Source organism: Lelliottia sp. SL45 (assembly GCF_026672535.1).
GTDB lineage: Bacteria > Pseudomonadota > Gammaproteobacteria > Enterobacterales > Enterobacteriaceae > Enterobacter > Enterobacter nimipressuralis.
In genome coordinates, this window is sequence record NZ_JAPPRH010000003.1 from 1,261,844 (window position 1) to 1,318,172 (window position 56,329).

Genomic DNA, 56,329 nt, shown 5'->3' on the forward strand with positions numbered 1-56,329 from the left:
GACTTATATGAAAAACGAAGGGCCTGATAACGACAAGGTTATCAACATGCCGCCAGGTCAACTACCTTCAGACTTCTTTGATGGCAAATAAACCGAGTTGTTATGAATAAAAAAGGCTGCATGACACCCTTTTTTATTCAGGATTATTTTTTGATAAAGAGGGGATAATCCTGGGCGGCTTGAAGATACTTAACACAGACATATCAATAATCTTATGTTCAGATGCACTTTTATAACGGAGATCATTACCAGTCTTGAAATAGCATCGTCCGCGCCTGACACCTATCACTCCTTACCGATTTTGAAGCGCTAAGCGTCTTAATCCGCAACGGTTATCAGGCCGGCGGTGAGACGAAACGTTTTACTTTTCCGGATGAGGAAATAAAACGGTAACGGATGATCTCAACGGGCTATTAGCGCAACGATCGCGGCAAGCGCTGGAAGCGCCTGCACATAAAGTATCTTCCGACTGGCGGTTACCGCACCGAAAATGCCTGCAACCAGCACGCAGATCAGAAAGAAGAATATCACCGAAACACCGCGTTCGCCGAGCCATAGCCCCCAAAGCAATCCCGCCGCCAGGAAGCCGTTGTACAGCCCCTGATTCGCGGCGAGAACGCGGGTTTCGCGCGCAAAGTCGGCGCTCAAATTAAAAGCCTTCTGGCCGGTTTTGGTGTTCCACAAAAACATTTCGAGCACCAGAATATAGAGATGGATGACGGCAACGACAGCGACAAGAAGAGTAGCAAACACGGGCGGCCTTACAGGGTGAGGGCAGATGAAAGGGAGTATAGATAATTCCAGCGGGGGCGGCAGGCTGATTCGCCACCAGGATGAAAATTCGTTATCATCCGCTCCCACTCTTTATCCGTGCAGCCTGATGTCTACGATTATCGATACCTTTATTGCCCCACCTTGCCTCGACGAGATCGAAATTCTCTATCAGGACGCGCATCTGGTGCTGATCAACAAACCGGCGGGGCTGCTGAGTCTTTCGGGGAAAAATCCGCAGAATCTCGATTCGGTGCATTATCGGCTGGTGAAAATTTTCCCTGGCTGCACCCTCGTGCACCGCCTGGATTTCGGCACGTCCGGGCTGATGGTGGTGGCCCGCAATAAGGCTATCAATGCGGCGCTGTGCCAGCAGTTTAGCGAGCGTCGCGTGTCCAAGATTTACACTGCGCTGCTGTGTGGGCATCTGGACGATAACGAGGGGGTGATAGATGCAGCGATTGCCAAAGATCCGGCGCTGTTCCCGCTGATGTCGATTTGCGCTATCACGGGCAAACCCGCGCGCTCTCGCTATCGGGTGGTTGAACGTATTTATCAGGAAAGGGAAGGGGTGTTACTGCCGTTGACGCGGGTCGAGCTGACTCCGGAAACCGGGCGCACCCATCAGCTGCGTATTCACTGCCAGCAGCTGGGGCACCCAATTTTAGGCTGCGATCTGTATGGCGGCCTCACGCTGCCAGGTACTGAGCGCACGCCGCGTCTGATGCTGCACGCCAGCGAGCTGCACTTTGTGCATCCCGTGAGCGAAGAGCGCATCACGGCGCGTAATGCCAGCACGTTCTGACCGCAAACGTCATTACCACATCAAATCATCAGGCACTTTGAAATCGGCGTATGGATCGTCCTCGTCCTGCTCTTCCTGACTCAGGGCACTGTTCAGGACGATACTGTCTGCATCACGCTGGGCGATTTTATCCGCGACGCTTGCCGGAATAATCGCGTACTGACTTTCACTTGCCCCATCCACCACCAGGCGGGCGATGGCGAGACGGCCACTAATCAGCTGCGTCTGCGTCGTTTTATCGACAACGATCTTTTTGATGAGGTTGTTATCGGTGAAGTTGAAATCGATGTTCCCGCGTGACACCACGATGCGGTTCATCTCAATCAGCTGTTTCACCTGCGCTTTAAACTCTTTCGCCAGCGTCGCCTGTTTTTGCTGTTCGCTTAGCTGCTTATCACGTTCGAGCTGGGCTTTTTTGTTCTCTTCCACCGCTTCACGCGCCTCGCGAGCCTGCACGCGGGATTTCTTCGCCGTTCTCTGCACTTTGGCCATTTTTTTGCTGGTGACCAGGCCTGCTTTGAGCATCTGCTCTTGTAAGGTAAGTTTTGTCATCTTCGTATCTGAACCTGTTGGAAATTTGCCGGGATTATACCTGTAATTTTATACAAATAAAAAATCCACGCCGGAGCGTGGATTTGATAAGGGTTGTTGTTGCTGACATCTCGCCAGACAACAAAACTTATTAGACGTTAAACAAGAAGTTCATCACATCGCCATCTTTGACGATGTAATCCTTTCCTTCTGCACGCATCTTGCCGGCTTCTTTCGCGCCTTGTTCACCTTTGTAGGTGATGAAGTCTTCAAACGCGATGGTCTGTGCGCGGATAAAGCCTTTTTCGAAGTCGGTGTGGATTTTACCGGCCGCCTGCGGAGCGGTGGCACCGACAGGGATGGTCCAGGCGCGTACTTCTTTCACGCCAGCGGTGAAGTAGGTTTGCAGGTTCAGCAGCTCGTAGCCCGCGCGGATAACGCGGTTCAGGCCTGGCTCTTCCAGACCCAGCTCAGCCATGAACTCTTCGCGGTCGGCATCGTCCAGCTCAGCGATGTCAGACTCAACGGCAGCACATACAGCAACGACGACAGAGCCTTCGCCAGCGGCAATTTCACGCACTTTGTCGAGGTACGGGTTGTTTTCAAAACCATCTTCGTTGACGTTCGCGATGTACATGGTTGGCTTCAGGGTCAGGAAGCTCAGGTATTTGATTGCCGCTTTATCTTCTTCAGTCAGATCCAGCGCGCGCAGCATTCCCGCATTTTCCAGCTGTGGCAGACATTTTTCCAGGGCTGCCAGTTCGGCTTTCGCGTCTTTATCGCCGCCTTTGGCTCGCTTCTGCACGCGGTGGATTGCGCGTTCGCAGGTGTCCAGATCGGACAGGGCAAGCTCAGTGTTGATAACGTCAATATCGTCAGCCGGATCGACTTTGTTATTCACGTGGATGATGTTGTCGTTTTCAAAACAACGCACTACGTGGCCGATGGCTTCGGTTTCACGGATGTTAGTCAGGAACTGGTTACCCAGGCCTTCGCCCTTGGAGGCGCCTTTTACCAGGCCCGCGATGTCGACGAATTCCATGGTGGTTGGCAGAATACGCTGGGGTTTAACGATTTCAGCGAGCTGATCCAGACGTGGGTCAGGCATCGGCACGACGCCGGTGTTCGGCTCAATCGTACAGAACGGGAAGTTTGCTGCTTCGATACCCGCTTTGGTGAGCGCGTTAAAAAGGGTGGATTTGCCCACGTTTGGCAGACCAACGATACCGCATTTAAATCCCATCTTTAAATCACCTTAATGTCTTGATATTCAACCCGTTAGCATTAACCGATTGAAGAAAAGTAAATAACTTTGCCTATTATACACGTAACCGCCGTCACGCGCGGTAAAAATGGCGTCTCGCGCGGACTACTGCGCTTTAAAGGCGTGTAAACGATTTGTCGCTTTGGTCAAACCTTCTTTGAGCCACACCTCGGTACAGCGCGCCGCTTCGTCTACGGCATCGTCAATGAGCTTCTGCTCGGAAGCGGGTGGTTTACCCAGCACAAAACCGACAACTTTGTTTTTATCGCCCGGATGGCCGATTCCCACGCGTAAACGATGAAAGTTCGGGTTATTGCCGAGTTTGCTGATGATGTCTTTCAGGCCATTATGACCACCGTGACCGCCGCCGAGTTTGAATTTAGCGACACCGGGCGGTAAATCCAGCTCATCGTGGGCGACCAGAATCTCATCCGGATTGATGCGATAAAACGTCGCCATCGCCGCCACGGCTTTACCGCTCAGGTTCATGAATGTGGTCGGAACAAGCAGACGCACATCGGCACCCGCGAGGTTGATACGCGAGGTATAGCCATAAAATTTCGGCTCTTCACGCAGGGGGGCACGTAACCGTTCGGCCAGCAGATCGACATACCAGGCTCCGGCGTTATGGCGGGTGGCCGCATACTCTGCGCCTGGGTTGGCAAGGCCGACAATCAGTTTAATCGTCACGTTTCAATTCCTAAAGGTTCCAGATTTGCCGCGTAGTTTACTGTCTGGCGCGCCGCTTGACAAAATTCTGCGGCAGGAAGAGGGGAAATTTGAATAATGACGGGTTTGAATCATTAGAATTTCAAGCTGTTCAGGCGCTTATTTGTAAACTTTTGTCTCGGGCGTGCTCATTATTGTGATCATTCACGCAACTCATAAAAGACCCGTTGTCTATACTTTACACACAAGGATTAGGGACATTTCCCTGCAACCCAAAGTTCCGGAGGTGACATATGAAACGCAGAAACGCTTCACGACTCGGTAACGTGCTAATGGGGTTGGGCCTGTTCGTGATGGTAGCAGGTGTGGGTTATTCTATTTTAAACCAGTTGCCGCAACTTGACCTCCCACAATACTTCGCGCACGGCGCGGTGCTGAGCATCTTTTTAGGTGCGGTTTTGTGGCTGGCAGGGGCCCGCGTGAGTGGCCATGAGCAGGTCAGCGACCGATACTGGTGGGTACGCCATTACGACAAACGCTGCCGCCGGGACCAGCATAAACCTAGCTAGTACACCTGCCGGGTAACCGCAGCGCTAACCAGCCTGCAGAAGATGAATACAAAAACGGCTCCTGATGGAGCCGTTTTTATGTTTAGAGGTCCGCTAATGCCGCTTCGCGATTCGGGTAGAACGCCAGTCGCCCCGGAATCGGCTGCACGCCCGCGCGCGCCATGGTGCGCAGGGGCTGGAACTCAAGATTACTCACCCGCAGCTCGCAGCCTTCCGGCAGACGCTTCACAAAGCGCTGGAAAGCATCCAGACCGCCTGCATCGAGCACCGGAACTGCATCCCATTTCAGCACCACAATCCGCTTACCGGAAATACGCGATTCCAGATCGCTGAACAAACCTTCCGCCGCCGCAAAGAATAGTGGGCCGATAACGCGCAGAACCAGCACATCCTCCGGCACCTCGACATTCACCGGTGACAGGCGCGTCATCTGCGCAATGCGGCGCATAAACAGCAGCGAGGCCAGCACAATCCCGACGCTGATGGCGATCACCATGTCAAACAGCACCGTCAGGGACATACAGATCAGCATTACGATGATGTCGTCTTTCGGCGCGCGGCGCAGGAGATGCACCACTTTGTGCGCCTCAGACATGTTCCACGCTACCATCAGCAGCAGGGCGGCCATCGCGGAGAGCGGGAGCCACGACAGCAGCGGAGCGAGCGCCAGCAAGGCGAGGATCACCAGCAGAGAGTGGATAACGGCAGACACTGGCGAGGTGGCCCCGGCGCGCACGTTGGCCGCAGAACGGGCAATCGCTGCCGTGGCGGTAATACCGCCAAAGAACGGCGCGATAAGGTTACCCAATCCCTGGCCGACCAGCTCACTGTTGGCTTTGTGCTTGGTGCCGGTCATACCGTCGAGCACCACCGCGCAGAGCAGCGATTCAATTGCGCCTAGCATCGCCATGGAGAACGCCGCCGGGAGCAGGGCGCGCAGGGAATCCCAGCTGAGGGTGAAGTCCGAGCCAGGTAAATTCCATGGCAGCACCAGCTGAGGCAGTAGCTGAGGAATGCCGTTGCCCTGGGAGCCATCCGCCAGAATGTAGTGGAACTGCGAGCCGATAGTGGCGACGTGTCCGCCGAGGAGGTTCACCACGCCCATCACTGCGCAGCCCAGCAGCAGCGCGGGAAGATGCCCCGGCAGGCGAATGCCCAGCCGTGGCCAGAGAATTAACGTGCCGAGCGTAACGATACCGATAGCCGCATCGCCCAGATTCGCTGTCGGCAGGGCCATAAACAGGGCACCGACCTTTTGCAGATAGTGTTCAGGCACCTGTGCGAGCTGCAAACCGAGAAAATCTTTGATTTGCATGGTCCCGATGGTGATGCCGATCCCGGAGGTAAAACCGAGCGTCACGGAGAGCGGGATGTACTCGATCAACCGGCCAAAACGGGCCAGACCGAACAGAATCAAAAATACGCCCGACATCAGCGTGGCGACCAGCAAACCGGCCAGACCAAACTGCTGAGAGACCGGGTAGAGGATCACTACAAAGGCCGCTGTCGGACCGGAGACGCTAAAGCGCGACCCGCCCGTCAGGGCGATGACAATCCCGGCAACTGCCGAGGTGTACAGCCCGTACTGCGGGGCAACGCCGCTGCCAATCGCCAGTGCCATCGCCAGTGGAATGGCAATAATCCCGACGGTGATCCCGGCGATAACATCACGCAGAAAACGTGATGAGGTGTATTTTTCTTTCCAGCAGGCGTCGATGAGGGCGCGAAAGGGCAGAACATGTGAGGACGCTACGTTTTTCACAATTCTCTTTTTCCGTGAGCACATCATCTGTCATGTGAATGGCAGGTGAAGGAGGTATTAATCATACAAATAGGTAATGAAGACAAAAAAACCCGCCGCAGCGGGTTTTTGGGCCGTGTTCGATTAGTGTTCGAACATCGCAGAGATGGATTCTTCGTTGCTGATACGACGAATCGCTTCGGCCAGCATGCCTGACAGGGTCAGGGTACGTACGTTTGGCAGCGCCTTGATCTCATCACTTAATGGAATGGTGTCGCACACCACCACTTCGTCGATGACGGAGTTGCGGAGATTGTTGACAGCATTGCCGGAGAAGATCGGGTGAGTTGCGTATGCAAACACACGCTTAGCACCACGTTCTTTCAGCGCTTCAGCGGCTTTGCACAGCGTGCCGCCGGTGTCGATCATGTCATCAACCAGTACACAGTCACGGCCAGCGACGTCACCGATGATGTGCATCACCTGAGAGACGTTAGCGCGCGGACGGCGTTTATCGATGATCGCCATGTCGGTATCGTTCAGCAGTTTGGCAATCGCACGAGCACGAACCACGCCGCCGATGTCCGGAGAAACCACAATTGGGTTATCCAGGTTCAGCTGCAGCATGTCTTCGAGCAGGATTGGGCTGCCGAATACGTTATCAACTGGAACGTCGAAGAAGCCCTGGATCTGCTCTGCGTGCAGGTCAACGGTCAGAACGCGGTCAACACCGACGCTCGACAGGAAGTCAGCAACCACTTTAGCGGTAATCGGTACACGCGCGGAACGGACACGACGGTCCTGGCGGGCATAGCCGAAGTAAGGAATAACAGCCGTGATACGGCCTGCGGAAGCACGGCGCAGGGCATCGACCATAACAACCAATTCCATCAGGTTGTCGTTAGTTGGAGCACAGGTGGACTGGATGATGAAAATATCACCACCGCGTACATTTTCGTTAATTTGTACGCTGACTTCGCCGTCGCTAAAGCGACCTACAGCGGCGTCGCCGAGGGAAGTGTACAGGCGGTTGGCAATACGTTGTGCTAGTTCCGGGGTGGCGTTACCAGCAAAAAGCTTCATATCAGGCACGAGAAGAACCTCAGGCATGCGTCCAATGGTGGATAACATTCGCCACTAACTGTGCGGGCCAGGCGAACGCTATCCAGGCGGTGTATTAAAGAGCGCGATGCAACGTCTGGAACAGGGTGACGTTGTCACCGAAACTCAGTCTGCGCCAGAATGGCCTGCTGTAGCGGGGAAGTGTTCATCCCACGCGCCACAAAACCATGCAGCCATTCCGGGGCTTGCTCTAGCACCTGACGAGCGGCGAATTCGGTGTCAAATTCAGCAAAAACACAGGATCCTGTGCCAGTCAGGCGCGACGGGGCGTATTCTAACAGCCAGGAAAGCACCGCATCAACCTCGCGAAAACGTTTTCTTGCGATAACCTCGCAATCGTTGCTGAATTCACATTTTAGTAACGTTTCTATTGACCGGACAGGAGTGTCCCGTGGCAACGCCGGATCCTTAAAAATAACCGGGGTCGGAATACTCACACCAGGATGGGCGATCAGATACCATTTCTCCGGTGGATCGACCGGCGTGAGGATCTCGCCAACCCCTTCGGCAAACGCGGCGTGACCGCGAACGAACACCGGCACATCGGCGCCGAGCGAAAGCCCCAGCGCGGCCAGTTCATCAGGCGTTAATCCGCAGCCCCAGAGATGGTTCAATGCAACCAGTATCGTCGCGGCATTGGAAGAGCCGCCTCCCAGACCGCCGCCCATCGGCAGGTGTTTCTCAATATGGATATCGGCACCGCTCCCCGCCGGAAGCCTTCCCGAGCCGGCCGCCGCGTTCATCAGCAGCCGCGCGGCACGCACGATCAGATTATCTTCATGAGCGACGCCGTCAACGGGCGTCAGCAGGTGAATCTGGCCGTCGTCGCGCAGTTCGATGGAGATCGTGTCGCCATAATCGACAAACTGAAACAGCGTCTGCAGCATGTGGTAGCCGTCAGCGCGTTGCCCGGTGATGTACAAAAACAGGTTCAGCTTCGCCGGAGAGGGCCATTGGCTCATCATTTAACGATCCAGTTATCCATTTTGAGCTTGATACGCTGGCTGCCTTCCGTCAGTTCCATATTGGATGGCAATGCCGGTTGACTCGCGCTGTCATAGCCGCCATACACCACTTTCCAGGTTTTCCCGTTCTGGGTGTAGTTGAGTTCGCTCAGGCGATACTGATCGTCGAGTTTATAATCGGTGGCTTCGCCCGGCAGACCGAGGATCCACTGGCGCAGGCTATTGAGCGGAATAGGCATGCCGGTCAGCTTGCCAATCATCTCTTCGGCATCTGTCGCGGTGTAGTGCTGGCCTTTATTATCGGTGATCTGCGCGGTGCCTGGCTGGGCATTCAGCTCCAGTTCAGTGCTGCCGAGCGGGTTCAGCAGCAGCAGGCGATAGCGATCCTGCCCGGTTTGTTGCCAGAAGAAGCGGGCATACACTTTTTGCTGATCTGACAGATAAGCGAACGCGCCGCGCGTCTGATACTGGCGTAAATTGCGCACCTCTTGCTGGTGCTGACGCCACTGCGGTGAGTCAGGACTTTTGCCGGGGCCCTTGGGCGGAGTAATCGAGCAGGCGGTAAGAACCAGCGCCGCCAGCGGTAACAAGCGAATGAATCGGGCCATAGTCGTGACAAATCCTTGAGATGCGTTGCAGTTATAACCCTTAATGCTAGCGCCGGGCGGTGGCAGCGTCTACGTTCATATTGTCTTAAATCATGAAATTAGCCGGAAACGGCTATTACTCGGAAAGGGGGCACTCTCTTTTATTGATCTCGCGCATCCTGTATGATGCGACCTGCTAACCTTATTAACGCTGGTACTACTCCCGCTCACATGACCCTTTTAGCACTCGGTATCAACCACAAAACAGCCCCGGTTTCGCTGCGAGAACGCGTTACGTTTTCGCCGGATACGCTCGACCAGGCGCTGGATAGCCTGCTTGCCCAGCCGATGGTGCAGGGTGGCGTGGTGCTCTCTACGTGCAACCGTACTGAGCTATATCTGAGCGTGGAAGAACAAGACAACCTCCACGAAGCGCTTATCCGCTGGTTATGCGACTACCACAATCTGAACGAAGAAGAGCTGCGCAACAGTCTGTACTGGCATCATGATAATGATGCGGTCAGCCATCTGATGCGCGTCGCCAGCGGCCTCGATTCGCTGGTACTCGGCGAGCCGCAAATACTCGGGCAGGTCAAAAAAGCCTTTGCCGATTCCCAGAAAGGCCATCTCAAAGCCAGCGAGCTGGAACGCATGTTCCAGAAATCATTCTCCGTGGCGAAGCGTGTGCGAACCGAAACCGACATTGGTGCCAGTGCGGTTTCTGTTGCCTTCGCAGCCTGTACGCTGGCGCGTCAAATCTTTGAATCGCTCTCAACGGTCACCGTGCTGCTTGTCGGCGCCGGGGAGACCATTGAGCTGGTGGCGCGTCATCTGCGCGAACATAAGGTCAAGCAGATGATCATCGCCAACCGGACCCGCGAACGCGCGCAGGTACTGGCAGATGAAGTGGGCGCAGAGGTGATTGCCCTCAGCGACATCGATGAACGCCTGAAAGACGCGGACATCATTATCAGTTCAACCGCCAGCCCGCTGCCTATTATCGGTAAAGGGATGGTGGAGCGTGCGCTGAAATCGCGCCGCAATCAGCCAATGCTGCTGGTGGATATCGCCGTCCCGCGTGACGTCGAGCCGGAAGTCGGCAAGCTGGCAAACGCCTATCTCTACAGCGTTGACGATCTGCAAAGTATCATTTCCCACAACCTCGCCCAGCGTAAAGCGGCGGCGGTGCAGGCAGAGACGATTGTCGAGCAGGAATCGAGCGAATTTATGGCCTGGCTGCGCGCGCAAAGCGCCAGCGAGACGATTCGCGAATACCGTGGTCAGGCGGAACAGGTACGTGACGATCTGACGGCCAAAGCGATGGCGGCCCTGGAGCAGGGCGGCGATCCGCAGGTCATTATGCAGGACCTGGCGTGGAAGCTAACCAACCGGTTGATCCATGCTCCAACCAAATCACTTCAACAGGCAGCCCGTGACGGGGATGATGAACGCCTGACTATTCTGCGCAACAGCCTCGGGCTGGAATAGCGCCACACACCCATTTTCTATTACAAGGTGCATTTTACGCCTATGAAGCCCTCTATCGTCGCCAAACTGGAAGCTTTGCACGAGCGCCATGAAGAAGTTCAGGCCCTGCTCGGTGATGCCGCGACTATTGCTGACCAGGATCGTTTTCGCGCCCTGTCGCGCGAATATGCGCAGCTCAGTGATGTTGCGCGCTGCTTTACTGAATGGCAGCAGGTTCAGGAAGATATTGAAACCGCGCAGATGATGCTCGACGACCCTGAAATGCGCGAAATGGCGCAGGAAGAGTTGCAGGACGCCAAAGTGCGCGCCGAAGAGATGGAGCAGCAGCTCCAGGTTCTTCTGCTGCCAAAAGATCCGGACGATGAGCGCAACGCGTTTGTCGAAGTTCGCGCCGGAACGGGTGGCGACGAAGCCGCGCTGTTTGCCGGCGATCTGTTCCGCATGTACAGCCGCTACGCGGAATCCCGCCGCTGGCGCGTAGAAATCATGAGCGCCAACGAAGGCGAGCATGGTGGCTATAAAGAAGTGATCGCCAAGATCAGCGGCGACGGCGTGTATGGCCGTCTGAAGTTTGAGTCCGGCGGGCACCGCGTGCAGCGCGTCCCGGCGACGGAATCCCAGGGTCGAATTCACACCTCTGCCTGTACCGTTGCGGTGATGCCGGAGCTGCCAGAAGCTGAACTGCCGGATATCAATCCAGCCGATTTACGTATTGATACCTTCCGCTCGTCAGGCGCGGGCGGTCAGCACGTCAACACCACCGATTCCGCGATCCGTATTACCCACTTGCCGACCGGCATCGTGGTGGAGTGTCAGGACGAACGTTCCCAGCACAAAAACAAAGCTAAAGCCCTGGCGGTGCTCGGCTCACGTATTCGCGCCGCCGAAATGGCGAAACGCCAGCAGGCCGAAGCGTCTACGCGTCGTAACCTGTTGGGCAGCGGCGATCGCAGCGATCGTAACCGCACCTATAACTTCCCGCAGGGCCGTGTGACCGACCACCGCATCAACCTGACGATTTACCGTCTGGATGAGACGATGGAAGGCAAACTCGACTCCCTGATCGAGCCGATCGTGCAGGAATACCAGGCCGATCAGCTGGCCGCGCTGGCCGAGCAGGACTAATGGATTTTCAGGCCTGGTTACGTGCCGCCGTGGGCGAGCTTTCCAGCAGTGAAAGCCCGCGTCGCGACGCCGAAATCTTGCTGGAACATGTCACCGGAAAAGCGCGTACTTATCTCCTGGCATTCGGTGAGACGCTGCTGACGCCTGAACAGGAAGCGCAGCTCGCGGCGCTGCTCGCCCGGCGTAAAACCGGTGAGCCGGTGGCGCACCTGACCGGTGAACGGGAGTTCTGGTCGCTGCCGCTGTATGTTTCAGCCGCCACGCTGATCCCGCGCCCGGACACCGAGTGTTTGGTCGAGCAGGCGCTGGCGCGTCTGCCTGACGGCCCGTGTCGCATACTGGATTTAGGCACGGGCACCGGCGCGATTGCGCTGGCGCTGGCGAGCGAGCGCCCCGATTGTCAGGTTACCGCGGTCGACGTAATGCCTGACGCGGTAGCCCTGGCGCAGCGCAATCTTGCGCGTCTGGGTTTCAGTAACGTTCAGATCAATCAAAGCAGCTGGTTTTCCGCCCTGGCGCAGCACACCTTTGAGATGATCGTCAGCAATCCGCCTTACATCGATGAGCACGACCCGCATTTGTCGCAGGGGGATGTGCGCTTTGAGCCGCTCACGGCGCTGGTTGCAGCGAACGACGGGCTGGCCGATATCGAACATATCATCACGACCGCCCGCGAGCACCTCGTGCCCGGCGGCTGGCTGCTGCTTGAACACGGCTGGACGCAGGGGGCAGCGGTCCGTGCGCTGTTTAGTGCGGCGGGATACGCGAGCGTCGAAACCTGTCGTGACTACGGCGGCAATGAACGCCTGACGCTGGGGAAAAAGCCATGAGCGCCTTCAGCGTGTTGATCGCTGTGCATATTGCCGCCGTGGTGCTGACCATCAGCTTTTTCGTGGTGCGCTACTGGTGGCGTTACAGCAACCATCCGCTCATCGACGCCCGCTGGGTGCGCGTTGCGCCGCACTGCATCGACACGGTTTTGCTGCTTTCCGGCGCCGGTCTGATGTGGCTAACGGGCTATCTGCCATTTACTGATAAAGGCGCATGGCTGACTGAAAAGCTGTTTGGCGTTATCATCTACATCGTTTTGGGTTTTATCGCGCTTGGACGTCGTCGTCCGCGCAGCCAGCAGGCCGGTTTTATCGCCTTCCTGCTGGGGCTGGTGGTGCTGTACATCATCATTAAACTCGCCACCACAAGAATACCGTTACTGGGGTAAGTATGAGGTCCTTAGCCGATTTCGAATTTAATAAAGTACCGCTTTGCGATGGAATGGTCCTGATCTCTGAGATGATCCGTGACGATTTCACCTCGCAGTGGGTCTACGATGAGCTGGAAAATCTGGCAAGCCTGGCGCGTGAAGAGATCAGCGAAGCGCGTCCTCAGGACTGGCAGCTGGAAAAACTGATCGAGCTGTTTTACGGCGAATGGGGCTTTTGCGACACGCGCGGCGTGTATCGCCTCTCCGACGCGCTGTGGCTGGATCAGGTATTGAAGAACCGTCAGGGCAGCGCCGTTGCTCTGGGGGCTGTTTTGCTGTGGGTCGCTAACCGGCTGGATATTCCGCTGGTGCCGGTCATTTTCCCGACGCAGATGATTTTGCGCGCGGAGTGGCTGGATGGCGAAATGTGGCTGATCAATCCGTTCAATGGCGACACGCTGGACGAGCACACGCTGGATGTCTGGCTGAAGGGCAATATTAGCCCGGTGGCAGAGCTGTTTAACGAAGATCTCGATGAGGCGGATAACGCCGAAGTGGTACGTAAACTGCTGGATACGCTGAAAGCCGCGCTGATGGAAGAGCGGCAGATGGAGCTGGCCCTGCGCGCGAGCGAAGTGCTGCTGCAGTTCAATCCGGAAGACCCGTACGAGATCCGCGACCGTGGCCTTATCTACGCGCAGCTGGAATGTGAGCACGTTGCCCTCAACGATTTGAATTACTTCGTTGAGCAGTGCCCGGAAGATCCGATAAGCGAAATGATTCGCGCGCAGATCAACTCGATCGCGCATAAACAAATTACACTGCATTAATCTTAATTCCGATTCACACCTGAATAAGGCGATCCTATGAAACAAAAAGTGGTTAGCATTGGTGATATCAACGTGGCAAACGACCTGCCGTTCGTGCTGTTTGGTGGCATGAACGTTCTGGAATCCCGCGATCTTGCCATGCGTATCTGCGAGCACTACGTGACTGTGACCCAGAAACTGGGCATTCCGTATGTGTTTAAGGCCTCTTTTGACAAAGCCAACCGCTCCTCTATCAACTCTTACCGTGGCCCGGGCCTGGAAGAGGGGATGAAGATTTTCCAGGAGCTGAAACAGACGTTTGGCGTGAAAGTGATCACCGACGTGCACGAAGCGTCTCAGGCGCAGCCTGTTGCTGACGTGGTGGATGTGATTCAGCTTCCGGCGTTCCTCGCGCGTCAGACCGATCTGGTTGAAGCGATGGCGAAAACCGGCGCAGTCATCAACGTGAAAAAACCCCAGTTCGTCAGCCCTGGCCAGATGGGTAACATCGTCGATAAATTCATCGAAGGCGGCAACGATCAGGTCATCCTGTGTGACCGTGGCGCAAACTTCGGTTACGACAACCTGGTGGTCGACATGCTGGGCTTCAGCGTGATGAAGAAAGTCTCTAACAACTCCCCGGTGATTTTCGACGTGACTCACGCGCTGCAGTGCCGCGACCCGTTTGGTGCAGCCTCCAGCGGCCGTCGTGGTCAGGTCACCGAGCTGGCGCGTGCCGGTATGGCGACCGGTCTGGCCGGTCTGTTTATCGAAGCGCACCCGGATCCAGCCAACGCGAAATGCGACGGCCCATCCGCGCTGCCGCTGGATAAACTGGAGCCGTTCCTGAAACAGATCAAAGCGATTGACGATCTGGTGAAGAGCTTCGATGAGCTGGATACCAGCAACTAATCTCTGAGCAAATAAAAAACCCGCCGCGGCGGGTTTTTTTGTGTCTGGCGGCGCGGCAATGGCGCAGAACGTCAGGCAAATATCGTCATCAGATAGGCGATAAACAGCGCCAGATGCGCAGCGCCATTCAGTACGTTAGTGCGTCCGGTTGAGAACGAGATCTGGCACAGCAGCAGCGACGCTACCATGACAATCATCTCTGGCGCCCCCAGCGCAAAATGCAGGTCATTGCCGGTCATAAAGGCAATCAACGTCACCACCGGTACGGTAAGTGAAATCGTCGCCAGCACCGAGCCGAAGAACAGATTCATGGCGCGCTGGACCTGGTTATTCAGCACCGCTTTCAGGGCACCTAAACCTTCCGGCGAGAGAATCAGCAGCGCTACCAGGAAGCCGGTAAAGGCCACAGGCGCGTTCAGCTCTGTCAGCAGGGTTTCCAGCGGGTTCGCGTTCATCTTGGTGACGGCGATAACCGCAATCAGATGTACGATCAGCCAAACCGTGTGCCACAGGCTGCTGTGCGCTGACGGCTTACCGTGATGCGGGTCATCGTCGTCGCCGTCGTCTTCGTGCTCATACACGAACAGGCTCTGGTGCGTTTTGGTCTGAATCAGCAGGAACACGCCGTACATCGCGGCGGAAATCAGGGCAACCAGCAGCGCCTGACCGGTGGTGAAATTCGCACCCGGCAGCGCCATCGGGAAGACAAGCACAATAACCGCCAGCGGGAAGAGGGCGATCAAATACTGTTTAATGCCAAACAGATTCATATATTGGGTGGCAAATTTCCCCCCGCCCAATAACAGCGAGAAGCCCACCAGGCCGCCGGTAACAATCATAATGATCGAATAGAGCGTATCGCGCATCAGCGTCGGTGCGGCGTCGCCCGTCGCCATCAGTGCGGAAATCAGGCTGACTTCGAGAATAACGACGGAAAGACTTAAAATCAGAGAGCCATAGGGTTCACCCAGGCGGTGAGCCAGAACATCGGCGTGCCGTACGACGCTAAATGCGCTGGATAAAATACCAATAAGAGCAAGAATGTTAATTCCAACGACCACTGGCAGTGACTGACTACTTCCCCAGAAGAGCAGCACAGCCAGTGCCACAAGCGGGAAAATAAGCGACGTCTCCTTGTGGCGGGTCTTAACCGCCTCATGCGTTGTTGTCATGTGATACTCCGTCAATGCAGGTGTTTGTAATTATAGAATGAAATTGCAGGCCATTAAACTAACAGAAAACCGTTAATTACCAGTGATGTTTTACTTAATTTTACGTCACGGTAGCGATTTTTCTCAAACTGCCCGTAAAAACGTTTTTAATCTAAATACAGTCTAAATAACAGTGTTTTAAGTTAATTAATTTCACACAATTGTCATTTTGACTGGCAGTGAAAACAGCCATCGACCACACTTATCTTTTTGACCAAAAAGAGGTGAATCATGCCCTACAAATCGAAAAGCGACCTGCCCGACAGCGTTCAGCATGTGCTGCCTGCCCACGCACAGGATATTTATAAAGAGGCGTTTAACAGCGCCTGGGATCAATATAAGGATAAAGAGGACCGTCGCGACGATGCGAGCCGCGAAGAGACTGCCCATCGTGTCGCGTGGGCGGCGGTAAAACATGATTATGAAAAAGGTGAAGATGATAAATGGCATAAAAAGAAATAGTCGCCTTATGATTAGCCGCCTCTGTTTTGACTTTTCCGGCTGTTGAACTTTCGTTGTATTGCAACTGGCCTGTGAATTGCTTATCGTTTATTGACTGCTGTCAAAATGAGCAGAAAACGAAATGCCGGGAAGGCGCAACAAGATGTCGCAAGGAAGCATGCAGTGGCGGAGGTGGAAAGTGTTAACGCGTGATTTCTTAATGAAGGCAGATTGTAAGACGGCATTTGGTGCTATTGAGGAATCGCTTCTCTGGTCGGCTGAACAACGTGCAGCGTCGCTCGCGGCGACGATTGCCTGTCGTCCGGATGAAGGCCCGGTATGGATATTTGGTTATGGTTCGCTGATGTGGAATCCTGCGCTGGAGTATGTGGAATCCGCAACGGGCACGCTCCCAGGATGGCATCGCGCATTTTGTCTGCGCCTGACTGCCGGACGTGGCAGCGCCTGTCAGCCTGGCCGAATGCTTGCACTAAAAGAGGGCGGGCGCACCACCGGTGTGGCCTATCGTCTGCCGGACGACACCCTCGAAGAGGAGCTGGCGCTGCTGTGGAAGCGCGAAATGATCACCGGCTGCTACATGCCGAGCTGGTGCAAGCTTGAACTCGACGACGGTCGCACCGTCAACGCGCTGGTGTTTATCATGGACCCGCGTCATCCTTTGTACGAATCCGACACCCGAACGCAGGTGATCGCGCCACTTATCGCCGCTGCCAGTGGTCCGCTGGGTACCAACGCCCAGTACCTGTTCTCCCTCGATCAGGAATTGACGCGTTTAGGGATGCAGGATGACTGCCTGAATGAGCTGGTCGCTAAAGTGAAAGCATTAATTGAGGGGGATCCCCGCGAAGCGTCATTGTGTCCGGGTTTTGCCTGAAAAGAGACGCCCGGCTCGCCGGGCGTAAATGTTATGCAGCGACGTAGCTGACGGAGTGCTCCAGCGACTGACTGTGGCTGTCGATCAGTACATCCCAGGTGCCGGTATAGGGCACCGTTAACCACGCATTGTCTTTATTCTGCACGCTTAAAATATCCGCCTGCGACGACTTCTGCGCTTTAGCGCTCATCAAATGAATATGACAGCGCTCTGAGCAGCGCACCACCACCGTATCCCCGCCAAACAGCTTCAAACTTGTTTTTACCAGTGCCATCTCTTTACCCCATAGTCCGGAAACAACGCTCTCCCTGCGGTTAATCCTGAGCGTGATGTTGTTCACAATTCACTCATTGCATAACACCAAAGGGGAAGGCAGGGGATGCTGATTTTGATCAAAAAATGGCATAACGTTTAAACAAAAATGACAAAATGCCTGAAAGGGTTCAGCTGGCGCGTATTTGAACAGGCCAATACGCGCCGGAAGAAAATTATATGCGGAAATGTCCTGCCGTTTCAGCAAGGTCGCCCGCCTGGCTTTGCAGGGCGCTCGCCGCGGCGGCGGATTCCACCACCAGTTCCGCGTTCTGCTGCACCATTCTGTCGAGATGGGTCACGGCGTGGTTGATCTCATGAATGCCTTTCATCTGCTCGCTGGTGGCGATGGTGATTTCACGCATAATCCCCGATACGCTGCCGATGGTGGAGCGGATCTCGTCCATGCTCTCCCCGGCCAGATGCACGTAGCGGGAGCCGGTCGCTACGCTGTGGGCGGTTGAGTCGATCAGCGTTTTGATCTCTTTGGCCGCCTGCGCGCTGCGGCTTGCCAGGCTGCGAACTTCCCCGGCCACCACCGCAAATCCGCGCCCCTGTTCGCCCGCACGGGCTGCTTCTACGGCGGCGTTCAGCGCCAGGATGTTGGTCTGGAAGGCGATCCCGTCAATGACGCTGGTGATATCACCGATTTTGGCCGACGCCACTTCGATAGACTGCATGGTCGTGATGGCCTGAGACACCACTTCGCCGCCGCGCGAAGCCGCAGCCGAGGCTTTGCTCGCCTGATCGTTGGCTTCTGCCGCGGATTCGGTGGACTGAGTGACGGAGGCGGTAATCTGCTCCACAGCGCTGGCGGTTTCACGCAGGCTGGAGGCCGCCTGCTCGGTACGTCCCGAGAGATCCTGGTTGCCCGCCGCGATTTCGCGCGCAGCGTTTTTGACCGAGGAGCTGGCGTCGCGCAGCTGCACCATTACTGTCGACAGCTTATCGCTGAAGGCGTTAAAGGCCTGGGCGATTTCCGCCACTTCGTCCTGGCCGTTATCCGGCAGACGCTGAGAAAGATCGTTTGTTCCGTTGGCGATGGCGTGCATCGCATCGCGGATATTCGACAGGCGCTTGAGCAGGCGGGCAATAATAAAATGAACAATCGCACCGCTCAGCAGCACCAGAATCACCAGTGACAGCCCCGAGGCTTTCAGCAGAGAGCGCATCCCGGAGGTGGCATCGTTACTGTCGAGGGCGACGACTAACAGCCAGTGAGTCCCCGCCACCGGCGTGGCGATGAAGGTTTTCTCCGCGCCGCCCAGGGTGCCGTCGAGTTCCGTGCCTTTTTTCAGCGCGTTGATATCGACGCCGTTGATGGCTTCATTGAAGGGTTTGAGTGTCAGAGCCGGATCGCTGGCGGCAATCACTGTACCGTCGCTGTCAATTAGCAGGCCGCTGCTGGCAGGCGTCGGGTGAATACCGCGCACGTTAGCCACCACGCTGTCCATCGCCACATCCCCGGCGACTACCGCTTTCAGCTCACCGTTTTCTTTCACCGGCACGGCAAAGGTCACCACCAGTTTACCGGTTCCTGCATCCACGTAGGGCGCGGTAACGACAGGCGCATCGGCGCTGACGACCTGCTGATACCACGGGCGCACGGTGGGATCGTAATCCGCCGGGACGCCTGCGGGGTCAGAGAATTTTGCCGTTTTGCTGGCATAGCCGACGTAGACGTTGGTGAAGCCACCGGCCTGTGCCAGTTGCTTAAACACCGGAACCGGATCGTCGCTCAGCGCTACGGATTGCGCGGAGGCGATCACCGTCAGCTTGCTGTTAACCCAGTCGGCAATGGCGAGATTATGGCTGGCACTGGTGCTGGCCAGAATATCGCGCTGCGACTGCTGGTTATCCTGCCGCGTGACCTCGAAGTTAATAATGGTATTCAGAAGAAGGGCGACAACCAGACAACCTGTTGTCGCGGCGATGATACGGGCACGGATTGATCTTAACATTCACTGTGTACCTGCTGAGTTGACTTAAGTAGCCTATCGGCAACCCAGCCGGTAACTTGATGGTGCAACCGCGCCCATAAGTAAAAAATATGTTTACGGGTTTATTATTAAAAAGTTAATACTTTATCGGCGGACAGGGTCCACTGCGCCAGTTCCACCAGGGTGCCAATCTCAACGCCGTCAATCAGCGGCAGGGCGGTGATCCCACGCCCGTCGGTGCAGGTCTTACACAGTTTCACGGGCACATTCTGGGCGGTGAGGATCTCAAGCATCTGCTGAATGTTATAGCCCTCTGCCGGTTTTTGCCCTTTCAGCCCGGCGGTGACGGCATCGGACATCAGAAACAGACGCAGCTCCAGTTCGCTCTCCTGATCGCGCAGGGCGATGGCGAGACGCAGGCTGTTGAACAGGGATTCACTGCCGTAGGCCGCGCCGTTGGCGACGATCACAATTTTCTGCATGGTAACTCCTCAGTGTAATAAGGCACGGATAGGGCTTAGTCCACGGGATAACATTGACCCCGCAGAGTAAGCATGACGAATTTCAATGGCGGGCCACCCGGTGCCATCGAAGGGGGAACAGCACAGCGGTCATGCGCATATGCTACCGCGCGAGCACGGTGGGTTAAACATCTGGCTGTGCGCGCCGGGAAAACGGTACACGGTGGAGTGTAAAGCCAGCCTCTCGGGATATTCCTGAAATTGCCCTTAAGGCTGCAAAAATGTCCGGAACGCGTTAAGGTTAGCACTGTATGAACTTGCGATCTGGATCACAGTTACGACATTCATGATGGCTTCACCACACATTCGCGCGCTGCTGTTACTCCTCCTTATTCCGGCCGGAGCCGTTTCGGCTGCCTCCCGTTCATTTGAAGATCAGGCGAAAAACCCCTTTGATAACAACGGTGATGGCCTGCCGGATCTCGGATTGGCTCAACCCTCCGGTGAGAGTGAAAAACATCTGGCGGAGATGGCGAAAGCCTTCGGTGAAGCAAGCATGACCGACAACGGTTTGACCACCGGCGAGCAGGCGCGCCAGTTTGCATTTGGTCAGGTGCGCGACGTGGTCAGCGGGGAAGTGAATCAGCAGATCGAGTCCTGGCTGTCGCCCTGGGGTAATGCCAGCGTCGATTTGCTGGTGGATGACGACGGCAAATTTACCGGCAGCAGCGGCAGGTGGTTTATTCCCTGGCAGGACAACAACCGCTATCTGAGCTGGAGCCAGCTCGGGCTGACGCAGCAAACCGACGGGCTGGTAAGTAACGCGGGCATCGGCCAGCGCTGGGTCGCGGGGAAATGGCTGCTGGGCTACAACACCTTTTACGATAACTTGCTGGATGAGAATTTACAGCGCGCCGGGCTGGGTGCCGAAGCCTGGGGCGAAAACCTGCGCTTATCGGCAAACTACTACCAGCCGTTCGCCAGCTGGCGCGACAGCTCCGACGTACAAGAGCAGCGGATGGCGCGGGGCTATGACGTGACGGCCAAAGCCTGGCTGCCATACTTTCATCATTTCAATACCAGCGTCAGTTTCGAGCAATATTTCGGTGATAACGTCGATCTGTTTCGCAGCGGCACCGGGTATCACAACCCAATGGCGGTAAACCTCGGGCTGGATTACACACCTGTGCCACTTCTGACGTTTTCGGCGGCCCACAAGCAGGGCGAGAGCGGCGTCAGCCAGAATAATCTTGGCATGAAACTCAACTATCGTTTTGGCGTCCCGCTGAAAAAACAGCTCTCGTCGGATGAAGTGGCGGCTGCGCGCTCGCTGCGCGGAAGTCGCTACGATTCGCCGGATCGGTCCAGCCTGCCGGTGATGGAGTTCCGCCAGCGCAAGACGCTGTCGGTCTATCTGGCGACGCCGCCGTGGGATTTGCATCCGGGGGAAACCGTGAATCTGAAACTGCAGATCCGCAGTACCCATGGGGTGCGTCGTCTTCACTGGCAGGGCGATACGCAGGCGTTAAGTCTGACTTCGCCACCGAATGCGAGCAGCAGTGATGGCTGGAGTGTGATACTTCCGGCCTGGGATGACCGCGAAGGCGCGACGAACCGCTGGCGGCTGTCGGTGGTGGTCGAGGATGAAGACGGGCAGCGTGTCTCTTCCAATGAGATCACGCTCTCTCTGTCGCCACCGCTGCTGGCAGTGCCGGATGACGATCCGAGATGGAAACTGCTGCCGGACGAATAAAACTAGAAAATACGCTCCTGATGAACCCAGACGGCCGCTTCGACGCGCGATTTGAGCTTCATTTTCTTGAGCATATGCTTGACGTGCACTTTGACCGTACTTTCCGTGATATCCAGACGACGGGCGATCATTTTGTTCGGCAGGCCCTGAGCAATCAGCTTCAGAATGTCGCGCTCGCGCGGAGTCAGCTGGCTCACATCGCGGTCGGACGTCGCGCGGTTGGCGCGCAGGCTGGCGGCGAGCACCGGCGTTAAGGCTTCACTCAGTACCATTTCACCTGCGGCGGCCTGTTGCAGGGCTTTCAGCAGATCTTCCGGCTCCATATCTTTGAGCAGATAGCCATCTGCGCCGCGTTTTAGCGCGGTGACGACATCTTCTTCATGGTTGGACACGCTAAACACCACGATGCGCCCGGAGAGGGACTTTTCGCGCAGTTTATCCAGGGTTTCCAGGCCGTTCATGCCCGGCATATTGAGATCGAGCAGGATCAAATCAGGATCGAGTGACTCGGCAAGTTCAATACCCTGTTCGCCGTTGCTGGCTTCGCCCACGACGGTGATATCTGCCGCCATGCTGACAAGTTGTTTTACGCCGGTGCGCAGCATCGGATGATCGTCGATCAACAGGATGGTTGCCGGTTCCTGATTAGTCATGGTTTTCTCCTTCGGAAGTGATTAGAGGCTTTTCGGGAATAAAGGTCACTACGACTTCAGTGCCGCCAGACTCTCCCCGGCGAACCTGGCAATCCCCGCGCAGGCTTTGCGCGCGGTCTCGCATAATAATTAACCCATAGTGGTTGGTGCGTTCAGCGTTTTCCGGCACGCCGCGGCCGTTATCCAGAACCGTCAGTTTCACCTGATTATCATGGTGCGCAACGGTCACCGTCACTGCCGTCGCATCGGCGTGCTTGAGCGCATTGCTCAGGGCTTCGCGGGCGATTTGCAGCAGATGAATGGCCTGATGGGAAGGGACAAAACGCGGCGGCAGCTGGTAGTCCAGCTTCACCGGGAAGCCCAGCCGGGCGCTAAATTCCTGACAGCTCGACTCTAACGCCGGGCGTAAACCTGGCTCGTTGAGCTGTAAACGGAAGGTGGTCAGCAGTTCGCGCAGCTGCACCCAGGAGGTGTTCAGCTCGTTGCGAATCTGACTCAATAATTCTTTGCTGGTGGGTGGCAGGGCGTCGTCCTGCATTTGCAGGCAGCTGACCTGCATTTTGATACAGGAGAGCGACTGGGCTATCGAGTCATGCAGCTCGCGGGCAATGGTCGCGCGCTCCTCCATGACGATCAGCTGCTGCTGCTTTTCCTGATGGCGATCCAGCGCCAGCGTCGCCGTGAGCTGCTCGACCAGCGTATCGACCAGCTGCTGCTGATCGTGGCTCAAATGGCGGCCGGTCGGCAGCGTGGCCAGCAAAATGCCGTACTGAGTGTGGTTGTCCGCGAGACGCCATTTCAGGGTTGTGCCACTGCTGGCGGGCGTTGGTAACCCGCGCGGGCACAGGTGGCACCCTTTGTCATCGCAGGTCATATCCGACTGACAGGTGAATTCCTGATGGTTCTCTTCGTCTTCAACGTCATAGACCCGAAGTTCAATGTCATGCAGCAGGGTCAGATTTTGCAGGCCGTTAAGCACCGGGGAGAGGCGCTCGCAGAGTGGAACCTGAGAGTGCAGACGGCGATTCGCCTGCCACAGGAACGAGAGGATTTCGTTTTTTTGCTCCAGCCCGGCGGTTTTTTCCTGTACGCGTTTTTCCAGCACCGCGTAGCTTTCGGCCAGCTCGCCGGACATATCATTCAGCGCCTGACCGAGCATCGCCATTTCGTTGCGTCCGCTGATGTGCGCGCGCTGGGTGAAATCACGCTGAGTGACGGCGCGGGCCACGGCCAGCAGTTGCTTCCAGGGATAGAGCAGGCGAGCGCGCAGCCAGACGATGGTAAACACCAGCAGCAGCGCCATAAAAACAGCCATTACGCCGTGGACTGTGACCACGCGCTCAATGCGCATTTCGGTGGAGGAGTCGAAAGAGGAGACCAGCGTGTCGATGCGCGCCACAAAACTCGCCACATCACCGGCCACCGTATCAGGGCTGTGCGCTTGCTGCAGTCCAGGTTTGAGCTGACTGTGCCAGTAGCCCTGCAGCGCGTTAAGCTGTTTTGTCTGACCATCGCGACGGGCGGCGATTTCCAGTTCCGGGCTAAATGCGGTACGCTCCATCTCATCCAGCAGGGGCTTGTCTTCCGCCGTCAGCGGCACTGCCGCCAGCAGGCGATAACTCTGCATACGCAGGGAGCCTGCCTTGTTAATGGCATGCGCGCTACCCTGAACGCCCTGTACCAGCCAGCCAGAGATCGCCATGCCGGTCACACCAATAGCGGTGGACAGCAACACGATAAGGGCCAGCTGATTAACCAGCGTCAGCGGAGAGAAGAGTCGTTTTAACATGGGCTTGCCGGGCTCCTGATTTTGCCTGCCTCCAGGAATGGCGCTATTTTCATGCATACCCTGGAGTATACCCATACCAACAAAGGATTACTCCTAAATTGCCGCAGGGGTAATGGCCAGGGGGAGGAGGGACCGGCAAACCGTCAGCGCCGTTAAAAAACCACACCTTTTTTGCCGAAATCATCTACTCACTAAGAGTCATGGCGTTTTTTTGAGCGTCTGACAGTCAACTTTTCCTTTGATTTATATCAACTTACCGCCTGCTTAAAACCCTAATGTTTGCAGCATCATTCGATAATCAGAGGTGTCTATGAGTCACTCATCCGCCCCGGAAAGGGCATCCGGAGCTGTTATAACAGAATGGCATCCGGAAGATCCGGCGTTCTGGCAACAGCGTGGTCAACGTGTAGCAAGTCGTAATCTGTGGATTTCTGTTCCGTGTTTGTTGTTGGCATTCTGTGTCTGGATGCTGTTCAGTGCTGTGGCGGTGAACCTGCCGAAAGTAGGCTTTAACTTCACGACCGATCAGCTGTTTATGCTGACCGCGTTACCTGCGCTCTCCGGCGCGCTGCTGCGTGTTCCTTACGCGTTCATGGTTCCGCTGTTTGGTGGTCGTCGCTGGACGGCGTTCAGCACCGGTATCATGATCATCCCTTGCGTATGGCTGGGTTTTGCGGTGCAGGATACGTCTACTCCGTTCAGCGTGTTTGTCATCATCGCGTTGCTGTGCGGTTTTGCCGGGGCTAACTTTGCCTCCAGCATGGCAAACATCAGCTTCTTCTTCCCGAAACAAAAGCAGGGCGGCGCGCTGGGTATTAACGGCGGCCTCGGGAATATGGGCGTGAGCGTGATGCAGTTGATCGCGCCGCTGGCGATCTCTATGTCTATCTTTGCTGTCTTCGGCGGCACCGGCGTGGAACAGGCAGACGGTTCTAAACTGTTCCTGGAAAACGCGGCCTGGATTTGGGTGCCTTTCCTGGTGGTCTTCACGCTGGCGGCCTGGTTCTTTATGAACGATTTGTCCGCATCTAAAGCGTCGCTGAGTGAGCAGCTGCCGGTTCTGAAACGCGCCCACCTGTGGATCATGGCGCTGCTGTATCTGGCGACCTTTGGCTCCTTTATCGGCTTCTCCGCAGGTTTTGCGATGCTGTCGAAAACCCAGTTCCCGGACGTGCAGATCCTGCATTTTGCCTTCTTCGGTCCGTTTATCGGCGCTCTGGCACGCTCTACCGGCGGGATGATTTCCGACCGTCTGGGCGGGACTCGCGTCACGCTGGTGAACTTTATCCTGATGGCGGTTTTCTGTGCGCTGCTGTTCCTGACGCTGCCAACCAACGGCCAGGGCGGTAACTTTATCGCGTTCTTCGCGGTGTTCATGGGGCTGTTCCTGACGGCTGGTCTCGGGAGTGCTTCGACCTTCCAGATGATCTCCGTGATCTTCCGTAAGCTGACCATGGATCGTGTGAAAGCGCAGGGCGGTACTGAAGAGCGCGCGATGCGTGAAGCCGCAACCGACACCGCAGCGGCACTGGGCTTTATCTCAGCGATTGGCGCGATCGGTGGCTTCTTTATCCCGAAATCATTCGGCATCTCTCTGGAGCTGACCGGCTCCCCGGCGGGTGCGATGAAAGTCTTCCTTATTTTCTATGTCGCCTGCGTGGTGATCACGTGGCTGGTATACGGTCGGAATACTAAGAATAATAAGTAAGTTTGATTATCCGTTTACGCGGCCTCAGTGCCGCGTTTTTTTTATCCTGTATTTAGTTACAACATACTTGTTGGGTGTAGTAACGGGAGCCGGGGTAACACTGTGATCGCCATCGCCTTGCAGCGGTATCTACCCCTTAATACCTAAGATGTTAAAAAAAGCGGGGCCATAAGAAGGATAAATATAAAATATCTATAAATAACAGATAGTTAAAAAATTAATTTTTCTACCGCTTTGGTGGTATTCGCCCTAATACCCTGCGTTATAGAGCCCGCTCGCCTTGATCGTTATCAATTCCCGCCATCTTTCATAGCGTTACCTTCGCTGCAAATCAGCAATGTCGATTTAGAGAGCCACAGGCTCCACACAGGAGATACCCGATGAGCAAATTTTTGGACCGGTTTCGCTACTTCAAGCAGAAGGGCGAGACCTTTGCCGATGGGCACGGTCAGGTTCTGGAAACCAACCGGGACTGGGAAGATGGATACCGTCAACGTTGGCAGCACGATAAAGTCGTTCGTTCTACACACGGTGTAAACTGCACCGGTTCCTGCAGCTGGAAGATCTTCGTTAAGAACGGTCTGGTTACCTGGGAAATGCAGCAGACCGACTATCCGCGTACCCGCCCGGATATGCCAAACCATGAACCGCGCGGCTGCCCGCGTGGTGCGAGCTACTCCTGGTATCTGTACAGCGCTAACCGCCTGAAATACCCGCTGATGCGTAAACGCCTGATGAAGATGTGGCGTGAAGCGAAAGTGCAGCACAGCGATCCGGTTGATGCCTGGGCCTCCATTATTGAAGACGCTGATAAAGCGAAAAGCTTTAAACAGGCGCGTGGACGCGGCGGTTTTGTTCGTTCCTCCTGGCAGGAAGTGAACGAGCTGATTGCGGCCTCCAACGTCTACACCGTTAAAACCTACGGCCCGGACCGCGTGGCAGGCTTCTCGCCAATTCCGGCGATGTCGATGGTCTCTTACGCCTCGGGCGCGCGCTACCTGTCTCTCATCGGCGGGACCTGCCTGAGTTTCTACGACTGGTACTGTGACTTACCGCCAGCCTCTCCGCAGACCTGGGGCGAACAGACTGACGTTCCTGAATCCGCGGACTGGTACAACTCCAGCTATATCATCGCCTGGGGCTCTAACGTGCCGCAGACCCGTACTCCGGACGCCCACTTCTTTACTGAAGTACGTTACAAAGGCACCAAAACCGTTGCCGTAACGCCGGACTACGCCGAAATCGCGAAACTGTGCGATCTGTGGCTGGCACCGAAGCAGGGTACCGATGCCGCGATGGCGCTGGCGATGGGTCACGTCATGCTGCGTGAATTCCACCTCGACAAACCAAGCCAGTATTTCACCGACTACGTGCGTCGCTACACTGACATGCCAATGCTGGTGATGCTCGAAGAGCGAGACGGCTACTACGCAGCGGGTCGTATGCTGCGTGCGGCGGATCTGGTGGATGCGCTGGGCCAGGAAAATAACCCGGAATGGAAAACCGTCGCCTTCAACAATGAAGGGGATATGGTCGCGCCGAACGGCTCCATCGGTTTCCGTTGGGGTGAAAAAGGCAAATGGAACCTCGAGCAACGTAACGCGACCACCGGTGATGAGACCGAACTGCGCCTCAGTATGCTGGGCAGCCAGGACGATATCGCGGAAGTCGGATTCCCGTACTTCGGCGGCGAAGGTTCTGAACACTTCAAGAAAGTGGAGCTGGAAAACATCCTGCTGCACAAACTGCCGGTGAAACGTCTGCAACTGGCTGACGGATCGACCGCACTGGTGACCACCGTTTACGATCTGACGATGGCCAACTACGGTCTGGAACGCGGTCTGAACGACGAAAACTGTGCAACCAGCTACGACGACATCAAAGCGTATACCCCGGCGTGGGCAGAGCAGGTGACGGGCGTGCCACGCGCACAAATCACCCGTATCGCGCGTGAATTCGCCGACAACGCTGACAAAACTCACGGTCGTTCGATGATTATCGTCGGCGCGGGCCTGAACCACTGGTATCACCTCGATATGAACTATCGTGGCCTGATCAATATGCTGGTGTTCTGCGGCTGTATCGGTCAGAGCGGCGGCGGTTGGGCACACTACGTGGGCCAGGAAAAACTGCGTCCGCAGACCGGCTGGCAGCCGCTGGCGTTTGGCCTCGACTGGCAGCGTCCGGCGCGTCACATGAACAGCACCTCCTATTTCTACAACCACTCCAGCCAGTGGCGTTACGAAACCGTGACCGCGCAGGAGTTGCTGTCGCCAATGGCGGATAAATCCCGCTATACCGGACATCTCATCGACTTCAACGTGCGTGCAGAACGCATGGGCTGGCTGCCCTCTGCGCCACAGCTGGGCACTAACCCGCTGCGCATCGCAGAAGAAGCGAAAAAAGCCGGTATGTCACCGGTCGATTACACCGTGAAATCCCTGAAAGACGGCTCGCTTCGCTTTGCGGCGGAACAGCCTGAAAACGGCAAAAACCACCCGCGTAACCTGTTTATCTGGCGTTCGAACCTGCTCGGTTCGTCCGGTAAAGGTCACGAATACATGCTGAAGTACCTGCTGGGCACTGACCACGGTATTCAGGGTAAAGATCTGGGCAAACAGGGCGGCGTGAAACCTGAAGAAGTCGAGTGGAAAGACAACGGTCTCGACGGCAAGCTGGATCTGGTGGTGACGCTGGACTTCCGTCTCTCCAGTACCTGTCTCTACTCCGATATCGTGCTGCCGACGGCGACCTGGTACGAAAAAGACGACATGAATACGTCGGATATGCATCCGTTTATTCACCCGCTGTCTGCGGCCGTTGACCCGGCGTGGGATTCCAAAAGCGACTGGGAAATCTACAAAGGCATCGCCAAAAAGTTCTCAGAAGTGTGCGTAGGCCACCTGGGTGTGGAAACCGACGTAGTGACGCTGCCCATCCAGCACGACTCCGCCGCCGAACTGGCGCAGCCGCTGGATGTGAAGGACTGGAAAAAAGGCGAATGCGATCTGATCCCAGGTAAAACCGCGCCGCACATCATTCCGGTGGAGCGTGATTATCCTGCCACCTACGAGCGCTTTACCTCTATCGGCCCGCTGATGGAGAAAATCGGTAACGGCGGGAAAGGCATCGCCTGGAACACCCAGAGCGAAATGGATCTGCTGCGTAAGCTCAATTACACCAAAGCGGACGGCCCGGCGAAAGGCCAGCCAATGCTGAACACGGCGATTGATGCGGCAGAGATGATCCTGACCCTCGCACCGGAAACCAACGGTCAGGTGGCGGTAAAAGCCTGGGCTGCACTCAGCGAGTTTACCGGTCGTGACCACACGCATCTGGCGCTGAATAAAGAAGACGAGAAAATCCGCTTCCGTGATATTCAGGCCCAGCCGCGCAAAATTATCTCCAGCCCGACCTGGTCTGGTCTGGAAGATGAGCATGTGTCCTATAACGCCGGGTATACCAACGTGCACGAGCTGATCCCGTGGCGTACCCTTACCGGCCGTCAGTCCCTGTATCAGGACCACCAGTGGATGCGTGATTTCGGTGAAAGCCTGCTGGTTTACCGTCCGCCAATCGACACCCGTTCGGTGAAAGAGGTGATGGGCGAGAAATCCAACGGTAACCCGGAAAAAGCGCTGAACTTCCTGACGCCGCACCAGAAGTGGGGTATCCACTCTACCTACAGCGACAACCTGCTGATGCTGACTTTAGGTCGCGGTGGGCCAATTGTCTGGATGAGCGAAGTGGATGCCAAAGATCTGGGCATCGTGGATAACGACTGGATTGAAGTGTTCAACAGCAACGGTGCGCTGACGGCACGTGCGGTGGTAAGCCAGCGTGTGCCAGCCGGGATGACCATGATGTACCACGCGCAGGAACGTATCGTGAACCTGCCGGGTTCTGAAATCACCCAGCAGCGCGGCGGTATCCATAACTCGGTGACGCGTATCACGCCAAAACCGACTCACATGATCGGCGGCTATGCGCAACTGGCGTACAGCTTTAACTACTACGGTACGGTCGGCTCCAACCGCGATGAGTTCGTGGTGGTGCGTAAGATGAAGAATATTGACTGGTTAGATGGCGAAGGTAATGACCAGGTACAGGAGAGCGTAAAATGAAAATTCGTTCACAAGTCGGCATGGTGCTGAATCTGGATAAATGCATCGGCTGTCATACCTGCTCAGTCACCTGTAAAAACGTCTGGACCAGCCGCGAAGGCGCGGAATACGCGTGGTTTAACAACGTAGAAACCAAGCCGGGCACCGGTTTCCCGACCGACTGGGAAAACCAGGAAAAATGGAAGGGCGGCTGGATCCGCAAGATCAACGGCAAACTGGTGCCGCGCATGGGTAACAAAGCGCTGCTGCTGGGTAAAATCTTCGCTAACCCGCACCTGCCGGGCATCGACGATTACTACGAGCCGTTTGATTTTGACTACCAGAATCTGCACAACGCGCCAGAAGGGAAACATCAGCCGATTGCCCGTCCGCGTTCACTGATCACCGGCCAGCGTATGGACAAAATCAGTAAAGGTCCGAACTGGGAAGACGATCTGGGCGGCGAATTCGAGAAACTGTCGAAAGATCAGAACTTCGAAAACATGCAGAAGGCGATGTACGGTCAGTTCGAAAATACCTTCATGATGTATCTGCCGCGTCTGTGCGAACACTGCCTCAACCCGGCGTGTGTGGCGACCTGTCCGAGCGGTGCGATCTACAAACGTGAAGAGGACGGCATCGTCCTGATCGACCAGGACAAGTGCCGCGGCTGGCGGATGTGCATTACCGGTTGCCCGTACAAAAAGATCTACTTCAACTGGAAGAGCGGGAAGTCCGAGAAGTGCATCTTCTGTTATCCGCGTATCGAAGCGGGTATGCCGACCGTCTGTTCTGAAAGCTGCGTAGGCCGTATTCGTTATCTGGGCGTGCTGCTGTATGACGCGGATGCGATTGAGACCGCCGCAAGCACCGAGAACGAGAAAGATCTCTATCAGCGTCAGCTGGACGTGTTCCTCGATCCTAACGATCCAAAAGTGATCGAGCAGGCGCTGAAAGACGGTATCCCGCAGAGCGTGATTGACGCCGCACAGCAGTCGCCGGTGTACAAAATGGCGATGGACTGGAAGCTGGCCCTGCCGCTGCACCCAGAATATCGCACGCTGCCGATGGTCTGGTACGTGCCGCCACTGTCACCGATTCAGTCCGCTGCCGATGCGGGTGAGCTGGGCAGCAACGGTATTTTACCGGACGTGGAAAGCCTGCGTATCCCGGTTCAGTACCTGGCGAACCTGCTCACCGCAGGCGATACCCAGCCGGTGCTGCTGGCCCTGAAACGTATGCTGGCGATGCGTCATTTCAAACGCGCGGAAACGGTCGAGGGTGTGATCGATACCCGCGCGCTGGAAGAGGTGGGTTTAAGCGAAGCCCAGGCGCAGGAGATGTACCGCTATCTGGCGATTGCGAATTACGAAGATCGTTTCGTGGTGCCGAGCAGCCACCGTGAGCTGGCGCGTGAAGCCTTCCCGGAGAAGAGCGGTTGTGGCTTTACCTTTGGCGACGGTTGCCACGGTTCAGACAGCAAATTCAACCTGTTTAACAGCCGTCGCATTGATGCGATGGATGTGACCAGCAAAACGGAGCCGCACCAATGATTGAACTCGTCATTGTTTCGCGTCTGCTCGAGTACCCTGATGCTGCCCTGTGGCAGCATCAGCAGGAACTCTTTGATGCACTCGCGTCATCAGAAAATCTGGATAAAGAAGATGCACAGGCGCTGGGTATTTTCCTGCGTGATTTACTCACTCAGGATCAGCTGGACGCGCAGTCTGACTACAGCCAGCTGTTCGACCGTGGCCGTGCGACTTCGCTGCTGCTGTTCGAACACGTTCACGGTGAATCCCGCGATCGTGGCCAGGCGATGGTTGACCTGATGGCACAGTACGAAGCTCAGGGCTTGCAGTTAGACAGCCGCGAACTGCCGGATCATCTCCCGCTTTACCTGGAATATCTGGCTCAGCTGCCGCGTGAAGAGGCGCTGGGCGGTTTGCAGGACATCGCGCCGATTCTGGCGTTGTTAAGTGCGCGCCTGAAGCAGCGTGAAAGCCGCTATGCGGTGCTGTTCGATCTGCTGGTGAAACTGGCGAATACCGCCATCGACAGCGATAAAGTGGCGGAGAAAATCGCCGATGAAGCGCGCGATGATACCCCACAGGCGCTGGATGCGGTGTGGGAAGAAGAGCAGGTGAAATTCCTTGCTGACCAGAACTGTGGCGAGTCAGAAATCTCGGCTCACCAGCGTCGTTTTGCCGGAGCTGTCGCCCCGCAATATTTGAATATCTCTAACGGAGGACAGCACTAATGCACTTCCTGAATATGTTCTTCTTCGATATCTATCCTTACATTGCGGGTACCGTGTTCCTGGTGGGCAGCTGGCTGCGCTACGACTACGGCCAGTACACCTGGCGTGCAGGCTCCAGCCAGATGCTGGATCGCAAAGGGATGAACCTGGCGTCTAACCTGTTCCACATCGGGATTCTGGGTGTGATTGCAGGCCATGCCTTCGGGATGCTGACACCGCACTGGATGTATGAAGCCTGGCTGCCGCTGGACGTGAAACAGAAAATGGCGATGTTTGGTGGTGGTGCTGCGGGCCTGATGTGTCTGGTGGGCGGTTTGCTGCTCCTCAAACGCCGTCTGTTCAGCCCTCGCATCCGTGCGACCACGACAGTTGCTGATATTCTGGTGATGGCGGTGCTGGTGATTCAGTGCGCCCTGGGTCTGGCGACGATTCCGTTCTCTGCCCAACATATGGACGGCAGCGAAATGATGAAACTGGTTGGTTGGGCGCAGTCTGTGGTGACCTTCCACGGCGGGGCGTCCGCGCATCTCGACGGGGTGGCGTTTATCTTCCGCATGCATCTGGTGCTGGGTATGACGCTGTTCGTGCTGTTCCCGTTCTCGCGCCTGGTGCATATCTGGAGCGTGCCGGTCGAGTATCTGACGCGTAGATATCAGATCGTTCGCGCACGTCGCTAAGCGGCGCATGCTGAATGAACAAAACCCTGCTTCGGCGGGGTTTTTTTCGCCTCTGGAAACGGATTACGACGAGAGAAAAGCAGGTGTGTGAAAGTCGGTTAAATATTTAATGGGGAAGAAAAGGTGGACGGAAATAGGAAATATTGCGCGAACAGAAAAGTTGGGATTTGGTCTGAGAAATGGTGGCGGGGGAAGGATGACTCAGCGCGTTGCGCTTCGCCCTTCGGGTCGTTGCCTGCGGCAACGCTTTCTCGCTACGCTCGAATCGAACCTTAGTCGAAGCTTCTCATCCTTCCCCAATGGGAATATGAAATATTCTGCGGATAAAAAGTTTGGATTTAATCTTCGAGATGGTGGCGGGGGAAGGATTCGAACCTTCGAAGTCGATGACGGCAGATTTACAGTCTGCTCCCTTTGGCCGCTCGGGAACCCCGCCAGGGGTATGATGCTTGAGCGTTGAGATGGTGGTGGGGGAAGGATTCGAACCTTCGAAGTCGATGACGGCAGATTTACAGTCTGCTCCCTTTGGCCGCTCGGGAACCCCACCACGGGGTAATGCTTTTACTGGCCTGCTTCTTGCTGGAAGCGGGGCGCATCATATCAAATGACGCGCCCCTGTAAAGCATTCCTTTGATGAAAACGATTCGTTTGTCTGCTTTTTACCCGTAAAGGCGCAAAGCTAATCAATTCATTTCACAAAGGATTAAAGAATAATCGTTCTGTTGCCGTAAACGAAGACGCGTTGGGCGAGCACCTGATACAGCGCGCGGCTTAACACGTTCTTCTCGACGTCGCGTCCGGCACGCATCATGTCTTCCGCCGTGTAGGTGTGATCGACGTGAATCACGTCCTGCATGATGATCGGGCCTTCATCCAGGTTGTCGTTTACATAGTGGGCGGTTGCACCGATGATCTTCACACCACGCTCGTAGGCCTGGTGATAAGGACGCGCACCAATAAACGCCGGCAGGAACGAGTGGTGAATGTTGATGATCTTATTCGGGAAGCGGGAAACGAATGATGGCGTCAACACGCGCATGTACTTCGCCAGCACCACGTAGTCCGGGTTGTGCGCTTCGATGGCCTGAGCCATCAGATCGTCGTGCTCTTCGCGGGTGTGGCCTTCATGGCTCACCAGCTCGAACGGAATATCAAAACGTTCAACCAGGGTACGCAGGGTATCGTGGTTGCCAATTACCGCGGCAATTTCGACGTCCAGACCACCGTAATTGGCTTTCATGAGCAGATCGCCCAGGCAGTGGGCCTCTTTGGTGACCAGAATCACCACGCGGCGACGCCCGGCTGGGGTCAGTTCACGGATGGAGTTTTCCGGTAACGCGCCATCGAGATCGGCGAGCAGGGTGGTGTCGTTGAAGATCCCTTCCAGTTCGGTGCGCATAAAGAAGCGGCCGGTGCGGTGATCCACAAATTCGTTGTTCTGCACGATATTCAGTTCATGCTTGTAACAAATGTTGGTAATACGGGCGATCAAACCCTTCTGGTCCGGGCAAATGGTACGCAGTATTTTGCGTTGTAATGATTGCATCGCGAGGAAATCCTGTTGAGTGTTTGCTTGTTATTTGTGGTCAGGCGTTATTGCCCGCAACACTTTTTAAATTTTTTACCTGAACCGCAGGGGCAGGGGTCGTTACGACCAAACTGCGGACGAGTACCATCAATATAGTACCACTGTCCGCCCTCCAGTATGAACCGGGAGCGTTCGATGATGGCGCCGGGCTTATTGTGCTCGATAAATCGGGCAACAAAGCTGACAAAACCTTCGTTGGGCGTGCTGCCGGGGGCGGTTTCATACTGCGTCAGGCCGAGCCATTGCGTATTGGCGAATCCGGCTTCAATTTCCTGGCGGAAGTCAGCGGCGTGGCACGAGGGGTGCCAGGTTTTAATCAGGTAGTCTGCGTCTTTGATCACAAAAGCAGCATACCGGGAGCGCATTAGGTGTGATGGATCGGGTGCAACCTGGTTGCCAGAAAGATATCGCTGGCAACATAGGCTATACTCGAGGGCGCTACCACAGGGGCAGAGTTGAGACACAATTCTCTTCCTGGAATAAAAAAGTCACGGCGTTTAAACGCCCAGGTGGCACTATGTTAACTGAGCAGTAGCGATGACGCTACGTTAGGAATCCAGGGGAAGTCAAACAGGGCTAATGAGAAAGGTAAAAATTGGTCTGGCGCTGGGATCAGGTGCAGCCCGGGGCTGGTCGCACATTGGCGTGATTAACGCGCTAAAAAGACTGGGTGTCGATGTTGATCTTGTAGCAGGGTGTTCAATTGGTTCGCTGGTGGGTGCCGCCTACGCGTGCGGTAAAATGCCGGAACTCGAAACGTGGGTGCGTTCCTTTAGCTACTGGGACGTACTGCGCCTGATGGATCTTTCATGGCAACGCGGCGGCCTGCTGCGCGGGGAGCGCGTGTTTAACCAGTTCCGCCAAATCATGCCGTTGGATGACTTCAACCATTGCCAGATGCCCTTTGGCGCTGTGGCAACCAATCTCAGCACGGGCAGGGAAATCTGGTTCACCGAGGGTGATATCCACCTTGCCGTCCGTGCGTCCTGCAGTATTCCTGGCCTGATGGCACCGGTTCCTCATAATGGCTACTGGCTGGTGGATGGCGGCGTGGTAAATCCCATACCGATCTCGCTGACCCGCGCGATGGGCGCTGATATTGTTATCGCCGTCGATTTGCAGCATGACGCCCACCTGATGCAACAAGATTTAATGCCGGTGAATCTCCAGAACGACGAAACGGAAAACGAAAAGCTTGCCTGGCATAAGCGCCTGCGTGAGCGTTTAGGGCGTGCAACGACGCGCCGGATGGTCTCCGCGCCGACGGCAATGGAGATCATGACCACTTCTATTCAGGTACTGGAGAATCGCCTGAAGCGAAATCGAATGGCGGGTGATCCTCCGGATATTCTGATTCAGCCATTCTGTCCGCAAATATCAACACTCGACTTCCATCGCGCAGATGCGGCGATCGCCGCCGGAGCACTGGCTGTTGAGAAAAAAATGGACGAACTGTTACCTTTGGTGCGAGCGACAGCTTAGCCCTTTTTTGAAGACTTCAGCAAAATCTGACAGGCGGTAGTACCAATAGCATGCCACTATTGATTTATCGTCTGCCAGAGGAGAGACCATGACACAGCCATTGGCAGGAAAACAGATTCTGATAGTCGAAGACGAGCCCGTTTTCCGTTCGCTGATGGATTCGTGGTTAAGTTCGCTGGGCGCAACGACCATACTGGCCGTTGATGGGGTGGATGCACTGGAAAAAATGGCGTCAGCCAAGCCCGATCTGATGATTTGTGATATCGCGATGCCGCGCATGAACGGGCTTAAACTGGTGGAGCATCTGCGCAATGAAGGTGATCAGACGCCAATCCTTGTGATCTCCGCGACCGAGAATATGGCCGACATCGCCAAAGCGCTGCGTCTCGGCGTGCAGGATGTCCTCCTGAAGCCGGTAAAAGATTTGAACCGTCTGCGGGAAACGGTTTTTGCCTGCCTCTATCCGAATATGTTTAATTCCCGCGTTGAGGAAGAAGAACGCCTTTTCCAGGACTGGGATGCGCTGGTCAGTAATCCCCATGCTGCTGCTAAGCTTTTACAAGAACTTCAGCCACCGGTTCAGCAGAATATATCGCATTGCAGAATTAACTATCGACAACTTGTTGCCGCAGATCAGCACGGCCTGGTGCTTGATATTGCACCGTTATCGGATGTTGACCTGGCATTTTATTGCCTCGATGTGACGAGAGCGGGTGATAATGGGGTATTAGCGGCATTATTATTGCGGGCATTATTTAACGGTTTGTTACAAGAACAGCTCTCCCATCAGGGGCAGCGACTTCCTGAATTAGGGGCATTGCTGAAACAGGTGAACCATCTTTTCCGTCAGGCCAATTTGCCGGGACAGTTTCCGCTGTTAGTCGGTTATTACCATAGCGAATTAAAAAATCTCATTCTGGTCTCTGCGGGTCTAAACGCCACGCTGAATACCGGTGAGCATCATATTCAGGTCAGCAATGGTGTTCCTTTAGGAACGCTGGGTACGACTTATCTTAATCAAATAAGTCACCGCTGCGCGTCCTGGCAGTGTCAAATTTGGGGAGCAGGTGGGCGTTTACGCTTAATGTTGTCCACGGAATAAGCAGTTGAATTTTATTCGTCAGATAGCTTTACCTTCGTTTTAACGGCAGTGCTACTATCACTGCCAGTTTGATACGTATTTATCCTAATTGATGGGTAACGTGCCCTTTTCAGACCCGGTTTACTGAACGAGACTGATATACTTGTCGCGTTATTCAATGCATAAAGTTCAAAACTTGAACAGTTCAGGAGATTTCAATGGCTGCCCTAAATTCGAAAGTTACAAAGGCCGTTATCCCGGTAGCGGGATTGGGAACCAGGATGCTACCGGCCACAAAGGCAATTCCGAAAGAAATGCTGCCTTTGGTCGATAAGCCATTAATCCAGTATGTCGTCAATGAATGTATTGCTGCCGGTATTACAGAAATTGTGCTGGTGACCCATTCGTCCAAAAACTCTATCGAAAACCATTTCGATACCAGTTTTGAACTTGAAGCCATGCTGGAAAAACGCGTTAAACGTCAGCTGCTGGAAGAAGTTCAGTCAATCTGCCCACCTCACGTGACCATCATGCAGGTGCGTCAGGGGCTGGCTAAGGGCCTGGGACACGCTGTGCTGTGCGCACATCCGGTTGTCGGCGATGAGCCGGTCGCGGTTATTCTGCCAGACGTGATTCTCGATGAGTTCGAATCAGACCTCTCTCAGGACAACCTCGCTGATATGATTCGTCGCTTTGACGAAACCGGCAGCAGCCAGATCATGGTTGAACCTGTTGAAGACGTGACTGCGTATGGCGTTGTGGACTGCAAAGGCGTTGATCTGAAGCCAGGTGAGAGCGTGCCAATGGTCGGTGTGGTTGAGAAGCCGAAAGCCGATGTGGCGCCGTCTAACCTCGCGGTTGTTGGTCGCTATGTGCTGAGCGCAGAGATCTGGCCACTGCTGGCGAAAACCCCTCCGGGCGCTGGCGACGAAATCCAGCTGACCGATGGCATTGATATGCTGATCGAAAAAGAGACCGTTGAAGCCTACCACATGAAAGGCAAGAGCCATGACTGCGGTAATAAACTCGGTTATATGCAGGCTTTCGTTGAATATGGTATTCGCCACAACTCACTGGGCGAAGAATTTAAAGCCTGGCTGAAAGAGACCATGGGTATTAAAAACTAATCTGCCCCCTGTGATGGTCGAAACCGGTGTGAGTCTTACTCCACCGGTTTTTTTATGCCTGATACCGGCACCGAGGGTATGTAAGGAAGTTGGCACTAATAGATGTGGCTATATGACGGGGTGTAAGAAGATATCTCGGCGGTAAATTACAGGCATAAAAAATCCCGTATAAACGGGATTTTTCTGAAGGCGGGGTGATTAATCCTTGATCAGGAAATCGTCCAGTTGTTTGCCTTGCTCATCCATGGCTTTCTTGATAACTGCTGGGGTACGGCCCTGGCCAGTCCAGGTTTTAGTTTCACCGTTCTCGTCAACGTAGCTATATTTAGCCGGGCGAGCAGCGCGTTTAGCTTTAGTACCGGTCTTAGCAGCAGCCATGCTGTTCAGTAATTCGTTTGGATCGATACCATCTGCAATCAGCATTTCGCGATATTGCTGCAGTTTACGAGTGCGTTCTTCGATTTCAGCAGCAGCAGCGCTTTCTTCTTCACGACGTTCGTTTACAACAACTTCTAATTTTTCCAGCATTTCTTCCAGCGTTTCGAGGGTGCATTCTCTTGCCTGCGCACGAAGAGTACGGATGTTGTTCAGAATTTTAAGTGCTTCGCTCATTGTAGTAATCTCAAACTTATATTGGGTTGGTTTGTTGTCCTAATAATAGAGTGATAATTTCAGATGTGCAATAGGTCGGAATGTAAGGAATTCAAAAAAGAGTTAATATCTGGCGCTATTATTAATGACGCTAACTTAAATTTCATTACGCCAAAGACAGATTTGATATCCCTGCTAATGGGATAAACTGATGGCCAGAGTGTTTAGTTTTGTGACAAATCTCTAACCGCTTATAGTTACCCCGGATAAATATCAACCTTTTGTATTACTCCCATAATGCCGTTTAACCGCACCGATAGTTAATAAATACTGAATTTTAAAGCCAGCTGACTCCACTATAAAAATCAGGATTTGCTTAAGTTGAAATGTCAGGGTTTATGAGGTCCAGGTGTGATTACTGCCTGTTTTAACATGCTATTTTCTCATTTCGTCCGGAACCTGACTTTACTTCTCAGGCTGAGTCTGTGCGTAGCGTCGCTGAGAAAGGGGGAAAAATAGGGTACAATCAACCATCGGGAATATTACACATTGATTAGGGTTTAACGACCAATGGCACAACTATATTTTTACTATTCCGCAATGAATGCAGGGAAGTCCACGGCGCTCCTACAGTCCGCTTATAACTATCAAGAAAGGGGTATGCGCGCTATCGTCTACACCGCCGAGATTGACGATCGCTTTGGTGCCGGAAAGGTGAGCTCGCGTATCGGCCTGTCGTCGCCTGCAACGCTGTTTAATAAAGAGACTGACCTGCTAAAAGATATCGGCACAGAACACGCGCAGAAGCCGGTACATTGCGTTCTGGTGGACGAGAGCCAGTTCCTGACCCGCGAGCAAGTCCATGCGTTATCTGAAGTGGTCGATCAGCTGGATATTCCCGTGCTTTGCTATGGTTTACGCACCGATTTCCGCGGAGAGCTGTTTATTGGCAGCCAGTATTTACTGGCGTGGTCAGATAAGCTGGTGGAACTGAAAACTATCTGTTTCTGTGGCCGTAAAGCCAGTATGGTGCTTCGTCTTGATCAGGAAGGGAAACCTTACGCAGAAGGGGAGCAGGTGGTGATTGGTGGCAACGAGCGTTATATCTCGGTATGTCGCAAGCATTATAAAGAAGCGCTGGTTGTCGGCTCACTGACGGCAATTCAGGAAAATTCTCGCCGATAACAGCTTATTCCCCTTTGTCTGTAGAGTAATCAACAGACATAAAAAAACCCGCCGAGGCGGGTTTTTTATTGGGCTAAGCAATTAAGCGTTTTTCTTCACTTTCTTGTCAGCTTTAAGAACAACAGGTGCTTCAGTTTTCACTGCAACAGCGTTGTCTTCGTGGAACTCACGGCCGTAGTAGGTATCCAGCAGAATCTGTTTCAGCTCGGAGATCAGTGGGTAGCGCGGGTTCGCACCAGTACACTGGTCATCGAAGGCATCTTCAGACAGCTTGTCAACGTGTGCCAGGAAGTCAGCTTCCTGAACGCCCGCTTCACGGATTGACTTAGGAATACCCAGTTCAGCTTTGATGCTGTCCAGCCATGCCAGCAGTTTCTCGATCTTCGCAGCGGTACGGTCACCAGGAGCGCTCAGACCCAGGTGGTCTGCGATTTCAGCGTAGCGACGACGAGCCATTGGGCGGTCGTACTGGCTGAATGCAGTCTGCTTGGTTGGGTTGTCATTCGCGTTATAGCGGATAACGTTGGAAATCAGCAGGGCGTTCGCCAGACCGTGAGGAATGTGGAACTGAGAGCCCAGCTTGTGCGCCATGGAGTGACATACACCCAGGAAGGCGTTAGCAAATGCGATACCTGCGATAGTCGCGGCATTGTGCACACGCTCACGAGCAACCGGGTTTTTAGACCCCTCGTTGTAAGACGCTGGCAGGTTTTCTTTCAGCAGTTTCAGAGCCTGCAGTGCCTGACCGTCAGAGAATTCAGATGCCAGTACAGAAACGTAAGCTTCCAGGGCGTGAGTTACTGCATCCAGACCACCGAATGCACACAGTGATTTCGGCATATCCATCACCAGGTTGGCATCAACGATAGCCATGTCTGGAGTCAGCGCGTAGTCAGCCAGTGGGTATTTCTGGCCGGTTGCGTCGTCGGTAACAACCGCAAACGGAGTCACTTCAGAACCGGTACCGGAAGTGGTGGTGACGGCGATCATTTTCGCTTTCACGCCCATTTTCGGGAACTTGTAGATACGTTTACGGATGTCCATAAAGCGCAGCGCCAGTTCTTCGAAGTGCGTTTCTGGGTGTTCGTACATAACCCACATGATTTTCGCGGCGTCCATTGGGGAACCGCCACCGAGCGCGATGATCACGTCTGGTTTGAAGGAGTTCGCCAGTTCCGCACCTTTACGAACAACGGTGAGGGTTGGATCAGCTTCTACTTCAAAGAAGACTTCAGTCTCAACGCCAGCCGCTTTCAGAACAGAGGTGATCTGGTCTGCATAGCCGTTGTTGAACAGGAAACGGTCAGTCACGATGAGCGCACGTTTGTGGCCATCAGTAATCACTTCATCCAGCGCGATTGGCAAAGAGCCACGGCGGAAGTAGATAGATTTCGGAAGTTTATGCCACAACATGTTTTCAGCTCGCTTAGCAACGGTTTTCTTGTTGATCAGGTGCTTAGGACCAACGTTTTCAGAGATGGAGTTACCACCCCATGAACCACAACCCAGAGTCAGGGAAGGCGCGAGTTTGAAGTTGTACAGGTCACCGATACCACCCTGAGAAGCCGGGGTGTTAATCAGAATACGTGCGGTCTTCATTTTGTCGCCGAAGAATTTCACACGTTCTGGCTGGTTGTCCTGGTCAGTGTACAGACAAGAGGTATGACCGATACCGCCCATTGCCACCAGTTTCTCTGCTTTGACCACAGCGTCTTCGAAGTCTTTCGCACGGTACATCGCCAGAGTAGGGGACAGTTTTTCGTGTGCGAAAGGTTCGCTTTCATCAACCACTTTCACTTCACCGATCAGGATCTTAGTGGTAGCGGGTACGGTGAAACCTGCGAGTTCAGCGATTTTGTATGCTGGCTGACCAACGATGGCGGCGTTCAGTGCGCCATTTTTCAGGATGATGTCCTGAACCGCTTTCAGCTCTTTGCCCTGCAGCAGGTAGCCGCCGTGGCTTGCGAAGCGCTCGCGCACCGCATCATAGACAGAATCAACCACAACAACGGACTGCTCAGAAGCACAGATAACGCCGTTATCGAAGGTTTTGGACATCAGGACAGACGCGACAGCACGTTTGATATCAGCCGTTTCGTCGATAACAACAGGGGTGTTACCTGCGCCTACGCCGATTGCTGGTTTACCAGAGCTGTATGCTGCTTTAACCATGCCTGGGCCACCGGTTGCCAGGATCAGGTTAATGTCCGGGTGATGCATCAGTGCGTTTGACAGTTCAACAGAAGGTTGGTCAATCCAGCCGATCAGATCTTTTGGTGCACCCGCAGCGATGGCAGCCTGCAGTACGATGTCAGCGGCTTTGTTAGTCGCATCTTTAGCACGTGGGTGTGGGGAGAAGATGATGGCGTTACGTGTCTTCAGGCTGATCAGAGATTTGAAGATCGCGGTAGAAGTCGGGTTAGTTGTCGGAACGATACCGCAAATGATACCGATAGGTTCTGCAATGGTGATGGTACCGAAGGTGTGGTCTTCAGCCAGCACGCCACAGGTTTTCTCATCTTTATAGGCGTTGTAGATATACTCAGAAGCAAAGTGGTTCTTGATCACTTTATCTTCTACGATACCCATACCGGATTCGGCAACGGCCATTTTAGCGAGAGGGATTCGAGCATCTGCAGCAGCCAGTGCGGCGGCGCGGAAGATTTTATCAACCTGTTCTTGGGTGAAATTGGCATATTCACGCTGGGCTTTTTTGACGCGCTCGACGAGTGCGTTCAGTTCAGCGATATTAGTAACAGCCATAATGCTCTCCTGATAATGTTTAAACTCTTTTAGTAAACCAGCGCTCGATACGACAACATTATAGACGAGGTGCCAGTACTTGCTTAACACACAGTAAAACAAAGGTTTAGTCTCGTTTACTGTTAACGCTTTGCACTAACTTACTAAAAGAGCCTGACTTTAGCATCATCCCTTTTTGTTTCTTTCTCTCCCTTTTGGTGTCACCCAGATTACTCACTTCTGAGTACGAAAAACATGATCTAAATCAATTTACACCGAAGCTGATACCTTTCAGCACGGGTATTTCGCACAATCATATCAAGTGTTAAATAATTACAAAAGTAATGGAATCAAAACTATCATTGCTTACACAAATACATAACACATGAAAATCATAGCGTTTTGGCGCAGATTTCTGGTGAAGTATGCTGATAAAAAGCGTATCTTCAGCGCGGTTTTTATCCCTTTATTCTGTCGCCTGGGCCATGCTGATTTACGGAGCTAACTGTGACCCCATTGCTCTTTGATTTTTCTACTTATTTTAAGTTTTTTATCGGGTTGTTCGCGCTGGTGAACCCGGTCGGGATCATTCCTGTCTTCATTAGCATGACCAGTTACCAGACGGCGGTTGCCAGAAATAAGACCAACCTGACGGCAAACCTGTCGGTGGCCATCATTTTGCTCACGTCGCTTTTCCTCGGTGATTCGATTCTGCAAATCTTTGGCATCTCCATCGACTCCTTCCGTATCGCCGGCGGCATCCTGGTGGTGACTATCGCCATGTCGATGATCAGCGGCAAGCTGGGTGAGGATAAACAGAACAAGCAGGAAAAATCAGAAACGGCGGTACGCGAAAGCATTGGCGTTGTGCCGCTGGCGTTGCCGTTGATGGCCGGACCGGGGGCAATCAGCTCGACCATCGTCTGGGGAACCCGCTACCACAACTGGGTGCATCTGGTTGGCTTTTCGGTGGCGATTGCGCTGTTTGCCCTCTGCTGCTGGGGCGTTTTCCGAATTGCACCCTGGCTGGTGCGTTTGCTGGGGCAGACCGGCATTAACGTTATTACCCGTATTATGGGCCTGTTGCTGATGGCGCTTGGGATCGAATTTATTGTGACCGGGCTAAAAAGTATTTTCCCTGGGTTACTAAATTAACGTTTTCATTTGAAAGAGCGGAGCCAGTGGCTCCGTTTTTTTTCGTGATTATCAGCAAATCATATAAATAAAGTTGAAAACTTCACAAGACATAATAAATTCTGCTAATAAATCTGTTTTCTTACATTTCAGTAACTTAGTTTTATCCTTTCACACGACCTGAACATAAACCGCGCAAACACTCTGTTATTTTACTCACACGATACTCTGGGGCTTGCTGTGCGATAACTGAAATGATATTAGTAATTTCAACATTCCCCTAGACGAATGTGCTAAATAATAATCAGTTGTTAAATTTTTGTACAAAAACCCACCGAGGTGACCACAACACAGCGGTGGGCGAGAGGAAACTCTCTATCACATTGAATATTTGGTAGTTTCTTTACCTTTGATGTGTGGCAGGACGCCCCCCAGAAAAACGGGACTCCCCGTTAAAGAGAATTGCTTAACAAATTTGCAAAATGTATTGGCGCGAAATTAAGCCATTTGGTACTTTCCGGCCTTATATTTTGCCAACGCACTTTTCCAGATGAGAATGATTTTCAAATATAACGCTCATCTCAACGAGACATCACACGCCTCAAAACAGGGGAGGCGTGTTAAGAATCGACGCAAGGCGGCCAAACGAGCCACCAGTAATAAGTACAGTCGGTGATAGCAAGAAGTAAACGACCTGACAGCAGCTAAACTCCTGCGTTGTTCAGGACCCCTTAGGGGAAATAAACAGGCTGGCATTAAAACCAGTAATTATAATGAGTGGAGTATCAACACAATGTCCATCATCACAAAAAAAAGTCTGATTGCCGCAGGAATTTTCACTGCGCTAATCGCAGGTAATATGGCAATGGCTGCTGATGTACCTGCAGGTGTCACACTGTCAGAAAAGCAAACCATGATCCGCAACAATGGCGCCGAGCCACAGTCACTGGATCCGAACAAAATTGAAGGCGTTCCTGAAGCAAACATCAGCCGCGACCTGTTTGAAGGCCTGCTGATTACCTCCACCAAAGACGGTCACCCGATCCCGGGCGTGGCTGAATCCTGGGATAATAAAGACTTTAAAGTCTGGACATTCCACCTGCGTAAAGACGCAAAATGGTCCAACGGTGAACCTGTCACCGCACAAGATTTCGTATACAGCTGGCAGCGTCTGGTGGATCCCAACACCGCATCCCCGTACGCCAGCTATCCGCAGTACGGTCACATCCTGAACGTTGATGAAATCATCGACGGCAAAAAGAAACCATCTGAGCTGGGCGTAAAAGCGGTTGATGACCACACGCTGGAAGTGACCCTGAGCGAACCTGTTCCGTATTTCTACAAACTGCTGGTTAACCCGGCCATGTCACCGGTCAACAAAGCCGCTATCGAAAAATTCGGTGAGAAATGGACTCAGCCAGCGAACATCGTGACCAACGGTGCGTACAAGCTGAAAGACTGGGTGGTTAACGAGCGTATCGTGATGGAGCGTAATACCAACTACTGGGATAACGCGAAAACCATCGTCGATCAGATTACCTATCTGCCGATCTCGTCTGAAGTCACCGACGTAAACCGCTACCGCAGCGGTGAGATCGACATGACCTATAACAACCTGCCGATCGAACTGTTCCAGAAGCTGAAAAAAGAGATCCCGACTGAAGTTCACGTTGACCCGTATCTGTGTACTTACTACTACGAAATCAACAACCAGAAAGCGCCATTCAATGACGCTCGCGTACGTACCGCGCTGAAACTGGGTCTGGATCGCGACATCATCGTGAACAAAGTAAAAGCGCAGGGCGATCTGCCAGCGTTTGGCTACACCCCGCCATATACTGACGGTGCGAAACTGACCAAACCAGAGTGGTTCTCCTGGACTCAGGAAAAACGTAACGAAGAAGCGAAAAAACTGTTGGCTGAAGCAGGCTACACCGCTGATAAACCGTTGACGTTTAACCTGCTGTACAACACCTCCGATCTGCACAAAAAACTGGCCATCGCGGCTTCCTCCATCTGGAAGAAAAACCTGGGTGTGGATGTGAAGCTGGTGAACCAGGAGTGGAAAACCTTCCTGGATACCCGTCATCAGGGCAACTATGACGTGGCGCGTGCGGGCTGGTGTGCGGATTACAACGAACCGACTTCCTTCCTGAACACCATGCTGTCTGACAGCTCCATGAACACCGCGCACTATAAGAGCCCGGCCTTTGACGCGATCATGAAAGATACGCTGAAAGTGACTGACGAAGCGCAGCGTACTGCACTGTACGACAAAGCGGAACAGCAGTTGGGTCAGGATTCTGCGATTGTACCGGTTTACTACTATGTAAACGCGCGTCTGGTGAAACCATGGGTTGGCGGTTATACCGGCAAAGATCCGATGGATAACATCTACACCAAAGATCTGTACATCATTAAGCATTAATGGCAAACCGTGGGGCAAAGTTATTTGCCCCACCGTGTCTTAATTCATCGCACAATATACACGGCATCATTCAGTAACGACTGAACGAGCTTGTGTAAAAGGCACACGCCAGAAGGTACGGGCAATGTTGAAATTTATCCTACGTCGCTGTCTTGAAGCGATACCGACGCTTTTTATTCTCATTACGATTTCATTCTTCATGATGCGTCTCGCACCAGGTAGTCCGTTTACCAGCGAGCGCGCACTGCCGCCAGAAGTCATGGCGAACATCGAAGCCAAATACCATTTAAACGATCCTATCTCCACGCAGTACTTCAATTATCTGAAGCAGCTGGCACAGGGCGATTTTGGTCCTTCGTTTAAATATAAAGACTATTCCGTTAACGACCTCGTCGCATCGAGCTTCCCCGTGTCGGCTAAGTTAGGCGCAGCGGCGTTTATTCTGGCCGTTGTCCTGGGGGTCACCGCAGGCGTCATTGCCGCGCTGAAACAAAACACCCGATGGGACTACACGGTAATGGGGATCGCCATGACCGGGGTGGTTATCCCGAGCTTTGTGGTGGCACCGTTACTGGTGATGATATTTGCCATCACGCTCAAATGGCTGCCCGGAGGCGGCTGGAACGGCGGGGCGCTAAAATTCATGATTCTGCCAATGGTGGCGCTGTCTCTGGCCTATATCGCCAGTATCGCGCGTATTACCCGTGGTTCGATGATTGAAGTGCTCCACTCCAACTTTATTCGTACCGCGCGGGCAAAAGGCCTGCCGATGCACCGCATCATTCTCCGTCATGCGTTAAAACCTGCGCTGTTGCCTGTGCTCTCCTATATGGGCCCTGCGTTCGTTGGGATCATCACGGGTTCCATGGTCATTGAAACCATTTACGGCCTGCCGGGTATCGGTCAGCTGTTTGTGAATGGTGCCCTGAACCGTGACTACTCGCTGGTGCTCAGCCTTACGATCCTGGTCGGTGCACTGACCATTCTCTTTAACGCCATTGTCGATGTGCTGTATGCCGTTATCGACCCGAAAATTCGCTACTAGCGCTGGAGCACGCCATGATGTTGAGTAAGAAAAACAGCGAGGCGCTGGAAAACTTCACTGAGAAACTTGAAGTCGAAGGGCGCAGCCTGTGGCAAGATGCCCGCCGTCGCTTTATGCATAACCGTGCGGCCGTCGCCAGTCTGGTCGTCTTGATCTGTATTGCCCTGTTCGTGGCCTTGGCCCCGATGCTGTCGCAGTTCACCTATTTCGATACTGACTGGGGCATGATGTCCAGTGCTCCCGATATGGTTTCCGGCCACTATTTTGGTACGGACTCCTCCGGGCGCGACCTGTTGGTGCGCGTGGCGATCGGTGGCCGTATCTCTCTGATGGTCGGTATCGCTGCGGCGCTGGTAGCGGTGATCGTCGGCACACTTTACGGCTCGCTTTCCGGCTACCTCGGCGGCAAAGTGGATTCCGTGATGATGCGTCTGCTGGAAATCCTGAACTCCTTCCCGTTTATGTTCTTCGTTATTCTGCTGGTGACCTTCTTTGGACAAAACATCCTGCTGATCTTCGTGGCTATCGGGATGGTTTCCTGGCTGGATATGGCGCGTATCGTGCGCGGCCAGACCCTGAGCCTGAAGCGTAAAGAATTTATCGAAGCAGCCCAGGTGGGCGGTGTCTCCGTCAGCGGGATTGTGGTGCGCCATATCGTGCCAAACGTGCTGGGCGTGGTCGTGGTGTACGCATCACTGCTGGTACCCAGCATGATCCTGTTTGAATCCTTCCTGAGCTTCCTCGGTCTGGGTACCCAGGAGCCGCTGAGCAGCTGGGGCGCATTGTTAAGCGATGGCGCAAACTCCATGGAAGTCTCTCCGTGGCTGCTGCTGTTCCCGGCTGGTTTCCTGGTGGTAACCCTGTTCTGTTTCAACTTTATCGGCGATGGCCTGCGTGATGCCCTCGACCCGAAAGACCGTTAAGGAGTGCCGCGATGACTATTATTGAAACGGCAGCTGCGCCACAGGCGCAAAAGCAGCAAAACGTGCTGCTGGATGTCAAAGATCTGCGCGTCACCTTTAAAACCCCGGATGGCGATGTTACCGCCGTCAACGATCTGAATTTCGATCTGCGGGCCGGTGAAACGCTGGGTATCGTCGGTGAATCCGGCTCTGGTAAATCGCAAACCGCCTTTGCGCTGATGGGGCTGCTGGCACCGAATGGCCGCATCGGGGGAACCGCTTCCTTTAACGGCAAAAACATTCTGAATCTGCCTGAGCACGAGCTGAACAAGCTGCGCGCAGAACAGATTTCGATGATTTTCCAGGACCCAATGACCTCGCTGAACCCGTACATGCGTGTGGGTGAGCAACTGATGGAAGTCCTGATGCTGCATAAAGGCATGAACAAAGCCGAGGCGTTCGAAGAGTCAGTCAGAATGCTGGATGCAGTCAAAATGCCAGAAGCGCGGAAACGCATGCGCATGTTCCCGCATGAGTTTTCCGGTGGGATGCGCCAGCGCGTAATGATCGCCATGGCACTGCTGTGTCGGCCAAAACTGCTGATCGCCGATGAACCCACCACCGCGCTGGACGTGACCGTTCAGGCACAGATCATGACCCTGCTGAACGAACTGAAGCGTGAGTTCAACACCGCCATCATCATGATTACCCACGATCTCGGCGTCGTGGCCGGCATCTGTGACAAAGTGCTGGTGATGTATGCCGGTCGTACCATGGAGTACGGCAGGGCGCGCGATGTGTTCTATCATCCTGCGCACCCGTACTCTATCGGCCTGCTGAATGCGGTTCCGCGTCTCGATGCGGAAGGCGAATCACTGCTGACCATTCCCGGCAACCCGCCAAACCTGCTGCGTCTGCCGAAAGGCTGCCCGTTCCAGCCTCGCTGCCAGTACGCGATGGAAATCTGCAACAGCGCCCCCCCGCTGGAAGAGTTTGCACCAGGCCGCCTGCGCGCCTGCTTTAAGCCGCATGAGGAGCTGGTATGAACGCCATTGACGAAAAAAGAAATGTCCTGCTCGAAATCGCTGACTTAAAAGTGCATTTCGACATTAAAGACGGCAAGCAGTGGTTCTGGCAGCCGTCGAAAACCCTGAAAGCCGTCGATGGCGTCACCCTGCGTCTTTATGAAGGGGAGACCCTGGGCGTGGTCGGCGAGTCCGGCTGCGGAAAGTCGACCTTTGCCCGGGCCATTATCGGCCTGGTCAAAGCGACGGACGGCAAAGTGGCCTGGCTTGGCAAAGACCTGCTGGGAATGAAACAGGAAGAGTGGCGCGCGGTGCGCAGCGACATCCAGATGATTTTCCAGGATCCGCTGGCCTCCCTGAACCCGCGTATGAACATCGGCGATATCATTGCTGAGCCGCTTCGCACCTATCATCCGAAAATGCCGCGTCAGGAAGTTCGTGATCGCGTGAAAGCGATGATGATGAAAGTGGGCCTGCTGCCGAACCTTATCAACCGCTATCCGCACGAGTTCTCCGGCGGTCAGTGTCAGCGTATCGGTATTGCCCGCGCGCTGATTCTGGAACCGAAGCTGATTATCTGTGACGAACCGGTTTCAGCACTGGACGTGTCGATACAGGCGCAGGTGGTGAACCTGCTGCAGAAATTGCAGCGTGAAATGGGGCTGTCGCTGATCTTCATCGCCCATGACCTGGCGGTGGTGAAACACATCTCCGACCGCGTGCTGGTGATGTATCTTGGCCATGCGGTGGAGCTGGGCACCTATGATGAGGTCTATCACAACCCGCTGCACCCTTACACCAAAGCGTTGATGTCCGCGGTGCCGGTTCCCGACCCGGATCTGGAAAAAAATAAAGTCATCCAGCTTCTGGAAGGGGAGCTGCCTTCGCCGATCAACCCGCCGTCTGGCTGCGTGTTCCGCACGCGTTGCCCAATGGCGGGACCGGAATGTGCGCAAACCCGGCCTGTTCTGGAAGGAAGTTTCCGACATGCGGTTTCCTGCCTGAAAGTAGACCCGTTATAATCGCAAGGGCTGACATGATGTCAGCCCTTCTTCTTTTGCGAGGTTAACGTGTCGATATCCGTTTCTTCTGTCCGGCGTAAGACCTATCGCCTGCTATTCGATCCTAACACCCGCTCCGGGCGTCGCTTCGAAGGATTGTGCGGCCTGTTTGCGCTTCTCAGCGTATTCATCATCTTTATTGAATCCGGTCTGGGGACGCAGTATCACCTTACGCTCGATGAATGGCATCTGTTCGTCTGGCTGGAGCTGTTTGTCACCCTGATATTTACCCTGGAGTATTTCCTGCGCCTGTTCAGCTGGGCAAATCCGGCGAAATATGTGTTCAGCTTCTGGGGGATTATTGATTTAGCGACGATTCTGCCGCTGTATGTAATGTGGCTGTGGCCTGAAATCAGCATCAATTATGTTTTTGCGTGGCGAGCGATGCGCGCCATCCGCGTGCTGCGCGTCCTGAAACTGCTGCGTTTTATGCCGTCTTTACGCGTGTTCTGGAAAGCCATTTATAGCGCCCGCCATCAGCTGATCCTGTTCTATTCGTTTATCGCGATTGTGATGGTGGTTTTCGGCGCGCTAATGTATCTGATTGAAGGGCCGACTTACGGTTTCACCACGCTGAATGCGTCGGTGTACTGGGCGATTGTCACCGTGACGACCGTGGGCTACGGGGACATTACCCCCCACACGCCGCTCGGCAGGATCGTGGCATCAGTGCTGATTTTGATTGGTTACTCGGTGATTGCTATCCCGACCGGTCTGATTACCACTCACATGAGCGCGGCATTTCAGAATCGTCAGCAGCAGCGTAAGTGCCCGAGATGCCAGCAGGCGAGCCATGAGCATAGTGCGCGGTTTTGTAATCGCTGCGGGAGTGAACTACTGGACTAAATAAAAAAGGCTGCCATCGCAGCCTTTTTGTTATTCGCGCCAGAGGATGTGGCACAGCTTGTGATCTTTTTCCCGGCACAACAGCACGCGGGCAAAAATGTCGTTAATCTCGCCGCCGTCAGTATCGGCCAGCCCAATCACCACTTCGGCGAAGAAGTCCGGGTTGAGGTCGAAATCGACGTGCTCGGCCCAGTCTTCGGACGGGTCAAACAGCTCTGCGCCGCCGCGCTCTTCAAATTGCAGATTGAAGAGGATCACGTCTGCGGGATCGAGATTGTCCATCGCCAGTTCGAGAAAAATGTCGTAGGCCTGCTCAAGGGTTTCGTCTTCAGTCAGGCGATTGTTCAGATCCATTTCCATGATGATTACCTGTTAAAACATCGTTGGGCACGTTTTACAGCAACGGACTAAAGAAGTAAAACAGTCGTTCGGTGATCCGCTGCCACAGCGGACGTTTCATCCACAGATGCGCATCCAGCAGGCGCGAGCGGGAGATATAATCGTCCTGCACCGCCGCCAGATCGCCACCAAAACCGACGTCATCAATCACCAGTGTAATTTCAAAATTGAGCCACAGGCTGCGCATATCCAGATTCACCGTGCCGACCAGGCTCAGTTCGCCGTCGACCAGCACACTCTTGGTATGCAGCAAGCCCCCTTCAAACTGATAAATTTTGACACCCGCTGCCAGCAGCTCGCTAAAGAAGGCCCGGCTGGCCCAGCCCACCAGAACCGAATCGTTTTTACGCGGCATAATAATACTGACATCCACTCCGCGCTGTGCGGCGGTGCAAATCGCATGGAGCAGGTCGTCGCTCGGGACAAAATAGGGCGTGGTCATGATCAGATATTCACGCGCAGAATAGGCCGCCGTGAGCAGCGCCTGGTGGATTAAATCCTCGGGAAATCCAGGCCCGGAAGCGATGGTATGAATGGTATGGCCGCTCTCTTGCTCAAACGGCATGATGTTAGCGTCGGGCGGCGGCGGCAGAATGCGTTTGCCGGTTTCGATTTCCCAGTCGCAGGAGTAAACAATCCCCATCGCTGTGGCAACCGGGCCTTCCATACGCGCCATTAAATCGACCCACTGACCCACGCCAGAGTCCTGTTTAAAGAAGCGCGGATCGACCATGTTCATGCTGCCGGTGTAGGCAATATAGTTGTCGATCATGATCATCTTGCGATGCTGGCGTAAATCCATGCGGCGCAGGAACACACGCAGCAGATTTACCTTCAGCGCTTCGACAACTTCAATGCCGGCATTACGCATCATGGTCGCCCAGGGGCTACGGAAGAACGCCACGCTGCCGGCGGAATCGAGCATCAGACGACAGTGAATACCCCGGCGCGATGCCGCCATCAGCGATTCCGCTACCTGGTCGGCCATTCCGCCGGGCTGCCAGATATAGAACACCATCTCGATATTATGTCGGGCGAGCTGGATATCGCGGATCAGCGCCTGCATCACATCGTCGGAGGTAGTGAGTAACTGCAGCTGATTGCCTTTGACGCCGCCAATTCCCTGACGACGTTCGCAAAGTTTGAACAATGACGAGGCGACGCTGCTGTTCTCCTGGGCGAAAATATGTTTGCAGGATTTCAGATCGTTCAGCCATTTTGCCGTCGACGGCCACATGGCGCGCGCACGCTCGGCGCGGCGCTTACCCAGATGCAATTCACCGAAGGAGAGATACGCGATAATTCCTACCAGCGGCAGGATGTAGATGATCAAAAGCCAGGCCATGGCAGAAGGGACGGCCCGGCGTTTCATCAGGATGCGAAGCGTCACACCTGCGATCAGCAGCCAGTATCCCAGAATGACCAGCCAACTCACCACGGTGTAGAAGGTTGTCATAAATAAAAAATCCTTTTGAAAGCGTATTGTTATGAGTGTACGCATCAGAATTGATCTGGCAAATAAAAAGGGTGGGTAAAAGCGCTGGTTTACCGTGGGCAGGGGTTTATAATGGCGTCTCTGTTAAGGAAAGAGTTGTAGACATGAAGCGCAGCAGAACGGAAGTAGGGCGCTGGCGCATGTTGCGACAAATGAGTCGTCGTAAAGCCCGCTGGCTTGAGGCTCAGTCCCGCCGCAATATGCGTATCCACGCCATCAGAAAATGTGGACTTAGCCATCACCGTAATGCACTGGTGTTTGCCGTTCGCGATCTCTGAGTACCCTGAAGGCACCGTGACAGGTGCCTGATGTTTCCCGCATAACTATCAATTTTCGCAGTATCCTTCGCCCCCTGCTGTTCAGATATAATTCACCTACATAACGCATTGAATAAAAACAGATGAATCCATTCCTGTGGGTATTGGTTGTGCTTTTTGCGCTGGATGCGCTCAGGGAAAGTTTGGGATTGTCATCATTTTCAGGGCTGGTTGATTTTGTCGGTGCCTGGATGATGCAGTGGAACATATAAAAGGGAAATAAAAAGGGATGAACAGTAAATACCTCGCCGCACTCATGGCCGTGACGGTCCTCGTCGGATGCGCCAACAGCAAAACCGCACCTGAAAGACACGCTTATTACTTCGTTTCTCATCAATCGAATTTTGTCGGTGGAAATTTCGCCAACAGCCAACAGCTCAATTATCGCCTGAATGTGCCGCAGTTTCGCGAGCTCTACGAGCAGGGCAAAACGGACCGCAAAGCGGGGCGCACCCTGGTGGAAGCCAATGAGTATGCGCAAAGTATCCGCGATCAGGTGCTGAAAGGCGTCAAAACTAATAACAGCTTTACGGGTAATAAGAGCGATCAGTGGTCATCTGATATGGAAGAGAAAGATGCGAAGCTGTTCGGGAATGAGCTGGCAGCGTCTTATCTTGACGGGTATAACGGCGTACAATAGCGAAAGTTAACCCTGAAATGCCGCTTAGCTGCGGCATTTTCATTTATTTGATAAAAGGAGCGGGTGGTGTTTGCGGAGTTTGGTGTTCTCAATTTCTGGACTTATGTTGTGGGTGCTTTCTTTATTGTGCTGGTGCCTGGCCCGAATACGTTGTTTGTTTTAAAAACCGGCATCGGCCACGGGGTGAAAAAAGGTTATCTCGCCGCCACGGGAGTTTTCATCGGTGATGCGGTACTGATGTTTCTGGCATGGGCAGGAGTCGCTGCGCTGATCCAGACCACACCGGTGTTGTTCAACATCGTCCGCTATCTCGGTGCGCTCTATCTGCTGTGGCTGGGTGGCAAAATGCTCTGGTCAGTGATGACGCATAAAAATAGCGCGCAAGCCGGGGGAACGGAACCCGCGAGCATGATCATGAAGCGCTCGCTGGTATTGAGCCTGACCAATCCTAAAGCGATTCTGTTCTACGTCTCATTCTTCGTACAGTTCATCGACGTCAGCGCGAAAAACACCGGGACCTCTTTCCTGATCCTCGCGACCACTCTTGAGCTTATCAGCTTTATGTATATGAGTTTCCTGATCTTCTCCGGCGCGTTTGTCACCCGCTACCTGAAAACCAAAAAGAAACTGGCGAAGCTGGGAAATGGCTTGATCGGTTTGCTGTTTGTGGGCTTTGCGGCGCGACTCGCGTCATTGCATTGAGAACCATCGTCCCGCCAAACGTGAAAGCGGTTGGCGGGACGATATTAAAGGTTTCACATGAATAAGATTCTTATGCTCGCCATTCTGATAAGCCTGGTCTCGGGCTGCGCACCGTTACATCCGTCCGGATGCCATAAAACCACCGCAACGGGTGATTGCAGTTCCGGCCGCTGGGATGACAAGGATGAGTGGGGCGCACAGGCGCGAGCCATCAGAGATGCCATCAATAACCAACTTGTTGATCCTCAGCGCTGGAAAGGAAAACAATGCAGGTTGCACATCCAGTTTGCAGAGGATGGCACGGCGTTAAACATATCGACCAGCGACGGCAATAAAGCCTATTGCGAAGCACTCAAATCCGCAGCCCAGAAAGCTAAGTTCCCGGCATTCACCAATCCCGAAGTATATCGAGACTTCCGCAGAGCCGGTTTTAGTATGCGCGGGGAGTGAATGAGGTGAGGGGGATTACTTTTTTCCTGTCCTGTTGAGTCATGTAAAAAATAAAAGCCCCGCACACACTGGCGGGGCTTTTGGTATCAATGCAATCGTGATGACGATATAGGAAAAGCGCCTGCGGGAGCCATTTTTATGCCTGGCGAAACTGGAAAGCCGCGCCAGACAAGGCTTCACGTTTTACTACTAGCAGTCAAAAGCCATAAAAAGCACCTAGGGTGTGGACGTTATGTGGACGTTCTGTCCACCGCTTTCACCCTTTAACGGGTTGAGCAAAATCGCATCCTGCAGGTACTGCGGAGCGAAGTGCGCATAGACCATTGTCTGTGCAATTTTCGTGTGACCCAGAATCCGCTGTAGTGTAATGATGTTGCCTCCGTTAATCATAAAGTGCGTTGCAAAAGAGTGTCGCAGCGCGTGCGTTGCTTGCCCGGCGGGTAAGTCAGGTTTAACCGCTTTGAGGATTTTCCTGAATACTTTATAGCTAGCATCAGGGAACAGAAATCCTCGCGTATTACCGACAATGTAAGCCGTAACTTCTTCGGAGATCGGAACCGTGCGCGGTGTGTTGGTTTTCGTCTTCACGAAAGTCACCCGGTTATGAATCACGTTCTCCGCTTTCAGTCGCGCTGCTTCGCCCCATCTCGCACCGGTGCTCAAGCACAAAACCGCGATCTTGCGATTTCCACCCGATAGCGCCGCCAGAAGTGCGTCAATCTCATCAAGAGTGAGATAGCCCGTTTCGGCAGTCTGCTCTTTCAGTTTTTTAAACCCTCTGAACGGATGCTCACCGTTATACAGCTCTGACTCAATCAGGGTGGTGAACATACCGCCCAGCGTGATGAGGTCCCGGTTTATGGTGGTTGGCTTAATGCCATCACCCCGTCGCTGTGCGCAATACTGCGTTATCAGACTTTTGGTGATCTGAAAGGCACATGGGTTGCCGGTCATCTTTTCAAATCGCTCAATTTTATTGAGATACGATTGGCCGTGTTCCTCATGCTGACCTTTTAGTTTCCACCACAACTCTTTCAGTTCGGACAGATGGCGTTTGTCCGTTGGTTTTGAAAGCCATTCCTTTGAGTGATGGTTATATTGAGTATGCTTTTCAAAAGCCATCGCCTCGCTTTTCTTGTCGAACTTCCGACGGATGCGTTTTCCGTTACGCCCGGTCGGTCTAATGTCCACTTCATATCGACCATCATCGAGCTTTTTAATAGACATAAAGCCTCCCGATGATGTTACTGCGTACTTCAATTTCCTGATTTAAATAACAAAAACTCACTGTGCATTGACTGCACAAATAAGCGCCGTAAATGGTTAG

The 56,329-nt window shown here is 54.0% G+C and carries 55 protein-coding genes, 2 tRNA genes and 1 other RNA gene (2 of these 58 cut by a window edge); 33 read left to right on the forward strand and 25 right to left on the reverse strand.

What is annotated here, in order from left to right:
* On the forward strand, positions 1 to 91 hold the final stretch of the coding sequence (locus OVA10_RS12050) for a phenolic acid decarboxylase (RefSeq protein ID WP_268196024.1). The gene continues 434 nt to the left of window position 1, outside the view; the window shows 91 of its 525 coding nt (coding positions 435-525); the start codon falls outside the window, past its left edge; it ends in the stop codon at positions 89 to 91.
* Positions 92 to 402: 311 nt separating this feature from the next.
* On the opposite strand, the gene OVA10_RS12055 is transcribed toward OVA10_RS12050, so the two are convergent.
* Positions 403 to 753, reverse strand: a complete 351-nt coding sequence (locus tag OVA10_RS12055) for a DUF1304 domain-containing protein (protein WP_100779902.1) — start codon at positions 751 to 753, stop codon at positions 403 to 405.
* 127 nt (positions 754 to 880) lie between these two features.
* Between OVA10_RS12055 and OVA10_RS12060 the strand changes: the two genes are divergently transcribed.
* Positions 881 to 1,576 carry an RluA family pseudouridine synthase gene (locus OVA10_RS12060; protein WP_268196025.1) on the forward strand — a complete coding sequence of 232 codons (696 nt, stop codon included), beginning with the start codon at positions 881 to 883 and terminating at the stop codon, positions 1,574 to 1,576.
* 12 nt (positions 1,577 to 1,588) lie between these two features.
* On the opposite strand, the gene OVA10_RS12065 is transcribed toward OVA10_RS12060, so the two are convergent.
* The 3 genes from OVA10_RS12065 to pth all read right to left on the reverse strand — a co-directional run bounded on the left by OVA10_RS12065 (position 1,589) and on the right by pth (position 4,061).
* Positions 1,589 to 2,128, reverse strand: coding sequence for a DUF2058 domain-containing protein (locus tag OVA10_RS12065; RefSeq protein WP_100779903.1), 540 nt, complete (start codon positions 2,126 to 2,128; stop codon positions 1,589 to 1,591).
* A gap of 130 nt (positions 2,129 to 2,258) precedes the next feature.
* Positions 2,259 to 3,350 (reverse strand): redox-regulated ATPase YchF, encoded by a 1,092-nt coding sequence (gene ychF, locus OVA10_RS12070; RefSeq protein WP_100779904.1) that lies wholly within the window; start codon positions 3,348 to 3,350, stop codon positions 2,259 to 2,261.
* Between the two features lie 126 nt (positions 3,351 to 3,476).
* Entirely contained in the window at positions 3,477 to 4,061 is a 585-nt protein-coding gene (gene pth, locus OVA10_RS12075; RefSeq protein ID WP_100779905.1) for an aminoacyl-tRNA hydrolase, read from the reverse strand.
* A 272-nt stretch (positions 4,062 to 4,333) separates the two neighbouring features.
* Between pth and ychH the strand changes: the two genes are divergently transcribed.
* Positions 4,334 to 4,609: a stress-induced protein YchH gene (gene ychH / locus OVA10_RS12080; RefSeq protein WP_100779906.1), complete on the forward strand. Its 276-nt coding sequence runs from the start codon at positions 4,334 to 4,336 to the stop codon at positions 4,607 to 4,609.
* A gap of 82 nt (positions 4,610 to 4,691) precedes the next feature.
* Here ychH and dauA read toward each other — a convergent pair whose 3' ends face one another.
* The 4 genes from dauA to lolB form a co-directional block, all read right to left on the reverse strand.
* On the reverse strand, positions 4,692 to 6,371 hold the full coding sequence (gene dauA / locus OVA10_RS12085) for a C4-dicarboxylic acid transporter DauA (protein WP_102103902.1): 1,680 nt from the start codon (positions 6,369 to 6,371) through the stop codon (positions 4,692 to 4,694).
* A gap of 123 nt (positions 6,372 to 6,494) precedes the next feature.
* The gene (gene prs / locus OVA10_RS12090; protein ID WP_003856663.1) at positions 6,495 to 7,442 is read right to left on the reverse strand and encodes a ribose-phosphate diphosphokinase; all 948 of its coding nucleotides are present in this window, start codon (positions 7,440 to 7,442) and stop codon (positions 6,495 to 6,497) included.
* A gap of 125 nt (positions 7,443 to 7,567) precedes the next feature.
* Complete coding sequence (gene ispE / locus OVA10_RS12095; RefSeq protein ID WP_181826466.1) at positions 7,568 to 8,437, reverse strand: 4-(cytidine 5'-diphospho)-2-C-methyl-D-erythritol kinase; 870 nt, start codon at positions 8,435 to 8,437, stop codon at positions 7,568 to 7,570.
* Entirely contained in the window at positions 8,434 to 9,045 is a 612-nt protein-coding gene (gene lolB / locus OVA10_RS12100) for a lipoprotein insertase outer membrane protein LolB (protein WP_268196026.1), read from the reverse strand. The genes ispE and lolB overlap by 4 nt, the downstream gene beginning before the upstream one ends.
* A gap of 210 nt (positions 9,046 to 9,255) precedes the next feature.
* On the opposite strand from lolB, the gene hemA reads away from it, so the two are divergent.
* From hemA to kdsA, 6 genes are read left to right on the forward strand one after another with little or no spacing between them, the layout of a single operon-like run.
* Positions 9,256 to 10,512, forward strand: a complete 1,257-nt coding sequence (gene hemA / locus OVA10_RS12105) for a glutamyl-tRNA reductase (RefSeq protein WP_107703423.1) — start codon at positions 9,256 to 9,258, stop codon at positions 10,510 to 10,512.
* A 42-nt stretch (positions 10,513 to 10,554) separates the two neighbouring features.
* Complete coding sequence (gene prfA, locus OVA10_RS12110) at positions 10,555 to 11,637, forward strand: peptide chain release factor 1 (RefSeq protein ID WP_268196027.1); 1,083 nt, start codon at positions 10,555 to 10,557, stop codon at positions 11,635 to 11,637.
* A complete protein-coding gene (prmC, locus tag OVA10_RS12115; RefSeq protein ID WP_248858591.1) occupies positions 11,637 to 12,467 on the forward strand; it encodes a peptide chain release factor N(5)-glutamine methyltransferase in 831 nt (276 codons plus the stop codon). Before prfA ends, prmC begins: the two co-directional genes overlap by 1 nt.
* Complete coding sequence (gene sirB2 / locus OVA10_RS12120; protein ID WP_100779913.1) at positions 12,464 to 12,856, forward strand: invasion regulator SirB2; 393 nt, start codon at positions 12,464 to 12,466, stop codon at positions 12,854 to 12,856. The genes prmC and sirB2 overlap by 4 nt, the downstream gene beginning before the upstream one ends.
* A gap of 2 nt (positions 12,857 to 12,858) precedes the next feature.
* On the forward strand, positions 12,859 to 13,668 hold the full coding sequence (gene sirB1, locus OVA10_RS12125; RefSeq protein ID WP_100779914.1) for an invasion regulator SirB1: 810 nt from the start codon (positions 12,859 to 12,861) through the stop codon (positions 13,666 to 13,668).
* 36 nt (positions 13,669 to 13,704) lie between these two features.
* Positions 13,705 to 14,559, forward strand: a complete 855-nt coding sequence (gene kdsA / locus OVA10_RS12130) for a 3-deoxy-8-phosphooctulonate synthase (protein WP_100779915.1) — start codon at positions 13,705 to 13,707, stop codon at positions 14,557 to 14,559.
* A gap of 71 nt (positions 14,560 to 14,630) precedes the next feature.
* Here kdsA and chaA read toward each other — a convergent pair whose 3' ends face one another.
* Positions 14,631 to 15,731: a sodium-potassium/proton antiporter ChaA gene (chaA, locus tag OVA10_RS12135; protein ID WP_100779916.1), complete on the reverse strand. Its 1,101-nt coding sequence runs from the start codon at positions 15,729 to 15,731 to the stop codon at positions 14,631 to 14,633.
* A gap of 270 nt (positions 15,732 to 16,001) precedes the next feature.
* Here chaA and chaB point away from each other — a divergent pair, with 270 nt between their 5' ends.
* Both chaB and OVA10_RS12145 read left to right on the forward strand, forming a co-directional pair.
* Positions 16,002 to 16,232 carry a putative cation transport regulator ChaB gene (chaB, locus tag OVA10_RS12140; RefSeq protein WP_100779917.1) on the forward strand — a complete coding sequence of 77 codons (231 nt, stop codon included), beginning with the start codon at positions 16,002 to 16,004 and terminating at the stop codon, positions 16,230 to 16,232.
* A gap of 178 nt (positions 16,233 to 16,410) precedes the next feature.
* Positions 16,411 to 17,106, forward strand: coding sequence for a gamma-glutamylcyclotransferase (locus tag OVA10_RS12145; protein ID WP_268196028.1), 696 nt, complete (start codon positions 16,411 to 16,413; stop codon positions 17,104 to 17,106).
* 31 nt (positions 17,107 to 17,137) lie between these two features.
* On the opposite strand, the gene OVA10_RS12150 is transcribed toward OVA10_RS12145, so the two are convergent.
* The 3 genes from OVA10_RS12150 to OVA10_RS12160 all read right to left on the reverse strand — a co-directional run bounded on the left by OVA10_RS12150 (position 17,138) and on the right by OVA10_RS12160 (position 19,840).
* Positions 17,138 to 17,380, reverse strand: coding sequence for a DUF1883 domain-containing protein (locus OVA10_RS12150; protein WP_100779919.1), 243 nt, complete (start codon positions 17,378 to 17,380; stop codon positions 17,138 to 17,140).
* Between the two features lie 214 nt (positions 17,381 to 17,594).
* Positions 17,595 to 19,379, reverse strand: a complete 1,785-nt coding sequence (locus OVA10_RS12155; RefSeq protein WP_102103895.1) for a methyl-accepting chemotaxis protein — start codon at positions 19,377 to 19,379, stop codon at positions 17,595 to 17,597.
* 107 nt (positions 19,380 to 19,486) lie between these two features.
* Positions 19,487 to 19,840: a DsrE/DsrF/TusD sulfur relay family protein gene (locus tag OVA10_RS12160; RefSeq protein WP_100779921.1), complete on the reverse strand. Its 354-nt coding sequence runs from the start codon at positions 19,838 to 19,840 to the stop codon at positions 19,487 to 19,489.
* A gap of 325 nt (positions 19,841 to 20,165) precedes the next feature.
* Here OVA10_RS12160 and OVA10_RS12165 point away from each other — a divergent pair, with 325 nt between their 5' ends.
* Positions 20,166 to 21,572: a YchO/YchP family invasin gene (locus OVA10_RS12165; RefSeq protein ID WP_123427698.1), complete on the forward strand. Its 1,407-nt coding sequence runs from the start codon at positions 20,166 to 20,168 to the stop codon at positions 21,570 to 21,572.
* A gap of 2 nt (positions 21,573 to 21,574) precedes the next feature.
* Here the strand turns inward: OVA10_RS12165 and narL are convergent, their stop codons facing one another.
* Both narL and narX read right to left on the reverse strand, forming a co-directional pair.
* Positions 21,575 to 22,225, reverse strand: a complete 651-nt coding sequence (gene narL, locus OVA10_RS12170) for a two-component system response regulator NarL (protein ID WP_100779923.1) — start codon at positions 22,223 to 22,225, stop codon at positions 21,575 to 21,577.
* On the reverse strand, positions 22,218 to 24,014 hold the full coding sequence (gene narX, locus OVA10_RS12175; protein WP_268196029.1) for a nitrate/nitrite two-component system sensor histidine kinase NarX: 1,797 nt from the start codon (positions 24,012 to 24,014) through the stop codon (positions 22,218 to 22,220). The genes narL and narX overlap by 8 nt, the downstream gene beginning before the upstream one ends.
* Before the next feature lie 310 nt (positions 24,015 to 24,324).
* Here narX and OVA10_RS12180 point away from each other — a divergent pair, with 310 nt between their 5' ends.
* The 5 genes from OVA10_RS12180 to narI all read left to right on the forward strand — a co-directional run bounded on the left by OVA10_RS12180 (position 24,325) and on the right by narI (position 32,762).
* Positions 24,325 to 25,722, forward strand: a complete 1,398-nt coding sequence (locus OVA10_RS12180) for a NarK family nitrate/nitrite MFS transporter (protein ID WP_268196030.1) — start codon at positions 24,325 to 24,327, stop codon at positions 25,720 to 25,722.
* Between the two features lie 380 nt (positions 25,723 to 26,102).
* On the forward strand, positions 26,103 to 29,846 hold the full coding sequence (locus OVA10_RS12185; RefSeq protein ID WP_100779926.1) for a nitrate reductase subunit alpha: 3,744 nt from the start codon (positions 26,103 to 26,105) through the stop codon (positions 29,844 to 29,846).
* The gene (narH, locus tag OVA10_RS12190) at positions 29,843 to 31,378 is read left to right on the forward strand and encodes a nitrate reductase subunit beta (protein ID WP_102103888.1); all 1,536 of its coding nucleotides are present in this window, start codon (positions 29,843 to 29,845) and stop codon (positions 31,376 to 31,378) included. Before OVA10_RS12185 ends, narH begins: the two co-directional genes overlap by 4 nt.
* On the forward strand, positions 31,375 to 32,085 hold the full coding sequence (gene narJ / locus OVA10_RS12195) for a nitrate reductase molybdenum cofactor assembly chaperone (protein ID WP_100779928.1): 711 nt from the start codon (positions 31,375 to 31,377) through the stop codon (positions 32,083 to 32,085). Before narH ends, narJ begins: the two co-directional genes overlap by 4 nt.
* The gene (gene narI, locus OVA10_RS12200) at positions 32,085 to 32,762 is read left to right on the forward strand and encodes a respiratory nitrate reductase subunit gamma (protein WP_268196031.1); all 678 of its coding nucleotides are present in this window, start codon (positions 32,085 to 32,087) and stop codon (positions 32,760 to 32,762) included. Before narJ ends, narI begins: the two co-directional genes overlap by 1 nt.
* Before the next feature lie 180 nt (positions 32,763 to 32,942).
* On the opposite strand, the gene OVA10_RS12205 is transcribed toward narI, so the two are convergent.
* From OVA10_RS12205 to OVA10_RS12225, 5 genes are all read right to left on the reverse strand, one after another.
* Positions 32,943 to 33,073: non-coding RNA, RtT sRNA (locus OVA10_RS12205), on the reverse strand.
* Positions 33,074 to 33,113: 40 nt separating this feature from the next.
* A tRNA-Tyr gene (locus tag OVA10_RS12210) sits at positions 33,114 to 33,198 on the reverse strand.
* Positions 33,199 to 33,224: 26 nt separating this feature from the next.
* Positions 33,225 to 33,309: transfer RNA gene (locus OVA10_RS12215), tRNA-Tyr, on the reverse strand.
* Positions 33,310 to 33,465: 156 nt separating this feature from the next.
* A complete protein-coding gene (purU, locus tag OVA10_RS12220) occupies positions 33,466 to 34,308 on the reverse strand; it encodes a formyltetrahydrofolate deformylase (protein WP_100779930.1) in 843 nt (280 codons plus the stop codon).
* Between the two features lie 47 nt (positions 34,309 to 34,355).
* A complete protein-coding gene (locus OVA10_RS12225) occupies positions 34,356 to 34,814 on the reverse strand; it encodes a YchJ family protein (protein ID WP_107703432.1) in 459 nt (152 codons plus the stop codon).
* Positions 34,815 to 34,929: 115 nt separating this feature from the next.
* Between OVA10_RS12225 and rssA the strand changes: the two genes are divergently transcribed.
* The 3 genes from rssA to galU all read left to right on the forward strand — a co-directional run bounded on the left by rssA (position 34,930) and on the right by galU (position 38,040).
* Positions 34,930 to 35,832 (forward strand): patatin-like phospholipase RssA, encoded by a 903-nt coding sequence (gene rssA / locus OVA10_RS12230; protein WP_100779932.1) that lies wholly within the window; start codon positions 34,930 to 34,932, stop codon positions 35,830 to 35,832.
* Positions 35,833 to 35,920: 88 nt separating this feature from the next.
* A complete protein-coding gene (gene rssB / locus OVA10_RS12235) occupies positions 35,921 to 36,934 on the forward strand; it encodes a two-component system response regulator RssB (protein WP_102103885.1) in 1,014 nt (337 codons plus the stop codon).
* A 197-nt stretch (positions 36,935 to 37,131) separates the two neighbouring features.
* Positions 37,132 to 38,040 carry a UTP--glucose-1-phosphate uridylyltransferase GalU gene (gene galU, locus OVA10_RS12240; protein ID WP_100779934.1) on the forward strand — a complete coding sequence of 303 codons (909 nt, stop codon included), beginning with the start codon at positions 37,132 to 37,134 and terminating at the stop codon, positions 38,038 to 38,040.
* A gap of 198 nt (positions 38,041 to 38,238) precedes the next feature.
* Here the strand turns inward: galU and hns are convergent, their stop codons facing one another.
* Positions 38,239 to 38,652 (reverse strand): histone-like nucleoid-structuring protein H-NS, encoded by a 414-nt coding sequence (gene hns / locus OVA10_RS12245; protein WP_008502781.1) that lies wholly within the window; start codon positions 38,650 to 38,652, stop codon positions 38,239 to 38,241.
* 549 nt (positions 38,653 to 39,201) lie between these two features.
* Here hns and tdk point away from each other — a divergent pair.
* Positions 39,202 to 39,816, forward strand: a complete 615-nt coding sequence (gene tdk, locus OVA10_RS12250) for a thymidine kinase (protein ID WP_100779935.1) — start codon at positions 39,202 to 39,204, stop codon at positions 39,814 to 39,816.
* 81 nt (positions 39,817 to 39,897) lie between these two features.
* Here the strand turns inward: tdk and adhE are convergent, their stop codons facing one another.
* A complete protein-coding gene (gene adhE, locus OVA10_RS12255) occupies positions 39,898 to 42,579 on the reverse strand; it encodes a bifunctional acetaldehyde-CoA/alcohol dehydrogenase (RefSeq protein ID WP_100779936.1) in 2,682 nt (893 codons plus the stop codon).
* Positions 42,580 to 43,065: 486 nt separating this feature from the next.
* Here adhE and OVA10_RS12260 point away from each other — a divergent pair, with 486 nt between their 5' ends.
* The 7 genes from OVA10_RS12260 to OVA10_RS12290 all read left to right on the forward strand — a co-directional run bounded on the left by OVA10_RS12260 (position 43,066) and on the right by OVA10_RS12290 (position 50,999).
* Positions 43,066 to 43,713: a YchE family NAAT transporter gene (locus tag OVA10_RS12260; protein WP_100779937.1), complete on the forward strand. Its 648-nt coding sequence runs from the start codon at positions 43,066 to 43,068 to the stop codon at positions 43,711 to 43,713.
* Positions 43,714 to 44,485: 772 nt separating this feature from the next.
* The gene (gene oppA, locus OVA10_RS12265) at positions 44,486 to 46,120 is read left to right on the forward strand and encodes an oligopeptide ABC transporter substrate-binding protein OppA (RefSeq protein ID WP_102103882.1); all 1,635 of its coding nucleotides are present in this window, start codon (positions 44,486 to 44,488) and stop codon (positions 46,118 to 46,120) included.
* A gap of 124 nt (positions 46,121 to 46,244) precedes the next feature.
* Positions 46,245 to 47,165: an oligopeptide ABC transporter permease OppB gene (gene oppB / locus OVA10_RS12270; RefSeq protein ID WP_100779940.1), complete on the forward strand. Its 921-nt coding sequence runs from the start codon at positions 46,245 to 46,247 to the stop codon at positions 47,163 to 47,165.
* Between the two features lie 14 nt (positions 47,166 to 47,179).
* Complete coding sequence (gene oppC / locus OVA10_RS12275) at positions 47,180 to 48,088, forward strand: oligopeptide ABC transporter permease OppC (RefSeq protein WP_102103881.1); 909 nt, start codon at positions 47,180 to 47,182, stop codon at positions 48,086 to 48,088.
* An 11-nt stretch (positions 48,089 to 48,099) separates the two neighbouring features.
* Positions 48,100 to 49,113 (forward strand): ABC transporter ATP-binding protein, encoded by a 1,014-nt coding sequence (locus OVA10_RS12280; RefSeq protein ID WP_107703435.1) that lies wholly within the window; start codon positions 48,100 to 48,102, stop codon positions 49,111 to 49,113.
* Positions 49,110 to 50,114: a murein tripeptide/oligopeptide ABC transporter ATP binding protein OppF gene (gene oppF, locus OVA10_RS12285; protein WP_100779943.1), complete on the forward strand. Its 1,005-nt coding sequence runs from the start codon at positions 49,110 to 49,112 to the stop codon at positions 50,112 to 50,114. The genes OVA10_RS12280 and oppF overlap by 4 nt, the downstream gene beginning before the upstream one ends.
* A 48-nt stretch (positions 50,115 to 50,162) precedes the next feature.
* Positions 50,163 to 50,999 (forward strand): ion transporter, encoded by an 837-nt coding sequence (locus OVA10_RS12290; RefSeq protein ID WP_268196032.1) that lies wholly within the window; start codon positions 50,163 to 50,165, stop codon positions 50,997 to 50,999.
* 30 nt (positions 51,000 to 51,029) lie between these two features.
* Here OVA10_RS12290 and OVA10_RS12295 read toward each other — a convergent pair whose 3' ends face one another.
* Together OVA10_RS12295 and cls are read right to left on the reverse strand one after the other, a co-directional pair.
* Complete coding sequence (locus OVA10_RS12295) at positions 51,030 to 51,359, reverse strand: HI1450 family dsDNA-mimic protein (protein WP_100779945.1); 330 nt, start codon at positions 51,357 to 51,359, stop codon at positions 51,030 to 51,032.
* A 34-nt stretch (positions 51,360 to 51,393) separates the two neighbouring features.
* Positions 51,394 to 52,854, reverse strand: a complete 1,461-nt coding sequence (gene cls, locus OVA10_RS12300) for a cardiolipin synthase (protein WP_100779946.1) — start codon at positions 52,852 to 52,854, stop codon at positions 51,394 to 51,396.
* Positions 52,855 to 52,997: 143 nt separating this feature from the next.
* Between cls and OVA10_RS12305 the strand changes: the two genes are divergently transcribed.
* The 5 genes from OVA10_RS12305 to OVA10_RS12320 all read left to right on the forward strand — a co-directional run bounded on the left by OVA10_RS12305 (position 52,998) and on the right by OVA10_RS12320 (position 55,002).
* Positions 52,998 to 53,171 carry a YciY family protein gene (locus tag OVA10_RS12305; protein ID WP_087892605.1) on the forward strand — a complete coding sequence of 58 codons (174 nt, stop codon included), beginning with the start codon at positions 52,998 to 53,000 and terminating at the stop codon, positions 53,169 to 53,171.
* 122 nt (positions 53,172 to 53,293) lie between these two features.
* Positions 53,294 to 53,422 carry a KPN_01571 family protein gene (locus tag OVA10_RS26150; RefSeq protein ID WP_213015980.1) on the forward strand — a complete coding sequence of 43 codons (129 nt, stop codon included), beginning with the start codon at positions 53,294 to 53,296 and terminating at the stop codon, positions 53,420 to 53,422.
* A gap of 17 nt (positions 53,423 to 53,439) precedes the next feature.
* Positions 53,440 to 53,850 carry an Exc2 family lipoprotein gene (locus tag OVA10_RS12310; RefSeq protein WP_107703436.1) on the forward strand — a complete coding sequence of 137 codons (411 nt, stop codon included), beginning with the start codon at positions 53,440 to 53,442 and terminating at the stop codon, positions 53,848 to 53,850.
* A 66-nt stretch (positions 53,851 to 53,916) separates the two neighbouring features.
* On the forward strand, positions 53,917 to 54,552 hold the full coding sequence (leuE, locus tag OVA10_RS12315) for a leucine efflux protein LeuE (RefSeq protein ID WP_100779948.1): 636 nt from the start codon (positions 53,917 to 53,919) through the stop codon (positions 54,550 to 54,552).
* A 57-nt stretch (positions 54,553 to 54,609) separates the two neighbouring features.
* A complete protein-coding gene (locus OVA10_RS12320; protein WP_248858583.1) occupies positions 54,610 to 55,002 on the forward strand; it encodes a cell envelope integrity TolA C-terminal domain-containing protein in 393 nt (130 codons plus the stop codon).
* A 216-nt stretch (positions 55,003 to 55,218) separates the two neighbouring features.
* Here the strand turns inward: OVA10_RS12320 and OVA10_RS12325 are convergent, their stop codons facing one another.
* A complete protein-coding gene (locus tag OVA10_RS12325) occupies positions 55,219 to 56,229 on the reverse strand; it encodes a phage integrase (RefSeq protein WP_181826461.1) in 1,011 nt (336 codons plus the stop codon).
* A gap of 96 nt (positions 56,230 to 56,325) precedes the next feature.
* Positions 56,326 to 56,329: the final stretch of a helix-turn-helix domain-containing protein gene (locus OVA10_RS12330; protein ID WP_181826460.1), read on the reverse strand. It continues 296 nt past the right edge of the window; the window shows 4 of its 300 coding nt (coding positions 297-300); the start codon falls outside the window, past its right edge; the stop codon is at positions 56,326 to 56,328.

What these genes read in the sequence shown, in the direction of transcription:
- OVA10_RS12060 (WP_268196025.1), top strand. Translation starts at nt 881, where the DNA reads ATGTCTACGATTATCGATACCTTTATTGCCCCACCTTGCCTCGACGAG.
- OVA10_RS12065 (WP_100779903.1), bottom strand. Translation starts at nt 2,128, where the DNA reads ATGACAAAACTTACCTTACAAGAGCAGATGCTCAAAGCAGGCCTGGTC.
- ychF (WP_100779904.1), bottom strand. Translation starts at nt 3,350, where the DNA reads ATGGGATTTAAATGCGGTATCGTTGGTCTGCCAAACGTGGGCAAATCC.
- ychH (WP_100779906.1), top strand. Translation starts at nt 4,334, where the DNA reads ATGAAACGCAGAAACGCTTCACGACTCGGTAACGTGCTAATGGGGTTG.
- ispE (WP_181826466.1), bottom strand. Translation starts at nt 8,437, where the DNA reads ATGATGAGCCAATGGCCCTCTCCGGCGAAGCTGAACCTGTTTTTGTAC.
- lolB (WP_268196026.1), bottom strand. Translation starts at nt 9,045, where the DNA reads ATGGCCCGATTCATTCGCTTGTTACCGCTGGCGGCGCTGGTTCTTACC.
- hemA (WP_107703423.1), top strand. Translation starts at nt 9,256, where the DNA reads ATGACCCTTTTAGCACTCGGTATCAACCACAAAACAGCCCCGGTTTCG.
- prfA (WP_268196027.1), top strand. Translation starts at nt 10,555, where the DNA reads ATGAAGCCCTCTATCGTCGCCAAACTGGAAGCTTTGCACGAGCGCCAT.
- prmC (WP_248858591.1), top strand. Translation starts at nt 11,637, where the DNA reads ATGGATTTTCAGGCCTGGTTACGTGCCGCCGTGGGCGAGCTTTCCAGC.
- sirB2 (WP_100779913.1), top strand. Translation starts at nt 12,464, where the DNA reads ATGAGCGCCTTCAGCGTGTTGATCGCTGTGCATATTGCCGCCGTGGTG.
- sirB1 (WP_100779914.1), top strand. Translation starts at nt 12,859, where the DNA reads ATGAGGTCCTTAGCCGATTTCGAATTTAATAAAGTACCGCTTTGCGAT.
- kdsA (WP_100779915.1), top strand. Translation starts at nt 13,705, where the DNA reads ATGAAACAAAAAGTGGTTAGCATTGGTGATATCAACGTGGCAAACGAC.
- chaA (WP_100779916.1), bottom strand. Translation starts at nt 15,731, where the DNA reads ATGACAACAACGCATGAGGCGGTTAAGACCCGCCACAAGGAGACGTCG.
- chaB (WP_100779917.1), top strand. Translation starts at nt 16,002, where the DNA reads ATGCCCTACAAATCGAAAAGCGACCTGCCCGACAGCGTTCAGCATGTG.
- OVA10_RS12150 (WP_100779919.1), bottom strand. Translation starts at nt 17,380, where the DNA reads ATGGCACTGGTAAAAACAAGTTTGAAGCTGTTTGGCGGGGATACGGTG.
- OVA10_RS12155 (WP_102103895.1), bottom strand. Translation starts at nt 19,379, where the DNA reads ATGTTAAGATCAATCCGTGCCCGTATCATCGCCGCGACAACAGGTTGT.
- OVA10_RS12160 (WP_100779921.1), bottom strand. Translation starts at nt 19,840, where the DNA reads ATGCAGAAAATTGTGATCGTCGCCAACGGCGCGGCCTACGGCAGTGAA.
- OVA10_RS12165 (WP_123427698.1), top strand. Translation starts at nt 20,166, where the DNA reads ATGATGGCTTCACCACACATTCGCGCGCTGCTGTTACTCCTCCTTATT.
- narL (WP_100779923.1), bottom strand. Translation starts at nt 22,225, where the DNA reads ATGACTAATCAGGAACCGGCAACCATCCTGTTGATCGACGATCATCCG.
- narX (WP_268196029.1), bottom strand. Translation starts at nt 24,014, where the DNA reads ATGTTAAAACGACTCTTCTCTCCGCTGACGCTGGTTAATCAGCTGGCC.
- OVA10_RS12180 (WP_268196030.1), top strand. Translation starts at nt 24,325, where the DNA reads ATGAGTCACTCATCCGCCCCGGAAAGGGCATCCGGAGCTGTTATAACA.
- OVA10_RS12185 (WP_100779926.1), top strand. Translation starts at nt 26,103, where the DNA reads ATGAGCAAATTTTTGGACCGGTTTCGCTACTTCAAGCAGAAGGGCGAG.
- narH (WP_102103888.1), top strand. Translation starts at nt 29,843, where the DNA reads ATGAAAATTCGTTCACAAGTCGGCATGGTGCTGAATCTGGATAAATGC.
- narJ (WP_100779928.1), top strand. Translation starts at nt 31,375, where the DNA reads ATGATTGAACTCGTCATTGTTTCGCGTCTGCTCGAGTACCCTGATGCT.
- narI (WP_268196031.1), top strand. Translation starts at nt 32,085, where the DNA reads ATGCACTTCCTGAATATGTTCTTCTTCGATATCTATCCTTACATTGCG.
- purU (WP_100779930.1), bottom strand. Translation starts at nt 34,308, where the DNA reads ATGCAATCATTACAACGCAAAATACTGCGTACCATTTGCCCGGACCAG.
- rssA (WP_100779932.1), top strand. Translation starts at nt 34,930, where the DNA reads ATGAGAAAGGTAAAAATTGGTCTGGCGCTGGGATCAGGTGCAGCCCGG.
- rssB (WP_102103885.1), top strand. Translation starts at nt 35,921, where the DNA reads ATGACACAGCCATTGGCAGGAAAACAGATTCTGATAGTCGAAGACGAG.
- galU (WP_100779934.1), top strand. Translation starts at nt 37,132, where the DNA reads ATGGCTGCCCTAAATTCGAAAGTTACAAAGGCCGTTATCCCGGTAGCG.
- hns (WP_008502781.1), bottom strand. Translation starts at nt 38,652, where the DNA reads ATGAGCGAAGCACTTAAAATTCTGAACAACATCCGTACTCTTCGTGCG.
- tdk (WP_100779935.1), top strand. Translation starts at nt 39,202, where the DNA reads ATGGCACAACTATATTTTTACTATTCCGCAATGAATGCAGGGAAGTCC.
- adhE (WP_100779936.1), bottom strand. Translation starts at nt 42,579, where the DNA reads ATGGCTGTTACTAATATCGCTGAACTGAACGCACTCGTCGAGCGCGTC.
- oppA (WP_102103882.1), top strand. Translation starts at nt 44,486, where the DNA reads ATGTCCATCATCACAAAAAAAAGTCTGATTGCCGCAGGAATTTTCACT.
- oppB (WP_100779940.1), top strand. Translation starts at nt 46,245, where the DNA reads ATGTTGAAATTTATCCTACGTCGCTGTCTTGAAGCGATACCGACGCTT.
- oppC (WP_102103881.1), top strand. Translation starts at nt 47,180, where the DNA reads ATGATGTTGAGTAAGAAAAACAGCGAGGCGCTGGAAAACTTCACTGAG.
- OVA10_RS12280 (WP_107703435.1), top strand. Translation starts at nt 48,100, where the DNA reads ATGACTATTATTGAAACGGCAGCTGCGCCACAGGCGCAAAAGCAGCAA.
- oppF (WP_100779943.1), top strand. Translation starts at nt 49,110, where the DNA reads ATGAACGCCATTGACGAAAAAAGAAATGTCCTGCTCGAAATCGCTGAC.
- OVA10_RS12295 (WP_100779945.1), bottom strand. Translation starts at nt 51,359, where the DNA reads ATGGAAATGGATCTGAACAATCGCCTGACTGAAGACGAAACCCTTGAG.
- cls (WP_100779946.1), bottom strand. Translation starts at nt 52,854, where the DNA reads ATGACAACCTTCTACACCGTGGTGAGTTGGCTGGTCATTCTGGGATAC.
- OVA10_RS12305 (WP_087892605.1), top strand. Translation starts at nt 52,998, where the DNA reads ATGAAGCGCAGCAGAACGGAAGTAGGGCGCTGGCGCATGTTGCGACAA.
- OVA10_RS26150 (WP_213015980.1), top strand. Translation starts at nt 53,294, where the DNA reads ATGAATCCATTCCTGTGGGTATTGGTTGTGCTTTTTGCGCTGGATGCG.
- OVA10_RS12310 (WP_107703436.1), top strand. Translation starts at nt 53,440, where the DNA reads ATGAACAGTAAATACCTCGCCGCACTCATGGCCGTGACGGTCCTCGTC.
- OVA10_RS12320 (WP_248858583.1), top strand. Translation starts at nt 54,610, where the DNA reads ATGAATAAGATTCTTATGCTCGCCATTCTGATAAGCCTGGTCTCGGGC.
- OVA10_RS12325 (WP_181826461.1), bottom strand. Translation starts at nt 56,229, where the DNA reads ATGTCTATTAAAAAGCTCGATGATGGTCGATATGAAGTGGACATTAGA.